The sequence below is a fragment of the Burkholderia vietnamiensis LMG 10929 genome (assembly GCF_000959445.1).
Taxonomy (GTDB): domain Bacteria; phylum Pseudomonadota; class Gammaproteobacteria; order Burkholderiales; family Burkholderiaceae; genus Burkholderia; species Burkholderia vietnamiensis.
The window spans coordinates 1,929,100-1,986,284 of record NZ_CP009631.1; the positions used below are offsets into that span (position 1 = coordinate 1,929,100).

51 protein-coding genes, 1 tRNA gene and 4 pseudogenes (2 of these 56 only partly in view) are annotated in these 57,185 nt (G+C 65.3%); 38 read left to right on the forward strand and 18 right to left on the reverse strand.

The genetic code is table 11. The annotated features are described in order from the left end of the window. Window positions 1-373, forward strand: the 3' portion of a protein-coding gene (gene ftsB / locus AK36_RS18780) for a cell division protein FtsB (RefSeq protein ID WP_011885395.1). It extends 50 nt beyond the left edge of the window; the window shows 373 of its 423 coding nt (coding positions 51-423); its start codon lies off the left edge, out of view; its stop codon occupies window positions 371-373. 97 nt (window positions 374-470) lie between these two features. Here ftsB and AK36_RS18785 read toward each other — a convergent pair whose 3' ends face one another. The 3 genes from AK36_RS18785 to AK36_RS18795 all read right to left on the reverse strand — a co-directional run bounded on the left by AK36_RS18785 (window position 471) and on the right by AK36_RS18795 (window position 2,485). After that, entirely contained in the window at window positions 471-824 is a 354-nt protein-coding gene (locus AK36_RS18785) for a hypothetical protein (protein ID WP_011885394.1), read from the reverse strand. 163 nt (window positions 825-987) lie between these two features. Beyond that, window positions 988-1,935, reverse strand: a complete 948-nt coding sequence (gene hslO / locus AK36_RS18790; protein ID WP_014723272.1) for an Hsp33 family molecular chaperone HslO — start codon at window positions 1,933-1,935, stop codon at window positions 988-990. Window positions 1,936-1,960: 25 nt separating this feature from the next. Next, a complete protein-coding gene (locus tag AK36_RS18795; protein WP_045578958.1) occupies window positions 1,961-2,485 on the reverse strand; it encodes a gamma carbonic anhydrase family protein in 525 nt (174 codons plus the stop codon). A gap of 151 nt (window positions 2,486-2,636) precedes the next feature. On the opposite strand from AK36_RS18795, the gene AK36_RS18800 reads away from it, so the two are divergent. From AK36_RS18800 to AK36_RS33985, 11 genes are all read left to right on the forward strand, one after another. Beyond that, window positions 2,637-3,494 carry a ferritin-like domain-containing protein gene (locus AK36_RS18800; protein ID WP_045578959.1) on the forward strand — a complete coding sequence of 286 codons (858 nt, stop codon included), beginning with the start codon at window positions 2,637-2,639 and terminating at the stop codon, window positions 3,492-3,494. 258 nt (window positions 3,495-3,752) lie between these two features. Beyond that, window positions 3,753-4,643 (forward strand): alpha/beta fold hydrolase, encoded by an 891-nt coding sequence (locus tag AK36_RS18805; protein WP_011885390.1) that lies wholly within the window; start codon window positions 3,753-3,755, stop codon window positions 4,641-4,643. A gap of 82 nt (window positions 4,644-4,725) precedes the next feature. After that, complete coding sequence (locus tag AK36_RS18810) at window positions 4,726-5,556, forward strand: 3',5'-nucleoside bisphosphate phosphatase (RefSeq protein WP_034192434.1); 831 nt, start codon at window positions 4,726-4,728, stop codon at window positions 5,554-5,556. A gap of 78 nt (window positions 5,557-5,634) precedes the next feature. After that, complete coding sequence (locus tag AK36_RS18815; RefSeq protein WP_011885388.1) at window positions 5,635-6,267, forward strand: L-threonylcarbamoyladenylate synthase; 633 nt, start codon at window positions 5,635-5,637, stop codon at window positions 6,265-6,267. Window positions 6,268-6,312: 45 nt separating this feature from the next. Beyond that, complete coding sequence (locus tag AK36_RS18820; protein WP_011885387.1) at window positions 6,313-6,975, forward strand: site-2 protease family protein; 663 nt, start codon at window positions 6,313-6,315, stop codon at window positions 6,973-6,975. An 8-nt stretch (window positions 6,976-6,983) separates the two neighbouring features. Next, complete coding sequence (locus AK36_RS18825; protein ID WP_011885386.1) at window positions 6,984-8,186, forward strand: tryptophan--tRNA ligase; 1,203 nt, start codon at window positions 6,984-6,986, stop codon at window positions 8,184-8,186. A gap of 9 nt (window positions 8,187-8,195) precedes the next feature. Further along, window positions 8,196-8,798 (forward strand): class I SAM-dependent methyltransferase, encoded by a 603-nt coding sequence (locus tag AK36_RS18830; protein WP_011885385.1) that lies wholly within the window; start codon window positions 8,196-8,198, stop codon window positions 8,796-8,798. Between the two features lie 47 nt (window positions 8,799-8,845). Further along, a complete protein-coding gene (dapA, locus tag AK36_RS18835) occupies window positions 8,846-9,751 on the forward strand; it encodes a 4-hydroxy-tetrahydrodipicolinate synthase (protein ID WP_045578960.1) in 906 nt (301 codons plus the stop codon). 111 nt (window positions 9,752-9,862) lie between these two features. Beyond that, the gene (bamC, locus tag AK36_RS18840) at window positions 9,863-11,008 is read left to right on the forward strand and encodes an outer membrane protein assembly factor BamC (RefSeq protein ID WP_045578961.1); all 1,146 of its coding nucleotides are present in this window, start codon (window positions 9,863-9,865) and stop codon (window positions 11,006-11,008) included. 4 nt (window positions 11,009-11,012) lie between these two features. Beyond that, complete coding sequence (locus tag AK36_RS18845) at window positions 11,013-11,789, forward strand: MBL fold metallo-hydrolase (protein WP_011885382.1); 777 nt, start codon at window positions 11,013-11,015, stop codon at window positions 11,787-11,789. Between the two features lie 168 nt (window positions 11,790-11,957). Further along, window positions 11,958-12,116 (forward strand): hypothetical protein, encoded by a 159-nt coding sequence (locus AK36_RS33985; RefSeq protein ID WP_014723266.1) that lies wholly within the window; start codon window positions 11,958-11,960, stop codon window positions 12,114-12,116. A gap of 20 nt (window positions 12,117-12,136) precedes the next feature. On the opposite strand, the gene AK36_RS34745 is transcribed toward AK36_RS33985, so the two are convergent. Together AK36_RS34745 and AK36_RS18850 are read right to left on the reverse strand one after the other, a co-directional pair. Then, window positions 12,137-12,382, reverse strand: a complete 246-nt coding sequence (locus AK36_RS34745) for a hypothetical protein (RefSeq protein ID WP_011657350.1) — start codon at window positions 12,380-12,382, stop codon at window positions 12,137-12,139. Window positions 12,383-12,436: 54 nt separating this feature from the next. Then, window positions 12,437-13,657 (reverse strand): cupin domain-containing protein, encoded by a 1,221-nt coding sequence (locus AK36_RS18850; protein WP_045578962.1) that lies wholly within the window; start codon window positions 13,655-13,657, stop codon window positions 12,437-12,439. 32 nt (window positions 13,658-13,689) lie between these two features. Between AK36_RS18850 and AK36_RS18855 the strand changes: the two genes are divergently transcribed. Beyond that, window positions 13,690-14,238, forward strand: a complete 549-nt coding sequence (locus AK36_RS18855) for an FKBP-type peptidyl-prolyl cis-trans isomerase (RefSeq protein ID WP_011885380.1) — start codon at window positions 13,690-13,692, stop codon at window positions 14,236-14,238. Here the strand turns inward: AK36_RS18855 and AK36_RS18860 are convergent. After that, a complete protein-coding gene (locus AK36_RS18860; RefSeq protein WP_034192438.1) occupies window positions 14,218-15,489 on the reverse strand; it encodes a metallophosphoesterase in 1,272 nt (423 codons plus the stop codon). The genes AK36_RS18855 and AK36_RS18860 overlap by 21 nt on opposite strands. Further along, window positions 15,470-18,127, reverse strand: coding sequence for a DNA mismatch repair protein MutS (gene mutS, locus AK36_RS18865; protein ID WP_034192439.1), 2,658 nt, complete (start codon window positions 18,125-18,127; stop codon window positions 15,470-15,472). The genes AK36_RS18860 and mutS overlap by 20 nt, the downstream gene beginning before the upstream one ends. Window positions 18,128-18,306: 179 nt before the next feature. Between mutS and AK36_RS18870 the strand changes: the two genes are divergently transcribed. Then, a complete protein-coding gene (locus AK36_RS18870; RefSeq protein ID WP_045578963.1) occupies window positions 18,307-18,603 on the forward strand; it encodes a hypothetical protein in 297 nt (98 codons plus the stop codon). A 263-nt stretch (window positions 18,604-18,866) separates the two neighbouring features. Here AK36_RS18870 and AK36_RS18875 read toward each other — a convergent pair whose 3' ends face one another. After that, complete coding sequence (locus tag AK36_RS18875) at window positions 18,867-20,489, reverse strand: NAD(P)/FAD-dependent oxidoreductase (RefSeq protein ID WP_045578964.1); 1,623 nt, start codon at window positions 20,487-20,489, stop codon at window positions 18,867-18,869. A 112-nt stretch (window positions 20,490-20,601) separates the two neighbouring features. Continuing rightward, entirely contained in the window at window positions 20,602-21,405 is an 804-nt protein-coding gene (locus AK36_RS18880; RefSeq protein WP_011885205.1) for an inositol monophosphatase family protein, read from the reverse strand. A gap of 279 nt (window positions 21,406-21,684) precedes the next feature. Here AK36_RS18880 and AK36_RS18885 point away from each other — a divergent pair, with 279 nt between their 5' ends. Together AK36_RS18885 and cysE are read left to right on the forward strand one after the other, a co-directional pair. Further along, window positions 21,685-22,509, forward strand: a complete 825-nt coding sequence (locus AK36_RS18885) for an RNA methyltransferase (RefSeq protein WP_014723261.1) — start codon at window positions 21,685-21,687, stop codon at window positions 22,507-22,509. 178 nt (window positions 22,510-22,687) lie between these two features. Then, complete coding sequence (gene cysE / locus AK36_RS18890; RefSeq protein WP_011885203.1) at window positions 22,688-23,461, forward strand: serine O-acetyltransferase; 774 nt, start codon at window positions 22,688-22,690, stop codon at window positions 23,459-23,461. A gap of 77 nt (window positions 23,462-23,538) precedes the next feature. Here cysE and AK36_RS18895 read toward each other — a convergent pair whose 3' ends face one another. The 4 genes from AK36_RS18895 to AK36_RS18910 form a co-directional block, all read right to left on the reverse strand. Beyond that, window positions 23,539-24,339, reverse strand: coding sequence for a UDP-2,3-diacylglucosamine diphosphatase (locus tag AK36_RS18895; protein ID WP_045578965.1), 801 nt, complete (start codon window positions 24,337-24,339; stop codon window positions 23,539-23,541). Between the two features lie 26 nt (window positions 24,340-24,365). Further along, the gene (locus AK36_RS18900; protein ID WP_011885201.1) at window positions 24,366-24,857 is read right to left on the reverse strand and encodes a peptidylprolyl isomerase; all 492 of its coding nucleotides are present in this window, start codon (window positions 24,855-24,857) and stop codon (window positions 24,366-24,368) included. Window positions 24,858-24,945: 88 nt separating this feature from the next. Then, window positions 24,946-25,521, reverse strand: coding sequence for a peptidylprolyl isomerase (locus AK36_RS18905; protein ID WP_014723258.1), 576 nt, complete (start codon window positions 25,519-25,521; stop codon window positions 24,946-24,948). Window positions 25,522-25,560: 39 nt separating this feature from the next. Then, window positions 25,561-26,283 (reverse strand): tetratricopeptide repeat protein, encoded by a 723-nt coding sequence (locus tag AK36_RS18910; protein ID WP_060044880.1) that lies wholly within the window; start codon window positions 26,281-26,283, stop codon window positions 25,561-25,563. Between the two features lie 234 nt (window positions 26,284-26,517). On the opposite strand from AK36_RS18910, the gene cysS reads away from it, so the two are divergent. The 4 genes from cysS to tilS all read left to right on the forward strand — a co-directional run bounded on the left by cysS (window position 26,518) and on the right by tilS (window position 31,343). Then, window positions 26,518-27,915, forward strand: coding sequence for a cysteine--tRNA ligase (cysS, locus tag AK36_RS18915; protein ID WP_014723256.1), 1,398 nt, complete (start codon window positions 26,518-26,520; stop codon window positions 27,913-27,915). Between the two features lie 43 nt (window positions 27,916-27,958). Then, on the forward strand, window positions 27,959-28,822 hold the full coding sequence (locus AK36_RS18920; protein ID WP_045578966.1) for a DNA-3-methyladenine glycosylase family protein: 864 nt from the start codon (window positions 27,959-27,961) through the stop codon (window positions 28,820-28,822). A 99-nt stretch (window positions 28,823-28,921) separates the two neighbouring features. Continuing rightward, on the forward strand, window positions 28,922-29,893 hold the full coding sequence (locus tag AK36_RS18925; RefSeq protein WP_011885196.1) for an acetyl-CoA carboxylase carboxyltransferase subunit alpha: 972 nt from the start codon (window positions 28,922-28,924) through the stop codon (window positions 29,891-29,893). A 43-nt stretch (window positions 29,894-29,936) separates the two neighbouring features. Continuing rightward, window positions 29,937-31,343: a tRNA lysidine(34) synthetase TilS gene (gene tilS / locus AK36_RS18930; protein ID WP_011885195.1), complete on the forward strand. Its 1,407-nt coding sequence runs from the start codon at window positions 29,937-29,939 to the stop codon at window positions 31,341-31,343. A gap of 122 nt (window positions 31,344-31,465) precedes the next feature. Here the strand turns inward: tilS and AK36_RS34750 are convergent. Beyond that, window positions 31,466-31,703 (reverse strand): annotated as a pseudogene (locus AK36_RS34750) (hypothetical protein); the annotation flags it as partial. Between AK36_RS34750 and AK36_RS18935 the strand changes: the two are divergent. Both AK36_RS18935 and AK36_RS18940 read left to right on the forward strand, forming a co-directional pair. Beyond that, window positions 31,686-32,939: an aspartate kinase gene (locus tag AK36_RS18935; RefSeq protein ID WP_011885194.1), complete on the forward strand. Its 1,254-nt coding sequence runs from the start codon at window positions 31,686-31,688 to the stop codon at window positions 32,937-32,939. The pseudogene AK36_RS34750 and the gene AK36_RS18935 overlap by 18 nt on opposite strands. A gap of 110 nt (window positions 32,940-33,049) precedes the next feature. Continuing rightward, window positions 33,050-33,143 (forward strand) — tRNA-Ser (locus AK36_RS18940). Between the two features lie 135 nt (window positions 33,144-33,278). Here the strand turns inward: AK36_RS18940 and AK36_RS33080 are convergent. Further along, window positions 33,279-33,509: pseudogene (locus tag AK36_RS33080) on the reverse strand (IS3 family transposase); the annotation flags it as partial. Between the two features lie 581 nt (window positions 33,510-34,090). Between AK36_RS33080 and AK36_RS18950 the strand changes: the two are divergent. Genes AK36_RS18950 through AK36_RS31395 form a run of 4 tightly spaced genes read left to right on the forward strand, consistent with a single transcriptional unit; the run spans window position 34,091 to window position 40,142 of the window. Continuing rightward, the gene (locus AK36_RS18950) at window positions 34,091-36,841 is read left to right on the forward strand and encodes a type VI secretion system Vgr family protein (protein WP_106919350.1); all 2,751 of its coding nucleotides are present in this window, start codon (window positions 34,091-34,093) and stop codon (window positions 36,839-36,841) included. A 38-nt stretch (window positions 36,842-36,879) separates the two neighbouring features. Further along, entirely contained in the window at window positions 36,880-38,811 is a 1,932-nt protein-coding gene (locus AK36_RS18955; RefSeq protein ID WP_045578967.1) for an esterase/lipase family protein, read from the forward strand. Beyond that, window positions 38,805-39,842 (forward strand): T6SS immunity protein Tli4 family protein, encoded by a 1,038-nt coding sequence (locus tag AK36_RS33725; protein ID WP_232356122.1) that lies wholly within the window; start codon window positions 38,805-38,807, stop codon window positions 39,840-39,842. Before AK36_RS18955 ends, AK36_RS33725 begins: the two co-directional genes overlap by 7 nt. A gap of 12 nt (window positions 39,843-39,854) precedes the next feature. After that, a complete protein-coding gene (locus tag AK36_RS31395; RefSeq protein ID WP_072465597.1) occupies window positions 39,855-40,142 on the forward strand; it encodes a PAAR domain-containing protein in 288 nt (95 codons plus the stop codon). Window positions 40,143-40,313: 171 nt separating this feature from the next. Here the strand turns inward: AK36_RS31395 and AK36_RS18965 are convergent. Next, a pseudogene (locus tag AK36_RS18965) lies at window positions 40,314-40,535 on the reverse strand (transposase); the annotation flags it as partial. A gap of 235 nt (window positions 40,536-40,770) precedes the next feature. Here AK36_RS18965 and AK36_RS31405 point away from each other — a divergent pair. Beyond that, a complete protein-coding gene (locus AK36_RS31405; RefSeq protein WP_059606722.1) occupies window positions 40,771-42,006 on the forward strand; it encodes an IS110 family RNA-guided transposase in 1,236 nt (411 codons plus the stop codon). Window positions 42,007-42,013: 7 nt separating this feature from the next. On the opposite strand, the pseudogene AK36_RS18985 reads toward AK36_RS31405, so the two are convergent. Next, window positions 42,014-43,114: pseudogene (locus AK36_RS18985) on the reverse strand (IS256 family transposase); the annotation flags it as partial. Window positions 43,115-43,339: 225 nt separating this feature from the next. On the opposite strand from AK36_RS18985, the gene AK36_RS18990 reads away from it, so the two are divergent. Then, complete coding sequence (locus AK36_RS18990; RefSeq protein ID WP_045578968.1) at window positions 43,340-44,713, forward strand: glycosyltransferase family protein; 1,374 nt, start codon at window positions 43,340-43,342, stop codon at window positions 44,711-44,713. A gap of 426 nt (window positions 44,714-45,139) precedes the next feature. Then, window positions 45,140-46,669: a complex I subunit 4 family protein gene (locus AK36_RS18995; RefSeq protein ID WP_014723252.1), complete on the forward strand. Its 1,530-nt coding sequence runs from the start codon at window positions 45,140-45,142 to the stop codon at window positions 46,667-46,669. 31 nt (window positions 46,670-46,700) lie between these two features. Here the strand turns inward: AK36_RS18995 and AK36_RS31410 are convergent, their stop codons facing one another. Next, window positions 46,701-46,910: a hypothetical protein gene (locus AK36_RS31410; protein WP_080484203.1), complete on the reverse strand. Its 210-nt coding sequence runs from the start codon at window positions 46,908-46,910 to the stop codon at window positions 46,701-46,703. A gap of 34 nt (window positions 46,911-46,944) precedes the next feature. On the opposite strand from AK36_RS31410, the gene cyoA reads away from it, so the two are divergent. The 9 genes from cyoA to AK36_RS19040 all read left to right on the forward strand — a co-directional run. Beyond that, on the forward strand, window positions 46,945-47,832 hold the full coding sequence (gene cyoA / locus AK36_RS19000; RefSeq protein ID WP_011885191.1) for a ubiquinol oxidase subunit II: 888 nt from the start codon (window positions 46,945-46,947) through the stop codon (window positions 47,830-47,832). Between the two features lie 3 nt (window positions 47,833-47,835). After that, window positions 47,836-49,839, forward strand: coding sequence for a cytochrome o ubiquinol oxidase subunit I (gene cyoB / locus AK36_RS19005; protein WP_011885190.1), 2,004 nt, complete (start codon window positions 47,836-47,838; stop codon window positions 49,837-49,839). Beyond that, window positions 49,839-50,447: a cytochrome o ubiquinol oxidase subunit III gene (gene cyoC / locus AK36_RS19010; protein WP_011885189.1), complete on the forward strand. Its 609-nt coding sequence runs from the start codon at window positions 49,839-49,841 to the stop codon at window positions 50,445-50,447. The genes cyoB and cyoC overlap by 1 nt, the downstream gene beginning before the upstream one ends. Beyond that, window positions 50,448-50,780 (forward strand): cytochrome o ubiquinol oxidase subunit IV, encoded by a 333-nt coding sequence (gene cyoD, locus AK36_RS19015; protein WP_011885188.1) that lies wholly within the window; start codon window positions 50,448-50,450, stop codon window positions 50,778-50,780. Between the two features lie 329 nt (window positions 50,781-51,109). Then, complete coding sequence (locus tag AK36_RS19020; RefSeq protein ID WP_011885187.1) at window positions 51,110-51,466, forward strand: hypothetical protein; 357 nt, start codon at window positions 51,110-51,112, stop codon at window positions 51,464-51,466. 334 nt (window positions 51,467-51,800) lie between these two features. Further along, window positions 51,801-53,684: an extracellular solute-binding protein gene (locus tag AK36_RS19025; RefSeq protein ID WP_011885186.1), complete on the forward strand. Its 1,884-nt coding sequence runs from the start codon at window positions 51,801-51,803 to the stop codon at window positions 53,682-53,684. Window positions 53,685-53,736: 52 nt separating this feature from the next. After that, window positions 53,737-54,780 carry a microcin C ABC transporter permease YejB gene (locus AK36_RS19030; RefSeq protein WP_011885185.1) on the forward strand — a complete coding sequence of 348 codons (1,044 nt, stop codon included), beginning with the start codon at window positions 53,737-53,739 and terminating at the stop codon, window positions 54,778-54,780. Between the two features lie 75 nt (window positions 54,781-54,855). After that, window positions 54,856-55,953: an ABC transporter permease gene (locus AK36_RS19035; RefSeq protein ID WP_011885184.1), complete on the forward strand. Its 1,098-nt coding sequence runs from the start codon at window positions 54,856-54,858 to the stop codon at window positions 55,951-55,953. Further along, window positions 55,950-57,185: the 5' portion of an ABC transporter ATP-binding protein gene (locus AK36_RS19040; protein WP_011885183.1), read on the forward strand. 387 nt of this gene lie beyond the right edge of the window; the window shows 1,236 of its 1,623 coding nt (coding positions 1-1,236); its start codon is at window positions 55,950-55,952; its stop codon lies beyond the right edge, outside the window. Before AK36_RS19035 ends, AK36_RS19040 begins: the two co-directional genes overlap by 4 nt.

The window sequence follows — 57,185 nt, forward strand, 5'->3', positions numbered from 1 at the left end:
CCCCCTATGGTGGGGACACGGCGGCTGGCTGCGGGTGCACGAACTGCGCCAGCAGCTCGGCGACCAGCTGCAGAAGAACGCGGACGAGAAGCTGCGCAACGAGCGGATCGCCGGTGAGGTGCAGGATCTGCAGAGCGGCACCGCGGCCATCGAGGAGCGTGCGCGCTACGAGATGGGGATGGTGAAGGACGGCGAGGTGTTCGTGCAGTTCGTGTCGCCGAACGCGCCGGCCTTGCCGCTCAACAACACGCCGTCGAGCACGTCGACGCGCGGCGCGGTGTCCTCGGCGCCGGTGCGCGTCGTACCGAATCCGCAGTCGATCGCGCGGCCGTCACGACATCACGGTGGCGAGAAGAAGGGCGCTCATCACTGAGCGCTGCGGGCAGCCGAATCATTGAAAAAGCGCGGGAAATACCGCGCTTTTTTATTTCCCGACGGTTTTCAATCGAAGCCGCCGCCGCGCTCGGGTGTCACCACCACCAGCCCGGATAGCCGTAGGTCACGCCGGTGCCCCACCGGTTTCCCCAGCCGCCGCTCGAATAGCCGCCGTAGAAGTTCACCGGCGGCGGCGTGTAATTCGCCCACGCACGCGCCGCGGCTTCGGCCGCCATCGCTTCGTGCTGTTCGCGCATCGCCTGCCGATCGATCTCGTCGTAGCGCTTGCGCTCGGCGCTCGACAAGGTCGGCGGCTGGCCGCCGGCTGCGCCCGGCTCGGGCAGACGGCTCAGGATCGTCGACGAAGGCGGCTGCACCGCGCAGCCGGCGAGTGCCAGCGTGCCGGCTGCGATGCCGGTCAGAAGGAGCGTGCGGAAGGTTTGATGCATGGGTTTCTCCAGCGGCGCGCCGGACGCGGGCAAGGCCCGCGGCAAGCGGCTTGTGACTGAGGCCGGGCCGGTGATGCGTCGGCGCCGGCCCCGTGTTGCGAGTGCCTCCATTATGCGCCCGCGCCGACGTCGCACTCGCGAGTCGGGACGCGAGGCTGCAGGCTCAGTGGCGCTGTTCGGTCGCGGGCGTGATGCCCGTCCCGAGTTCCGGCGCGGCGAACAGCTGCGCGACGTCGACCGGATCGAATTCGTAGCGCTGGTTGCAGAACTCGCAGTGGATTTCGACGTGGCCGCGCTCGACGATCACGCTGTCGACTTCGTCGCGGCCCAGCATGCGCAGCATCGCACCGACCTTTTCGCGCGAACACGTGCACTGGAAGCGCGTGCCGGCCGGCTCGAAGTGCTGCACGTTCTCCTGCCAGAAGAGGCGCCGGAACACGACCTCCGGCTCGACTTCGAGCAGCTCCTTCGCCGACATCGTGCCGCCGAGCGTACAGACGCGCTCCCACGTGTCGGCGTCGGTCTCGGCATTGCGCGGCACGATGCCGCCGTCGCCCGGCAGCTTCTGCAGCAGCATGCCGACCGCGCGGTCGCGATCGGCCGCGAGCCACAGGCGCGTGTCGAGCTGCTCCGAATGGTGCATGTAGTGCTCGAGCACCTGCGACACCGATTCGAGCGGGCCGTCGACGCCGTTCAGCGGCACGATGCCCTGGTACGGCTGCTGGCCCGGCAGCTTGTCGGCCGGGTCGAGCGTGATCACGCAACGGCCGTGGCCGCTCGCGTTGACGAGCGACGCGAACGCCAGGTCGTCGCCGATCGTACTGGCTTCGCCGGCGAACTTGGCCGTGGCGCGCATCGACAGGTCCGAGCTGCACTGGACGACCAGCATCTGGACCGGCCCGTCGCCGAAGATCTGCATGATCAGGGTGCCGTGAAATTTCAGGTTCGCGGACAGCAGCGCACACGCGGCCATCATCTCGCCGAGCACCGTGCGCACCGGGGCGGGGTAGTCACGGCGGGTCAGCACCTCCTGCCAGGTGTTGCGCAGCGACACGATCTCGCCGCGCACGGGTGCCGAATTGAACATGAATTTCTGTAACTGGTCGCTCACTCTGGTTCCTTGAAATCCGCGCGGATCAGCCGATCCGCACGAGTTGCTCCTTGAAATGCGCACGGCGCTCGACGTACGTCTTCGCATTGGCGCGCAACCGCGCGATGTCGTCTGCCGACAGCTCGCGCACGACTTTCGCCGGTGCGCCGAGAATCAGCGAGTTGTCCGGGAACGTCTTGCCTTCCGTCACGACCGAGCCGGCACCGACCAGACAGTTGCGGCCGATCACCGCACCATTCAAGACCACCGCCTGAATCCCGATCAGCGAACCTTCGCCGACCGTGCAGCCGTGCAGCATCGCCTGATGCCCGATCGTCACGTTCTCGGCGATCGTCAGCGGAAAACCGGGGTCCGTATGCAGGACCGCACCTTCCTGGACATTGCTGCCGGCGCCGACGGTGATCGTCTCGTTGTCGCCGCGAATCGTCGCGCCGAACCACACGCTCGCGTTCTGCTCGAGCACGACCTTGCCGATGATGGCCGCCGTATCGGCGACGAACACGCTTTCGTGGATCGTCGGGGCCGTATCGCCCAGTTTGTAGATCGTCACGGAGTCTCCTGGTCTCTTCGATGATGGGCGCCGGTAGAATGACGCGTCTGGCGTGCCGGGCGCGACGCGATGGATGCGGCGCGGCACAAACCTCTATTGTAAACCGTCGCGTGCCGCCGCTCTCGCGCCGTGCACGGACGATCCCCGTTCGATGAGCATCGAGTCTTCCCAATCCGCCACGGCGCCGGTCTGCGTGCGCCGCGCCGCGCTCGACGCGCTGCGCGTATGCGAGCCGGTCGCGAAAGCCGCGCAAGTCGGCGAGCTGCAGCGGGCCTGGCTTGCCGGCCTGGCCGCGATCGCGCCGGCGTTCCGCTTCGACGAACCGGCCGGGCTGCCGGGCCGGCCGGCGCGCCCGCCGCTGGTCGAGCCGCGTCAGCTCGAGCGGCGCAGCATGCGTTCGCCGGCGGGGCGCGCGGTGCTGCTGCACGCGCTCGCCCACATCGAGTTCAATGCGATCAACCTCGCGCTCGACGCCGTATGGCGCTTCGCCGCGATGCCGCAGGCGTTCTACGCGGACTGGCTGAAGGTCGCCGCGGAAGAGGCCCATCATTTCACGCTGCTGTGCGGGCGGCTCGCCGAGTTCGGTCACGCATACGGCGATTTTCCTGCACACAACGGCCTGTGGGAAATGTGCGAGCGGACCCGCGACGACGTGCTCGCGCGGATGGCGCTGGTGCCGCGCACGCTCGAGGCGCGCGGGCTCGACGCGTCGCCGCCGATCCGCGCGCGGCTCGTGCAGGCAGGCGACGATGCGTCCGCCGCGATCCTCGACGTGATCCTGCGCGACGAAATCGGCCACGTCGCTATCGGCAATCGCTGGTTTCGGCACCTGTGCGACGAAGCCGGCCGCGATCCGGTCAGCGCGTACCGCGAACTCGCCGTGCAGTACCACGCGCCGCGGCTGCGCGGCCCGTTCAATTTCGAGGCGCGCCGCACGGCGGGCTTCGAGCAGGCGGAACTCGACGAACTGGCCGCACACGACGCAGGAGGCGGCAGCGCAGCGGGTTAGCCGGCCGCGCGGTCGATGCGTGCTGCGAACGCTGCGAAAAATCGCCGTGATGTCCGTGAGGCCAGCACGCGTCGTCACGACACGCGGCGCGTTCCGTCCCGCGCGGCGGTGCCCGGCGCGGTCGATGCGCCGGGTGCGCCTCTCAGCCCATGCGGCCGCACCGCTAGAGCGCCGCCTCGACGGCGCCCCGGACAGCGGCACGCCGGAAAATTGGCGCCCTCGCTATAATCGAACGATCATTCTTTTTTGGCGGTTGCAATGGGTATGTCGAGTTCTGTTTCCGATTTCATCACGGTGCGCGGCGTCAAGCTGCATGTGCGGCGCTGGGGCCGGCCCGATGCGCCGACGCTGTTCATGCTGCACGGCTGGATGGACGTCGCGGCGTCGTTCCAGTTCGTCGTCGAGGCGCTGGCGGGCGACTGGCAGGTGATCGCGCCCGATGCGCGCGGCTTCGGCCTGTCCGACTGGCCGGTCGCACGGCAGGGCGGCGGCCATTACTGGTACCACGACTACCTGGGCGACCTCGATGCGCTCGTCGATCACTACGCGCCGACCGGCGAAGTGAATCTGGTCGGGCACAGCATGGGCGCGAACGTCGTCTGCATGTATGCGGGCGTGCGGCCCGAGCGCGTCCGGCGCGTGGTCGACCTCGAAGGCTTCGGGCTCGCGCCGGCGCGCGCCGAACAGGCGCCGCGCCGCCTGCGCAACTGGCTCGACGAGCTGCGCGAGCCGCCGGTCCTGCGTCCTTACGCGTCGCTCGACGACGTGGCGGCCCGGCTGATCAAGACGAATCCGCGCCTCGATCCGCGTCGCGCCGCGTTTCTTGCCGCGCACTGGTCGAAGCGCGGCGACGATGGCCAGTACCACCTGCTGGCCGATCCCGCCCACAAGATGGTCGGCCCGCAGCTGTACCGGCTCGACGAGGTAATGGCGATCTGGAAGCAGGTGCGCGCGAAGGTGCTGCACGTCGAGGCCGTCAATTCGCCGACGCTCGCGTATCTCGCCGGCGACATTCCGCTGCCGGAGTTCAAGGCGCGCTTCGCCGCGTTCGCCGACTGGCGCGAGAAGCTCGTGGAAGATGCCGGCCACATGGTCCATCACGACCAGCCGGCGCAGATCGCGGCGCTGATCGAGGCGTTCTGCGCGTGAGCCGGCGGCGTCGGCGGCAGGGCAGGCGGCCAGCGGAATTGCCGCATTGCAGTAGAATGAAGTTTCACCTGCCATACCGACAATGAACGCTGATCTCCACTGCCATTCGAATGTTTCCGACGGGTTGCTGTCGCCTGCCGACGTCGCGCGCCGCGCCCATGCGGGCGGCGTGACCCTGTGGGCGCTGACCGACCACGACGAGCTCGGCGGTCAGGCGGCGGCGCGTTGCGAAGCGGAAGCGCTGGGCATGCGTTACCTGAGCGGCGTCGAGATTTCGGTCACGTGGGCGTCGCGCACGGTGCACATCGTCGGGCTGAACATCGATCCGTCGAACCAGGCGCTCATCGACGGCCTCTATCAAACCCGCCACGGCCGCGCGGCGCGCGCGCGGGCGATCGGCGCGCAGCTCGAGACGCTCGGCATCCCGGGCGCCTACGAAGGCGCGCTGAAGTACGTATCGAACCCCGATCTGATCTCGCGCACCCATTTCGCGCGCTTCCTGGTCGAGAACGGCCACGCCGAATCGCTGACGGACGTGTTCGACCGCCTGCTCGGCGACGGCAAGCCGGGCTTCGTCGCGCATCGCTGGGCCACGCTGTCCGACGCGGTCGCGTGGATTCGCGCGGCCGGCGGCGAGGCCGTGATCGCGCATCCGGGGCGCTACCGCTACACGCCGGTCGAGTTCGACGCCTTCTTCGCGGAATTCATCGATCTCGGCGGCCGCGCGATCGAAGTCATTACGGGCAGCCACACGCCCGATCAATATCGCGAATACGCGGACGTCGCGCGCCGCTTCGGCTTCGAGGCGTCGAGCGGGTCGGATTTCCACGCACCGGGCGAAGGTCGCGTCGAGCTCGGCAGCCTGCCGCCGTTGCCGTCCGACCTGAAACCGGTCTGGGAGCGCTGGCTCTGACGCGGCGCGGCCGCGCGCCGCGCGCCGTTCGCGCGGCCGCCCGGGCGCGCTCCGACTCCTTCCTCTTTACGTGCCTCCATGTCCCAGTTCTTCAGGATTCATCCCGATAATCCGCAGCCGCGCCTCGTCAAGCAGGCCGCCGACATCGTCAGCAAGGGCGGCGTGATCGCGATGCCGACCGATTCGAGCTACGCGCTCGCGTGCCACCTCGACGACAAGGACGCGGTCGAGCGCGTGCGCCGGATTCGCGGCCTCGACGAGAAGCAGCATCTGTCGCTGCTCGTGCGCGACCTGTCGGAGCTGGCCAATTTCGCGATGGTCGACAACCGCCAGTACCGGCTGATCAAGTCGGTGACGCCGGGCCCTTACGTGTTCATCCTGCAGGCGACGAAGGAGGTGCCGCGCCGGCTGTCGCACCCGTCGCGCAAGACGATCGGGCTGCGCGTGCCGGATCACGCGATCACGCTCGCGCTGCTCGAATCGCTCGGCCAGCCGCTGCTCGGCACGACGCTGATCCTGCCGCCCGACGACGAGCCGCTCAACGATCCGGAGGACATCCGCGCGCGGCTCGAGAAGCAGGTCGATCTGGTGATCGACGGCGGCGCGTGCCCGCGCGAACCGTCGACCGTGATCGACCTGACGGGCGACGCGCCGCAGCTCGTGCGCGCCGGGCGCGGCGCGCTCGAACCGTTCGGGTTGTCGGCCGCGTAAGCGCCATTCATTTTTGCGCGAGCGCGCTTGTTACAATAACGCGATATGGATGCTTCCCTGATACAGACCATCGCCGTCTACGCGCTGCCCGTGATCTTCGCGATCACGCTGCACGAGGCCGCGCACGGCTATGCCGCGCGGCTGCTCGGCGACAACACCGCGTACGTGATGGGGCGCGTGTCGTTCAATCCGATGCGGCACATCGATCCGCTCGGCACGATCGCGATCCCGCTCGCGATGTACGTGCTGACCGGCGGCGCGTTCCTGTTCGGCTATGCGAAGCCGGTGCCGGTATCGTTCGGCAATCTGCGCAATCCGCGCTGGGGCAGCCTGTGGGTGTCGCTCGCGGGGCCGGCCTGCAATTTCGTGCAGGCGCTGCTGTGGGGCATGCTGACCGTCGTGCTGGCCGCCGCCGGCATCGACGAGCCGTTCTTCACGCGGATGACCTATGCGGGCGTCAGCGCGAACCTGGTGCTCGGCGTGCTGAACCTCTTTCCGCTGCCGCCGCTCGACGGCGGCCGCATCCTGGCGGCGCTGCTGCCGCCGAAGCAGTCGATCGCGCTGTCGCGCATCGAGCCGTACGGTTTCATCATCGTGCTGCTGCTGGTCATGACCGGCGTGCTGACGAACTTCTGGCTGCGTCCGCTCGTGAATGCCGCAGCCGGCGTGCTGAGCGCCATCCTGTCCCCCTTCGCCTCGCTTTTCTAACGACAACCATGTTCCCAGATCGTATTTTCTCCGGCATGCGACCCACCGGGTCGCTGCACCTCGGCCACTACCACGGCGTGCTGAAAAACTGGGTGAAGCTGCAGTCCGAGTACCCGTGCTTTTTCTGCGTGGTCGACTGGCATGCGCTGACGACGCACTACGAAACGCCCGAGGTCATCGAGAAGAACGTGTGGGACGTGCTGATCGACTGGCTCGCGTCCGGCATCGATCCGACCCAGGCGACGCTGTTCATCCAGAGCAAGGTCCCCGAGCATGCCGAGCTCGCGCTGCTGCTCGGCATGAGCACGCCGCTCGGCTGGCTCGAACGCGTGCCGACCTACAAGGAGCAGATGGAGAAGCTGAAGGACAAGGATCTGTCGACCTACGGCTTCCTCGGTTACCCGGTGCTGATGGCGGCCGACATCCTGCTGTATCGCGGCTCGCTGGTGCCGGTCGGCGAAGACCAGGTGCCGCACGTCGAGATGACGCGCGAGATCGCACGCCGCTTCAACTACCTGTACGGCCGCGAGCCGGGCTTCGAGGAGAAGGCGCTCGAGGCGGCGAAGAAGCTGGGCGGCAAGCGTGCGAAGCTCTATCACGAGCTGCGCAACGCATACCAGCAGGAAGGCGACGACGAGGCGCTCGAGCAGGCGCGCGCGATGTTGCAGGAATCGCAGAGCCTGTCGATGAGCGACCGCGAGCGGCTGTTCGGCTATCTCGAAGGCGCGCGCAAGATCATTCTCGTCGAGCCGCAGGCGCTGCTGACCGAAGCGTCGCGGATGCCGGGCCTCGACGGCCAGAAGATGTCGAAGTCGTACGGCAACACGATCGGCCTGCGCGAGGATGCGGAGACCATCACCAAGAAGGTCCGCACGATGCCGACCGATCCGGCGCGCGTGCGCCGCACCGATCCGGGCGATCCCGACAAGTGCCCGGTGTGGCAACTGCATCAGGTCTATACCGACGCCACCACGCACGAGTGGGTGCAGAACGGCTGCCGTTCGGCCGGCATCGGCTGTCTCGACTGCAAGCAGCCGGTCGTCGAAGGCATCCTGCGCGAACAGCAGCCGATGCTCGAGCGTGCGCAGAAGTACATGGACGATCCGTCGCTGCTGCGCGCAATCGTCGCGGACGGTTGCGACAAGGCGCGCAAGCACGCGGTCGAGACGATGCGCGACGTGCGCGAGGCAATGGGCCTGTCGTACACCTGAGTCGAGCACATGCGCGAACCCATCATCGCGGCCGCCGGCTGCCACGTCGCCGCGACCGAGCCGTCAGGCTGGGTCGCGCGCTGGTCGCATCTGGCGCCGGCGGACGGCGCGGTGCTCGACGTCGCCGCGGGCGGCGGCCGCCACGCGCGCTGGTTCGCGTCGCGCGGGCACGCCGTCGTCGCGCTCGATCGCGATGCTGCCGCGCTCGCGGCGCTGCGCACGATTCCCGGCGTGGACGTGCGCGAAGCCGATCTCGAAGGTGCGCCGTGGCCGTTGCCGGCCGGCGCGTCGTTTGCCGCGGTGGTCGTCACCCATTACCTGCATCGGCCGCTCTGGCCCCATCTGGTCGATGCGGTGGCGCCGGGCGGCGTGCTGATCTACGAAACCTTCGCGCAAGGAAACGAAACGGTCGGCAAGCCGTCCAATCCGGCATTCCTGCTCGCGCCGGGCGAGTTGCTGGACGCCGTGCGCGGGCATCTGCGGGTGGTCGCGTACGAGGACGGATTCGTCGCCGGGCCGCGCGCCGCGTTCGTTCAGCGCATCTGCGCGGTGCGCGAGTGCGCACCCGCGACGGCAGGGGCGGGAATTCCACGTTACGAACTGCGCGGCTAATCCGCTACAATCTCAACGTTTACCGGTACATCAATCAATCGCGTTTCATGGCTAACGGCACCCAAGACGGCATTCAAATCCGCGGCAGCATCCCCGCGATCGTCACCCCGATGCTCGAAGACGGCAGTCTCGATCTGCCGGCGTTCCGCAAACTGATCGACTGGCACATCGAGGAAGGTACCGATGCGCTGGTCGTGGTCGGCACGAGCGGCGAGTCGGCAACGCTCAACGTCGAAGAACACGTGCTGATGATCCGCACGGCGGTCGAGCATGCGGCCAAACGCATCCCGATCATCGCGGGCGCGGGCGGCAATTCGACCGCGGAGGCGATCGAGCTGACCAAGCAGGCGAAGGCGGTCGGCGCCGACGCGACGCTGCAGGTCGTGCCGTACTACAACAAGCCGACGCAGGAAGGGATGTACCGGCACTTCAAGGCGATCGCCGAAGCGGTCGACCTGCCGGTGATCCTGTACAACGTGCCGGGCCGCACGGTCGCGGATATGGCGCACGAGACGACGCTGCGCCTCGCGCAGGTGCCCGGCATCATCGGCATCAAGGAAGCGACGGGCAACATCGACCGTGCCGCGCACCTGATCAAGGCCGCCCCGAAGGGTTTCGCGATCTACAGCGGCGACGACCCGACCGCGATCGCGCTGATGCTGCTCGGCGGGCACGGCAACATCTCGGTGACGGCGAACGTCGCGCCGCGTGCGATGAGCGACCTGTGCCGCGCGGCGCTGGCCGGCGACGTGGCGACGGCGCGCACGCTGCACATGAAGCTGCTGTCGCTGCACAAGAACCTGTTCATCGAAGCGAACCCGATTCCGGTGAAATGGGCGCTGCAGGCGATGGGCAAGATGCAGGGCGGCATCCGCCTGCCGCTCACGCCGCTCGACGAGCGCTGCCACGACGCCGTGCGTTCGGCCCTCGTCGAGGCCGGCATCCTCGCCTGATGCGCGGGCGGCCGCGTCCTGCGGCCGCCGGCTCGACCCCTCATCAACCCGCACCGGCCGGCTCCGTCCGGCGCCGCTCCTGACGAGCGTTCTAGCAAGACGAAGGATTTCATGAAACGTTTCGCCTTTTCCTCACGCGCCATCCAGGTCTCGGTGATGACGCTGGCGCTGGGTGCGCTCGCCGGCTGCGATACGCTGAACGATTATCTGGCTCCCGACCGGGTCAACTACAAGAACACGGGCTCGGCGCCGCCGCTCGCGGTACCGAGCGACCTGAAGCCGGTGCCGACCACGCAGCAGTTCGTCGCGCCGCCGAGCAATGCGGGCCTCGGCACGCTGCCGCCGCGGGCGCAGACGGCCGCCGGCAATGCGACCGATGGCGTCCCGAGCGCGCAGGACCCGCTCGGCATGCACATCGAGCGCGACGGCGACCGCCGCTGGCTCGTCGTCGACGGCCGCACGCCCGAGCAGCTGTGGCCGATCCTGAAGGAGTTCTGGCAGGAGAACGGGTTCTCGCTGAAGACCGATGCGCCGTCGACGGGCATCATGGCCACCGATTGGGCCGAGAATCGCGCCAACATCCCGGACGACTGGTTCCGCCGCACGATCGGCAAGGTCATCGACTTCGCATATTCGTCGGGCACGCGCGATCGCTTCCGGACGCTCGTGAACCGCACGCCGGACGGCAACACCGACATCTCGATCACGCATAGCGCGATGGAAGAAATGATGGTCGGCCCGCAAGGCGGCACGTCGTCGCGCTGGGAGGAGCGGCCGCGCAATCCGGTGCTCGAGGCCGTATTCCTGTCGAAGCTGATGCAGAAGTTCGGCCTCACCGATGCGCAGGCGAAGCAACTGCTCGCCGACGCGCATCCGGCCACCGCGCCGGCTCAGGTCCGCGACACGAGCGGCGGCGCCGCGACGCTGCAACTCGCCGAATCGTTCGATCGCGCGTGGCTGCGCGTGGGTCTGGCGCTCGACCGGACCAACTTCGCCGTCGACAATCGCGACCGCGAGAAGGGCCTGTACACGGTTCGTTACGCGAACACGATGGAAGAGCTGAAGCGTGACGGCCTGTTCGGCAAGCTGTTCTACGGCGGCCCGTCGGCAGCCAAGCCGGGCAAGGAATATCTGGTCAACGTGCGTGCGCAGGGCAACGGCGGCACGCAGGTCGCGGTGGTCGACGCGAACGGCCAGGTCGACAATTCGTCGGACGCGCAGCGGATCATTTCGCTGTTGCACGCGCAACTGAACTAAGCGCGTGCGCTTCGCGAGCCTCGGTAGCGGCAGCGAAGGCAACGCGCTGGTCGTCGAAGTCGCGAGCGGCACGACGACCACGCGCGTGCTGCTCGACTGCGGTTTTTCTGCGAAGGAGGTCGAGCGCCGCCTCGGCCGCCTGAATCTCGGCGTCGACGATCTCGATGCGATCCTGATCACCCACGAGCACAGCGACCACGTCGGCAGCGCGTTGACGCTGGCGCGGCGCGCTTCGCTGCCGCTCTACATGAGCTGGGGCACGGCGCGCGCGGTGGGCGCGGACGAGGCCGATGTCGATCTGCACGTGCTGTGGGGCGACGAGACGGCCGCCATCCGCGATCTGGCTGTGATCCCCTATACGGTGCCGCACGACGCGCGCGAGCCGCTCCAGTTCGTCTTTATGGACGGTAGCCGCCGGCTCGGCGTGCTGACCGACGTCGGGATGGCCACGCCGCACATCACGACCGTGCTGAGCGGCTGCGACGCGCTGGTGCTCGAATCGAACCACGATACGGCGATGCTCGCCGGAAGCCGCTATCCGCAGTCGCTGAAGGCGCGGATCGGCGGCAGTCACGGCCATCTGAGCAACGATGCGGCGGCCGGCATTCTCGCCTCGCTCGAACGTAGCCGGCTGCGGCATCTGGTGGCCGCGCATCTGAGCCAGCAGAACAACCGTCCCGAACTGGCCCGCCAGGCGTTTGCGGGCGTGCTGGGCACCGATGGCGACGAGGTGGTCGTGGCGACGCAGGACGCGGGTTTCGACTGGCTGGCGCTCGACTGAGCGAGCGGGGGATAGCGCAAGGCGGCGGAGCGGGAGAGCAGAAGCGGCGCGCGTCAGCGCCCGGGCCGAATGGCCTTCGATGCGGTGCGCGATGCGCGCAAACCGCAGGCATAAAAAAACCGGCCCATCGGGCCGGTTTTTTTTCAGCTGACGCTGAGGCTTACTGGCTTGCGCCCGAAGCCGGAGCTGCCGAAGCAGCCGATGCCGGCGCAGCAGCAGCTGCGTCGCTTGCAGCAGCCGAAGCCGACGAAGCTGCAGCCGAAGCGTCGCTCGCAGCACCAGCAACTGCCGAAGCAGCCGACGAAGCAGCAGCAGCGGCGTCGCTAGCAGCCGACGAAGCAGCTTGATCAGCGCTCTTGTTGCAAGCAGCCAGTGCAACAGCAGCCAACAGGGAAGCTACGAGGAGGGATTTCTTCATGATCACGTCCTTTTATGGTTAAAGGTAAGCAACAGCGCGAAACAATACCGGTAATGTGCTCCAACACCGACCTGGGCCGCTGGTGGAGACGCACTTCTAGAGCGTGAATCTTCCCTACGGCTTGGGCGGAAATTATATGCACTTTCCTATCGACCGTCGACAAATGCGGGGTCAATACGTTGTCTTTCCCATACAAAATTTGATCTGCATGGGCATACGGGGTAGTCCACTAAATCCGGCTTCCGACCCGTATCCAGCCCGCACAATACCACTCGTGCAGTAAGGCTGTCATTGAGGGAACCCGGGATAGTGTTACAAACCGTTTCGCCTCCATGTGGCGCAGATTGGCCAGTTCGGGCAGCCATTCGCCGGCTTGCTCGAGCGGTTCCTCTTCGCCATTAATGAAGTACGAGCGCGCGTTATACATCAATGTGGCCCTTCTGTCGAGAGATACGCCGCGACGGGCAGCCTGCTTGACGAATGCCGCCTCCGACAGCGGGCGTGCCGGCGGCTCGAATACCACGTTGGATTTGGGCTCGCTCAGATAGCAGCCGAGGAATTCGGCGACGTCGCGCTTGCGCCAGCGGATCGCGTCGACGATCTCGGCGACGCGTTCGACCATCGCGGGCGGCAGCTCGGCCGGCGTGTCCACGGCCGGTTGCTTCGGGTCGCGGTACAGTTCGTCGCCGCGCGCGTCGCGCAGGCCGCCGCGTTCGGCGAGGTAGTACAGGAATTGTGCGCCGAGTTCGCCGGCCGACGGTGCCCGGAATCCGATCGAGCAGGTCATGCATTCGCCTTCGGCCACGCCGTCGTGTGCGATGTGCGGCGGCAGGTACAGCATGTCGCCCGGCTCCAACACCCATTCGTCGCTCGGCTCGAAATGCTCGAGGATCTTCAGCGGCACGTCCGGCAGCAGCGACAGGTCCTTCTGCGCGCCGATGCGCCAGCGGCGTCGGCCTTCGACCTGCAGCAGGAACACGTCGTACGAGTCGAAGTGCGGGCCGACACCGCCGCCGTCCGTCGCGTACGAAATCATCAGGTCGTCGAGCCGGGCGTCCGGAATGAAACGGAAGCGGTCGAGCAGGGCGCGCGCTGCGTCGACGTGCAGGTCGAGCCCCTGCACGAGCAGCGACCACGTCTTGCGCGATACGGCCGGCAGCGCGCCCGGTTCGAACGGCCCGTGCGCGAGTTGCCACTTGTTACGAAAATGCGTGATCAGACGCGATTCGGCGTCATAGTCTGCAGCCAGGTCGAACAGCGCATCGCGCGTGAGCGGCGGCTTCACGCCGGGAATCGCCTGGCGGATCAGCAGCGGTTTTTTCTGCCAGTAGCGGCGCATGAACTGCGCCGGCGTGAGACCGCCGAGCAGCGGTGTGGGAAGATCGGAAGGCGGCGCGCCGAATGGGGCGGCAGCGGCTTCCCGCGGTTCGGCTGGAGACCGGTTGCGCATCGTATAATGACAGTTGTAATTGGGAGAATTGGATGAAAATCGCAAAAAACACCGTCGTGTCGGTCGCTTACAAGCTGTCGGATGCGCAAGGCAATCTGATCGAGGAAAGCGACGAGCCGATGGTCTATCTGCACGGCGGCTATGATGGCACGTTCCCCAAGATCGAGGAACAGCTCGACGGCCAGGAGCCCGGCTACCAGGCGCAGGTTCAGCTCGAGCCGCAGGACGCGTTCGGCGACTACGATCCCGAACTCGTGAAGGTCGAGCCGCGCGATCGTTTTCCCGAACCGCTCGAAATCGGCATGCAGTTTGAAGGCACGCCGGAGGACGCCGACGAGGAAGTGGATTCGCTGATCTACACGGTCACCGACATCGCCGAAGACAAGGTCGTGCTCGACGGCAATCATCCGCTCGCCGGCATGGCGCTGCGCTTCGCACTCACCGTCAAGGACGTTCGCGAAGCGACCGAGGACGAGATCGAGCATGAGCACGCGCATGGCGCGGAAGGCCTCGAGATCGTCGACGAAGACGAGGACGAAGAGGAAGACGGCGACACGCCGTCAGGGCGCACCCTGCACTGAGCTGGCAGGCTGGCCGGACGCCGGCCCTGAAGCAGGGGGCGGCACCGGCCACGACGCGCCGGCCGGCGTCGTGCCGTCGCCCTGCAGCGGCGGCGCGACCGACGACGCATCGGGCAATGCCGGCAACGCGGGAATCTCGGGCATCTGCGGCAGCGGCACGTCGTTGCGCGGTGCGGCCGGCAGTGCAGGCGGAACCGGCACGTCTTTCGGCACGTCCTGCAGGCTCACGCTGAAGACGGTCTGCCGGGCCGGCGACACATTGACCTTCACCCACTGATGCGCCGGATGGCGCGGGCCGAACGCGACGCGCGTCACGTTGCCGATCAGTGCGCCATCGTCCGCATGCAGCGGGCGATCGATCAGAAAACCGTTCGCGAGCGGCTCGCCGCTCGCGTGCATCACGAGGATCGGGCCGCGGAATGTCGCGGCCGCCTTCACCAGCGCCCGTTTCAGTTCCCGAAAGCCGTCGCGTGCGCGCGGCCGGTTGAAGCGCAGCCACGCAAAGCGTTCGGCGCGTTCATAGCGATCGAACTGCGGGTCGCCTTCGAAGATCACCACCATCGCGCGCGCTTCGCGCCGCTTCGCGAATTCGGCCGCATGGTCGAGCCAGAAACCGTTCGCGATCACACGATCCTCGAATTCGCCGTTGCGGCCGCCGGCCGTCAGGAAATGGTTGTTCGGCGCCGGCGCGTTCAGCGCGACGTAGACGACGTCGTCGCGGATCCAGCGCGCGTTTTCGCGATATGGCCGGAACCGTGCGACTTCGCTTTCGCGCGTGATCGGCAGCGCGCCGGGATCGGGCAGCGCGGTGTCGGCAAGCAAGGTCTGCCGCAGGAAATCCAGCCGTTCGACGGGATCGTAACCGCCGCCGGCCGCGGTGCCGCACGTGACCCAGTCGTGGTTGCCGGGAATGAACACCAGAGGCACGCGCGTCGCGCTCAGGATTGCACCGCGCTGCGCATACAGCGAATCGCGGCACGCTTCCTTCGCGCCCTTGATGTCGCCCGCATAGACTACGAACGCGACGCTGCGTTCGCGTGCGATCGCTTCGAACAGCCGTTGCGCGGCCGGTTCGTCGGCCGGCACGTCGATCACGCTCGACACGACCGCGAACGAGTAGGGCGCCGCACCGCGTTTGGGCGTGGCCGCCAACGCGCCGGCCGTGGCGAGCGTGAGCGCCGCCACAGTCAGCGCGGCGGCAAGGCCGGCGCGCCGGCCCCGTGCAACGCGTTTATGCGTGCCCGTCGGCATCGTGCGAGCGGACGAGCGTCCGCAGTTCATACAGCAAGTCGAGCGCTTCGCGCGGCTTCAGGTCGTCGGGATCGATGTCGCGCAGCCGGTCGAGCGCCGGATGCGTGGCGTCGGACGGCGCCGGCGCGTCGGCGCATTCGACATCGTCGGCCGCCGCGGGCGGGGCGCTGAACAGGTCGAGCTGCGGCGTATGCTGGGCGGCCGACTGCTGCTCGAGATACGCGAGATGCTTGCGGGCCGCGCGGATCACCGGCGCCGGCACGCCCGCGAGCTGGGCGACCTGCAGCCCGTAGCTCTGGTTCGCCGGCCCCTCGTTGACCGCATGCAGGAACACGATGCCGTGGCCGTGCTCGACGGCCGACAGGTGGACGTTCGCCGCCTGCGGGAATTCGCTCGGCAGTTGCGTCAGCTCGAAGTAGTGCGTCGCGAACAGCGTGTAGCAGCCGTTCTGCGCCAGCAGATGACGCGCGATCGCCCATGCGAGTGCGAGGCCGTCGAACGTCGACGTGCCGCGCCCGATTTCATCCATCAGCACGAGACTTTGCGGCGTCGCGTCGTTGAGGATCGCCGCGGCTTCGGTCATCTCGACCATGAACGTCGAGCGGCCGCCCGCGAGGTCGTCGGCCGCGCCGATCCGCGTGAAGATGCGGTCGATCGGCCCGAAGCACGCCGACTTCGCCGGCACGTAGCTGCCGACGTACGCCATCAGCGCGATCAGCGCCGTCTGCCGCATGAACGTCGACTTACCGCCCATGTTCGGGCCGGTGATCAGCAGCAGCTTGCGATCGGCGCCGAACCGGCAGTCGTTCGCGATGAATTGCTCGACCTGCGCTTCGACGACCGGATGGCGGCCCTGCTCGATCTCGATGCCGATGTCGTCGGTGAAGGTGGGCGCAACCCAGTCGAGCGTGCGCGCACGTTCGGCGAAGGCCGCGAGCACGTCGAGCTCCGCGAGCGCCGACGCGACGCGCTGGCATTCGGGGATGAACGGCAGCAGCGCCTGCAGCACGCCGTCGTACAGCGCGCGCTCGCGAGCCAGCGCGCGCTCCTGCGCGGACAGCGCCTTGTCTTCGAAGGTCTTCAGCTCGGGCGTGATGTAGCGTTCGGCGTTCTTCAGCGTCTGGCGGCGGCGATAGTCGTCGGGCACCTTGTCGGTCTGGCCGCGCGTGACCTCGATGTAGAAGCCGTGCACCTTGTTGTATTCGACGCGCAGGTTCGCGATGCCCGTGCGTGCGCGCTCGCGCGCTTCGAGGTCGATCAGGAACTGACCGCAGTTCTCGGAGATGTCGCGCAGTTCGTCGAGCTCCGCATCGTAGCCGCGCGCGATCACGCCGCCGTCGCGCACCATCGCGGCCGGCTCGGGCGCGATCGCGCTCGTCAGCAGGTCGAGGCATTCGGCGGGCGGCGCGAGCGCCGCGTCGACACGGGTGAGCGCATCGGCGTTCGCGACGATCGCGCTGATGCGCTCGCGCAGTGCCGGCAGGGCGGCGAACGTGTCGCGCAGGCTAGACAGATCACGCGGCCGTGCGGACAACAGCGCGAGACGCCCGGTGATCCGTTCGACGTCGGCGATCTGGCGCAGCGCGCTGCGCAGTGCGTCGAGGTTTGCGTCGGCGGGCGCATCAAGCAGCGCGCCGATCGCTTGCTGGCGTGACTGCGCGGCGACCGATGCGCGCGGCGGGTGGTGCAGCCAGTGACGCAGCAGGCGGCTGCCCATCGTCGTGCAGCAGGTGTCGAGCAGCGAATACAGCGTCGGCGATTCGGTGCCGCGCAGCGTTTCGGTCAGCTCGAGGTTGCGGCGCGTCGCCGGATCGAGGCCGATGTATTCGGTTTCGCTTTCGACCTTCAGGCTGCGCACGTGCCGTAGCTGCTGGCCCTGCGTAGCTGCCGCATACAGCAGCAGCGCGCCGGCTGCGCCGCATGCGCTCGTCAGCGAATGGGCGCCGAAGCCGTCGAGGCCGGCAACGTCGAGCTGGTCGCACAGGCGCTGCGTGCCCGACGCGATGTCGAAGTGCCACGCCGGCACGCGCTTGACCGCGCCTGCGCCGGCCGGCACGGCGTCGGTCGCGCCGTCTGCGGTGAGAATTTCGGCCGGGCGGATGCGCTCGAGTGCCGCGCCGAGCTGGTCGGGTTCGATTTCGGCGAGCCGCAGCGCGCCGCTGGCGAGATTCAGCCACGCGAGGCCGATATTGACCGCGACGCCGCGCTTGTTGTGGCCGGTGCACATCGCCAGCAAATAGACGTCGTTCTTGTCCGACAGCAACGCCGCGTCGGTCAGCGTGCCGGGCGTGACGACGCGCACGACCTTGCGCTCGACCGGGCCCTTCGAGGTGGCCGGATCGCCGATCTGCTCGCAGATCGCGACCGATTCGCCCATCTTCACGAGCTTCGCCAGATACTGTTCGACCGCGTGGTGCGGGACGCCGGCCATCTTGATCGGGTTGCCCGCCGATGCGCCGCGCTGGGTAAGCGTCAGGTCGAGCAGACGCGCGGCTTTCTCGGCGTCTTCGAAGAACAGCTCGTAGAAGTCGCCCATCCGGTAGAAGACGAGCGTGTCCGGGTGGTCGGCCTTGATGCGCAAGTACTGCTGCATCATCGGGGTGTGGCCAGCAAAGGCCTCGGGCGACAGCGTGGTCATAGATCCGGCGTAAAGTTGTTGCTTGGGTTGCCCGAGTTTACCAGCGGCCCCGACCGACAAGCGCGAAGTTCACCGTTCGGCCAGTTGCGCGCATTCAGTGCGGGGCGTTTCCGGTCTGTCGACATCGCGCCCGATCACATACGATTCCACGGCGTGAACAACCAAGCAGGAGATCGGCGATGGAAGTCTTTTGGACGTTGAAGAGCATCCCCGAACTGGCGAATCTGTCGGCGCGCGACAGGCGCGTCAACTGGCGACGCGCGTATTTCCGTAGCTGGCGCCATTGGCAGACCTGGACCGGTTTGCTCGCGTGCGCCCTATGCGCGGCACTCGGGGCCGGGCTCGGCGCAACGGCGGGGCACCCGGTCGCGGGAGCGGCTGTCGGAGGCGCCGTGGGCGGATTCGTCTTCGGGCAAGCGGTGGTCCGTGTCGCGCGCGCCCATTACAGAAACGTGCTGCTCGGTCTTGACGATTAGCCGGATGACCGCGGCGGTGGTTCCACTGCGTGAAATCGCCGGCGATTACCGCACCGACGCCCGCATGACCGTTCGCTTGCCGCTTGACCGAGTATCGTGCGTATCGACCGATGATGGCCGACCGTCGAAAGCGCGAGCGCGGCGGTTCGCGTAACCGGCGCACGACGCACTCTCACGGAACGCGAACGTTCTGGAGCAGGGCCGCGACGGCATGACGATCGGCTCGGCGCCGCAGCCATCGCGCGCCGAGCCTGCCGCCGACGTCAGGACGCCTGCTTCGACATCAGATCGAGCGCCAGCGCCTGCGCGACTTCGATCCCGTCGATGGCCGCCGAGTAGATGCCGCCCGCATACCCGGCGCCTTCACCGGCCGGATACAGACCTTCGACGTTCACGCTCTGGTAATCGTCCTTGCGCCGAATGCGGATCGGCGACGACGTGCGCGTCTCCACGCCGGTGAGCACCGCATCGTGCATCGCGAAGCCGGCGATCTTTTTGTCGATCTGCGGCAGCGCTTCCCGAATCGCTTCGATCACGTAGTCGGGCAGCGCAGTGCTGAGATCGGTCGGCCGCACGCCCGGCTTGTACGACGGCACGACGGAGCCGAGCGACGTCGACGGCCGGCCCGCGATGAAATCGCCGACCAACTGGCCCGGTGCGCTGTAATCGCCGCCGCCGAGCTCGAACGCGCGTTCCTCCCATTTGCGCTGGAACGCGATGCCCGCGAGCGGGCCGCCCGGATAGTCTTCCGGCGTGATGCCGACGACGATCCCCGCGTTCGCGTTGCGCTCGGCGCGCGAATACTGGCTCATGCCGTTGGTGACCACGCGGCCGGGCTCGGAGGTCGCCGCGACGACCGTGCCGCCCGGGCACATGCAGAAGCTGTACACCGCGCGCCCGTTGCTGCAGTGGTGGACCACCTTGTAATCGGCCGCGCCGAGCTGCTTGTGGCCCGCGAACTTGCCGAACCGGCTGCGGTCGATCAAGCCCTGCGGATGCTCGATCCGGAAGCCGAGCGAGAACGGCTTCGCCTCGATGAACACGCCGCGATCGTGCAGCATCTGGAACGTGTCGCGCGCGCTGTGGCCGACGGCCAGCACCACGTGATCGCAGCGCAGCGTTTCGCCGTTCGACAGCTTCAGCGCGCGAACCTTGCCCTGCTCGATGTCGATGTCCTCGACGCGGGTTTCGAAGCGCACTTCGCCGCCGAGCGCGTGGATCGTCGCGCGCATCTTTTCCACCATGCTGACGAGGCGGAACGTGCCGATGTGCGGCCGGCTCAGATACAGGATGTCCTCCGGCGCGCCGGCCTTGACGAACTCGTCGAGCACCTTGCGGCCGTAGTGATGCGGATCCTTGATCTGGCTGTACAGCTTGCCGTCGGAGAACGTGCCGGCGCCGCCTTCGCCGAACTGCACGTTGGACTCGGGATTGAGGACGCTCTTGCGCCACAGTCCGAACGTGTCCTTGGTGCGCTCGCGCACGGCTTTGCCGCGTTCGAGGATGATCGGGCGAAAGCCCATCTGCGCGAGGATCAGCCCGGCAAAGAGCCCGCACGGCCCCATCCCGATCACCACCGGGCGCAGGAAGTTGCCGTGCTCGGGCGCCTTCGTCACGAAGTGGTACGTCATGTCGGGCGTGACGCCGCAATGCGGCGTGCCGGCGAGTCGCGGCAGCACGGCCGCTTCGTCCTTGACCTCGACATCGACGATGTAGGTGAGCTTGATGTCGGCGCGCTTGCGCGCATCGTGCGCACGGCGGAACACCGTGTAGCGCAGAAGCCCGTCTGCCGGCACGCCGAGCTCGTCGAGGCGCGCGCGGATGGCGGCCTCGAGAGCGCTCTCGGGGTGGTCGAGCGGGAGTTTGATTTCGCTTAGCCGTAACATGAGTATTCGGATACGGTCGCCACGAAGCCGTGGCGGTGTTGAAACAGGCGAGAGCCGGCGCGCAGGCGAGGCGGTGGCGCGAAAAGCCGCGCCGTGCGGGCGCGGCCCGAGCTTACTCCGCTGCCGGGTGCATGCGGCTGTAGCGGTTCAGGATCGGGATCATCTGCGCGTAGATCTTCGGGTTCGCGGCGACGATCTCGTGGCGATGCAGGAAGTCCGCGTCGCCCGTGTAGTTGCCCACGAGACCGCCGGCCTCGGTGATCAGCAGGCTACCCGCCGCCATGTCCCACACGTTGATGCCCTGCTCGAAGAACGCGTCGAGACGGCCGGCCGCGACGTTCGCGAGGTCGAGTGCGGCTGCGCCCGGGCGGCGCAGGCCCGTGCACGCTTGCGTCATCTCGGTGAACAGGCGCGCATACGCGTCGAGGCCGTCCTTCTCGCGGAACGGGAAGCCCGTGCCGACCAGCGCGTCGGCGAGGCGGTCGCGCCGGCCGACGCGAATGCGGCGGTCGTTCAGGTACGCGCCGCGGCCGCGGGTGGCCGTGAACAGGTCGTTGCGGTTCGGATCGTAGACGACGGCCTGCGTGACGACGCCCTTGTGCTCGAGCGCGATCGACACGCAGTAGTACGGGAAGCCGTGGATGAAGTTGGTGGTGCCGTCGAGCGGATCGATGATCCACTTGAACTCGGATTCGTTCTCCGATTCGCCCGATTCTTCCGCGAGGATCGCGTGGTCGGGGTAGGCGGTCTTCAGCGTCTCGATGATCGCCTCTTCGGCGGCCTTGTCCACTTCGGTGACGAAGTCGTTCTGCTGCTTCTTGCGGATCTCGATGAGGTCGAGATCGAGGGACGCACGATTGATGATCTGTCCGGCGCGGCGCGCAGCCTTGACAGCAATGTTGAGCATGGGATGCATGAGCCTGGATCCTGTAGCCGGCGGCACGGGCCGCCACGAAGTGGAACACACCGCCCGGAGCGGCGCAAACGTGCCGGGCGACATGAGACGCGAATTGACAAAGAGCGGGGTACGACCGCGGCGCACGGGATGCGACGCGTAAGCGCATGATTTTAGCCGATTTTCGCGCATTTCGGTGCGCCGCGATGCGAGGAAACCCCCACTAGCCATCCGGACGAGTGGGTTTGCCGGGGCGATGGCGATACCATACGGCCATTCCGATGAACCGAGTCGTATCGAGTGGAAACTCCGCAGAACCCCGCCATGCCGTCCGAACCGGACGCAGCCTCGTCCCTGCCGCCGTCCGGCGGTTTCACCTCCACCCGCTTCGTGCTCGTCGAGCCGAGCCATCCCGGCAACGTCGGGGCGGCCGCCCGCGCGCTGAAGACGATGGGTTTCTCGCGGCTCGTGCTGGTCGCGCCGCGCGTGCCGCACGTCCAGAGCGACCCCGAAGCGATCGCGATGGCGAGCGGCGCGGACGACGTCCTCGCCGGCGCGCACGTGGTGCCTACGCTCGGCGACGCGTTGTCGGGCGTGCACTGGTCGATCGCGCTGACCGCCCGCACGCGCGAGTACGGCCCGCCGCGGCTCGCGCCGCGCGCGGCGGCCGCGCAAGCGCGCGCGCAGGTCGGCGCCGGCGACATCGCGCTCGTATTCGGCAACGAGCGCACCGGCCTCGCCAACGAGCACGTCGAGCAGTGCAGCGCGCTCGCGCACATCCCGGCGAATCCGGCCTACAGCTCGCTGAATCTCGCGCAGGCGATCCAGGTGCTCGCCTATGAACTGCGCGTCGCGTTCCTGGAGCACGGCGGCGCGCAGTCGCAGCCGGTGCAGGCCGAGGTCGGCACGCTCGCGCAGAGCGACGAGATCGAACGAATGTATGGCCACCTCGAGCGCGCGCTGATCGCGCTCGATTTTCTCGATCCGCGCAATCCGAAGAAGCTGATGCCGCGGCTGCGGCGCCTGTTCGCGCGCACCGGTCTCGAGCGCGAGGAGGTCAACATTCTGCGCGGCGTCGCGAAGCATATCCTGCTGAAGACGGGCGCCCCGGACGGCGATGCGTGAGCCGCCGTCGCACGCGCCGCGCACGAATACCCGTGCCGGCGGCGGGGTGAACGCGCGCCCGCGTGCGACCGTATGCGAGTGGCCCTACAATCGCCGAACGTCATAAGCAAAGAACCCGGCGCGATAACGGCCGGGCATGGCCGGCGGGCGCGCCGGCCTTTCCAGCCCACACCAGATCATGTTCACTAGACTGCGCGAAGACGTTGCGACGATTCGCGAGCGGGACCCCGCCGCTCGCAGTGCCTGGGAAGTGCTCACCTGTTATCCGGGGCTGCACGCGCTCGTGCTGCATCGGTTCGCGCATGCCTGCTGGCGCGCGAAACGCTACTGGCTCGCGCGGTTCGCGTCGCAGCTCGGTCGCTTCTTGACGGGGATCGAAATCCATCCGGGCGCGACGCTCGGCCGGCGCGTCTTCATCGATCACGGGATGGGCGTCGTGATCGGCGAGACCGCGATCGTCGGCGACGACTGCACGATCTACCAGGGCGTGACGCTCGGCGGCACGTCGCTCACGCGCGGCGCGAAGCGCCATCCGACGCTCGAGGCCGGCGTGATCGTCGGCGCGGGGGCGAAGGTGCTCGGCGGGTTCACGGTCGGTGCGGGCGCGAAGATCGGTTCGAACGCGGTCGTCGTGAAGCCGGTGCCGGCGGGCGGCACCGCGGTCGGCAACCCGGCGCGCATCGTGATGCCGGCGCAACCGAAGCCGCAGCCCGAACGCGCGGCGTTCTGCGCGTACGGGATCACGCCGAACGCGGACGACCCGATGTCGCTCGCGATACACGGCCTGATCGATCATGCGGCGAAGGAAAGCCGGCGCGTCGACGAGATCGTCGCCGCGCTCGAGCAGCTCGGCACCCATCTGGAAACGCTACAGGGCGCGGACGCAGCGCGTCTCGATCTGCGCCGCCTGTCGGCCGTGCTGGAGGGGAAGTCGGTCGAGCGTCAAACGTGACGCGACCCGCGCGGGCGGTGAGCCAGCGATAGCCGTATCGCTTGGCCGGTCGATCGGTCAGTCGAGGTTGGCCGAGGTCAGTCGAGCGGCATCGCGTGGATGCCTTCGGCATCGACGCGCAGATAGCCGCCGCGCGGCATGCCGTGGTCGAGATCCCAGTCGGGCAGCACCCAGCGAATGCCGCCGGGCTCGGTGTGACGCGCGGGGCGATGCGTGTGGCCGTGAATGATCACGCTCGCGCGGCCTTTGCGGAACAGCGTGGCCACGCCGTCACGCGTGACGTCGTAGGCCGCTGAAACCGGGCGCATCCGGCCCGCTTCGCTGTTCGAGCGCATGCGTTGCGCGAGCGCGCGGCGCCAGCGAAACGGCCACGCGAGGAACAGCGCCTGCGCGACGCGATTGCGCGCGAAGCGCCTGAAGATCTGATAACGACGGTCGGCCGTGCATTGCGCGTCGCCGTGGGCCAGCACGATGCGTTGACCGAACGCCGTGATCAGCGCCGGGTCGGGCAGCAGCATCGCGCCGGCCGCCTTCATGAAGCGCCGGCCGAGCAGGAAATCGCGGTTGCCGTGCATCACGTAGAGCGCGATGCCGCGCTCGGAGAACGTGTGCATCAGTGCGGCCATGCGCGCCGCGAACGGATCGTCGTCGAGCACGTCGTCGCCGATCCAGTATTCGAACAGGTCGCCGAGGATGAACACCGAGTCGGCGCTGTCGGCGGTGTATTTCACGAAATGCTCGAACGCGGCGACCGTCTTCGGGATCGCGTCGCTCAGGTGCAGATCGGACAGGAACAGGAACGGGCGTGCGGCGTGCGCGTATTCGCGCTCACCCGGCACGCCCGCGGAGACGCTTCGCGGCGGACTCTCCTGCAGCATCGAAGTGCCTCCGTAGCAACCGTGCGTTAGACCACCACGGCCTTTTCGATCACGACGTCGTCGGCCGGCACGTCCTGGTGGAAGCCAGCGTTGCCCGTCTTCACGGCCTTGATCTTGTCGACCACGTCCTGGCCTTCGACGACCTTGCCGAACACCGCGTAGCCCCAGCCCTGCGGCGTCGGCGACGAGTGGTTCAGGAAGTCGTTGTCGTTCACGTTGATGAAGAACTGCGCGGTGGCCGAATGCGGATCGTTGGTGCGCGCCATCGCGATCGTGTACGTGTCGTTCTTCAGGCCGTTGTTCGCTTCGTTGTCGATCGGCGCGTCGGTCGGCTTTTGCTTCAGGCCCGGCTCGAAGCCGCCGCCCTGGATCATGAAGCCGTTGATCACGCGGTGGAACACCGTGCCGTCATAGTGGCCCTTCTTCACGTAGTTCAGGAAGTTCTCGACCGTCTTCGGTGCCTTCGCGGCGTCCAGCTCGAGCTTGATCACGCCGTGGTTCGTATGCAGTTCAACCATGATGAATTCCTTCGGTATGGCGGTTTAAATGGCACGCGGCCGGTCGTGCGACGCGGCCGCGTGTGGCGCCGGACGTGCCGGCAGGTGCTTATTTCGAGACGACGCTGGCCGATTCGATCACGACCGGCTGGGCCGGCACGTCCTGCATCGGGCCGCGCGAGGTCGTGGCCACGCCTTCGATCTTCTTCACGACGTCGAGGCCGGACACGACCTTGCCGAACACCGCATAGCCGTTGCCGTCCGGGTTCGGGTAGTCGAGGCCGCTGTTGTCGACGGTATTGATGAAGAACTGCGCGGTGGCCGAATTCGGATCGCTGGTGCGCGCCATCGCGATCGTGCCCGTCAGGTTCTTCAGACCATTGCGGCTTTCCAGCGGGATCGGCGCACGCGTCGGCTTTTCCTCGAAGTTGGTCTTGTAGCCGCCGCCCTGGATCATGAAGCCCTTGATCACGCGATGGAAGATCGTGCCGTTGTACTGGCCGGCCTTCACGTAATCGAGGAAGTTGGCGACCGTCTTCGGTGCCTTCTCCGGGTAGAGCTCGACGCGAATGTCGCCCTGCGAGGTCTTCAGCTGCACGACGGGGTGCGCGGTAGCCGATTGCGCAAAAGCAGGCGCGGTCGCGACAAGGGCGGCGCCGCCAAGCGCCAGCAACAGACGTTTCATTGCGATCCTCAGATGGGGAGGGAAGGGAGGCCGCGCCGCTTACTGCGACGGCGCGACGTACGGAGCGGCCAGCGCGCCGGACGGACCGTTGAACTGGAACGTCGGCGACAGCGGCAGCGTGGTGGTGCTGACGTTCGCGGCGGCGCGCTCGGTGTACGCGCGCGTGGACGGCGTGACCGCGCGTGCGTTGCCCGCCGTTTTCGGCGGCGTGACGATCTTCTGCAGATCGGCAAGGCGCTGCGCGGTTGCGCCGCTCGTGCGGCCGAGCGATTGCGCGCGCTTGTACGATTCGGCGGCGAGACGCAGGTACAGGTCGCCGAGGTTCTCGTACGCGAGCGAGTAGCTCGGGTTCGATTGCGTCGCGGTGACGAGCGCGCTGCGCGCTTCGTCGTAGCGGCCGTGCTTCGCGTACAGCGCCGCGAGGTTGTTGTACGGTTCGGGCAGTTCGGGGTACGCCTGCGTGATCGCGACGAACTGCTGGATCGCGTCGTCGTCGCGGTTCAGGCGTGCGAGCACCGTGCCGCGCTTGAACTGCGCCTGCACGTCGTGCGGATTCGCCGCAATGCGCGCATCGAGCTGCGCGAGCGCCTGTTGCCACTGCTTGCCGGAGATCGACGCGTCGATTTCGGGCGTGCCGTCGGCGATGGCGGGCGCTCTTTGCGCATGGGCTGCCGGGGCTGCGAAAAGCGTCAGCGCGACGCCCATGATGGCGGTTGCAACGAGGGTCGCAGCGCTCGGCGCGCGGCCGCGATGAGGTTTCATAGGCGTAAATCGGAATGTTATACTCCGAGCCATTCTAACAAAACGTCTGCGCGTTCCGGCGAGCGGCAGACAGTCTTTCTTTGCCTCTCGTGGCCGTCACCGCTGTGCTTGCAGCCTGACCGCCCCATGTGATATCGAGGACGTCCGGCGTCATGCCGCGGCAGGTGGTCCGTCCGTTTCGCATGCAGGGCGAGCTTCGCCAGGGCGGTTTCCTTCGGCTCACGGTTCATCTCTATGGAATCACTGCGCATCTACAACACGCTCGCGCGTGACAAGCAAGTTTTCGTGCCGCGCCAGCCCGGCGAAGTGCGAATGTACGTATGCGGGATCACCGTCTACGACTATTGTCACGTGGGCCACGCGCGCATGCTGGTCGTGTTCGACCTCGTCCAGCGCTGGCTGCGTGCGATCGGCTACCGGGTCACGTACGTGCGCAACATCACCGACGTCGACGACAAGATCATCCGCCGCGCGGTCGAGAACGGCGAGTCGATCAAGTCGCTGACCGACCGCTTCATCGGCGCGATGCACGACGATGAAGCGGCGCTCGGCATCCAGCGGCCCGATATCGAGCCGCGCGCGACGCAGTTCATTCCGCAGATGCTCGGGATGATCGAGCAGCTCGAGGCGAACGGCTACGCGTATCAGGCGAGCGACGGCGACGTCAATTATTCGGTCCGCAAGTTCGCGAACTACGGGAAGCTGTCCGGCAAGTCGCTCGACGATCTGCGCGCGGGCGAACGCGTGGCCGCCAACGACGCGAAGGAAGATCCGCTCGATTTCGTGTTGTGGAAGCGCGCGAAAGCTGAGGACCCCGAAGGCGCATCGTGGGCATCGAAATACGGGATGGGCCGGCCGGGCTGGCACATCGAGTGCTCCGCGATGGGCTGCACATTGCTCGGCGAGCATTTCGACATCCACGGCGGCGGGCAGGATCTGCAATTCCCGCACCACGAGAACGAGATTGCGCAGAGCGAAGGCGCGACCGGTCAGACGTTCGTCAATTACTGGATGCACAACGGCTTCGTGCAGGTCGACAACGAGAAGATGTCGAAATCGCTCGGCAACTTCTTCACGATCCGCGAAGTGCTCGAGCGGTACGACGCCGAGGTCATGCGCTTCTTCATCGTGCGCACGCACTACCGGTCGCCGCTGAACTACAGCGACGTGCACCTCGACGATGCGCGCGCGTCGCTCACGCGTCTGTATACGGCGCTGAAGGACGTCGAGCCCGATGCGCTCGCGCTCGACTGGAACGAGCCTTACGCGCAGCGGTTCGCGGCCGCGATGAACGACGACATCAATACGCCGGTGGCGGTGGCGACGTTGTTCGAGCTCGCGGGCGAGGTCAACCGCACGCGCGATGCATCGCTCGCGCGGCAACTGAAACAACTGGCGGGCCTGCTGGGCCTGCTCGGCCGCGAGCCGCGCGCGTTCCTGCAGCAGGGCGCCGGCTCCGCGCAGGCGGGCGCGCTCGCAGCCGACGAAATCGAAGCGAGGATCGCCGCGCGCGTCGCGGCGAAACAAGCGAAGGACTATGCCGAAGCGGACCGGATTCGGGCGGAATTGCTCGAGGCCGGCATCGCACTTGAAGACAAACCGGGCGGATCGACCGAATGGCGTCGCGTATGAGCGCGGCGCGTTCCACTGATCGATCCGTCGGGTAGGAGGCAAGATGGCAACGGCCAGAAAAGCGCCGGTCAGGCGTGCGACTCCGCTCGCCGCGCGTCCGGCAGCCAAGCGCGGCTCGGCGGCGAAGTCGGACGCGACGCGCGCCGTGCTGAACGGCGCGCTCAACGGTCATGCGAAGCCGGTGCGCGCGAAAGGCGTCGACCCGGCTCAGCCGGAAACCACGTCGGCGGCTGCCGACACGGCTCGCAAGGTGCGCGCATCCGACGATGCGGGCAGCGCCGACGTCGTGCGTCCCGCATACTGGGACAAGGCATGCGCCGATCTCGTCAAGCGCGACCGCATTCTGAAGAAGCTGATCCCGAAGTTCGGCCCGGCGCATCTCGTGAAGCGCGGCGAGCCGTTCGTCACGCTCGCGCGCTCGGTCGTCGGCCAGCAGATTTCGGTGCCGTCGGCGCAGGCGCTGTGGGCGCGCATCGAGGATGCGTGTCCGAAGCTCGCGCCGCAACCGGTGATCCGGCTCGGCGCGGACAAGCTGATCGCGTGCGGCCTGTCGAAGCGCAAGACCGAATACATTCTCGATCTCGCGCAGCACTTCGTGTCGGGCGCGCTGCATGTCGACAAATGGACGTCGATGGACGACGAGGACGTGATCGCGGAACTCACGCAGATCCGCGGCATCAGCCGCTGGACGGCCGAGATGTTCCTGATCTTCAACCTGTCGCGTCCGGATGTCCTGCCGCTCGACGATCCTGGCCTGATCCGTGCGATTAGCGTCAACTACTTCAGCGGAGAGCCCGTCACGCGCAGCGAAGCGCGCGAAGTGGCCGCCAACTGGGAGCCGTGGCGTACCGTCGCGACCTGGTACATGTGGCGCAGCCTCGACGTGCCCGATGGCGACGTCGATTGACGTCTATCAGGTTTTAAACATCAATAGTTGAGAACCGGTTTTGCGCATCGCCCGCGCGGGTAGAATACGCGCTGCCGCAAGACCCAAGGATTCGAACACATGAAGACCACGTTTCTGGATTTCGAACAGCCGATCGCCGAACTCGAGGCCAAGATCGAAGAACTGCGGTTCGTGCAGGACGACTCGGCTGTCGATATTTCGGAAGAAATCGAGCGGTTGTCGAAGAAGAGCCAGCAACTGACGAAGGATCTGTACGCGAACCTGTCGCCGTGGCAGGTCTCGCAGATCGCGCGACATCCGCAGCGTCCGTACACGCTCGACTACGTTGCCGAACTGTTCACCGATTTCCACGAATTGCACGGCGACCGCGCATACGCGGACGACGTTTCGATCGTCGGCGGTCTCGCCCGCTTCGGCGGTCATCCGTGCATGGTGATCGGCCACCAGAAGGGGCGCGACACGAAGGAACGTGCGGCGCGCAACTTCGGGATGCCGCGTCCGGAAGGCTATCGCAAGGCCGAACGGCTGATGCGGCTCGCCGAGAAGTTCGGGCTGCCGATCTTCACGTTCGTCGACACGCCGGGCGCGTACCCGGGCATCGGCGCGGAAGAGCGCGGCCAGTCCGAGGCGATCGGCCGCAACCTGTACGTGATGGCCGAGCTGAAGACGCCGATCATCACGACGGTGATCGGCGAGGGCGGTTCGGGCGGCGCGCTCGCGATCGCCGTGGGCGATACCGTGATGATGTTGCAGTTCTCGACCTATTCGGTGATCTCGCCGGAAGGCTGCGCGTCGATCCTGTGGAAGAGCGCGGCGAAGGCGCCCGAGGCGGCGGAAGCGCTGGGCTTGACCGCACATCGACTGAAGGCGCTCGGCCTGATCGACAAGATCATCAACGAGCCGCTCGGCGGCGCGCACCGCGATCCTAAGGGCATGGCCGCGTTGCTGCGCCGTGCGCTCGCCGATTCGCTGCGCCAGTTCCAGGGCATGAGCATCGACGCGCTGCGCGAGCGCCGCTTCGAGCGCCTGATGGCCTACGGCAAGTTCAAGGAAACCACACCCGGCGCATGACCGGCGTGTTCACATCGCGCGCCGTCCGGCGCGCGTCCCTCACGTGATTCCTCCAACCGAATTCCGCGCCGACCGCGTCGTCCTCGATGCGGTCGGCGCGGCGCTTTCCGGGCTGCCGGCCGATGCGCGCATCGCCATCGCATACAGCGGCGGCCTCGACTCGACGGTGCTGCTCGACGCGGCTGTGCGCGTCGCCGGTGCCGCTCGCTGCGTCGCGCTGCACGTGCATCACGGGCTGAGCGCGAACGCCGACGCCTGGGTCGCATACGCGCAGGCGACCGCGGAGCGGCTCGGGGTCACGTTCGAATCGGAGCGGGTCGACGTCCCGCGCGACAGCGGCCTCGGCATCGAGGCGACGGCGCGCGAGCGCCGCTATGCGGCGCTCGACGCGATGTGCGAGCGTCACGGCGTCGCCGCGCTCTGGATTGCGCAGCACGCCGACGATCAGGCCGAGACGGTGTTGCTGCAATTGTTGCGCGGTGCGGGAATCGCCGGCCTGGCCGCGATGGCGCCGCGCTACCGTCCTGACGGCGCGAGCGTCGAGCGCGTGCGGCCGCTGCTGCGACTGTTGCGCGCGCAACTGGAGCGCTATGCGGCGCAGCGCGAGCTCGCGTGGATCGACGACGAATCGAATGCCGACACGCGCTATGCGCGCAATGCGTTGCGGCTCGACGTGCTGCCGGCGCTCGCCGTGCATTTCCCCGGTTTTCGCGACGCGCTCGGCCGCGCGGCCCAGCATGCGGCCGCCGCGCAGCGCCTGCTCGACGACCTCGCCGAGCTCGATTTCGCGGGCGCGGCGCGCGACGACGGCCGCGCCTTGTCGCGCGACGCGCTGATCGCGTTCGACGACACGCGCGGCGCGAACCTGCTGCGTTACTGGATGCGCAAGCTCGGGTTGCCCGGCGCGTCGGCGGGCAGGCTGGCAAACATGATGCGGCAGCTTCGCGATGCGCACGACGCGCATGCGCTGCGGGTCGATCACGCGGGCCAGTGCCTGCGGCTCTACCGCGATGCGGTGTATTGGGAGCTGGCCGACAGCGCGGAGCCACCGGACGACGGCACCGGCACGCCGCATCCCGACTCGTCGCTCGTGTGGAACGGCGACGAGGTGTGGCATCTGCCGGCATGGCGCGGCACGTTCGTGTTCGCCGCGGCGGAGGCGGGCAGCGACGGGGCGGTGCCGGAGGCGCTGCTGCGCAGCGGGGCGCTCGTCGCGCGCGCACGCAGCGGCGGCGAGCGGCTGCGTACGTCGCCGGGCGGCCCCGGTCGGACGCTGAAGAACCTGTTCCAGGAGCGCGGCGTGCCGGCGTGGCAGCGCGACGTGCCGCTGCTGTATGCCGGCGAGCGGCTCGTGTACGTGCCGCGGCTCGGCATCAATCATGGCGACGGGTTGGCGGCCGACGGCCGCTGGCGCCGCATCGAATGGCGGCCCGACCTGCTGATCGCTTAGCGGCGGCTCGCTGGCGGCGGTGATCGCGCGCCGGTTTTTTACCATTTGGTAAACAGCGCCGGAACGCTTGCCAAACGGGCGGGGCGGCTTGTCAAGCGGGCCTCTATCGGGTACGCTCGGACGTTTGCTCGGCTCGATTTTTGAGCGTTTTGTGCAGGTTTTCCGCGTGACGTACCCGGTTTGCGCGGCCTGATCGGCCTTCCGGGCAAACTCCGTCACGCTTGCGTGTTGCGTCCCAGCCGTCCCCCTCGTCGTCCGTCCACAGCCACAAGCCGCGTGACCGAACGGCAACGCGGCCTGCCCAGCGCGCCCGTGCGGCTTCTCCTTCAGTTCAGAACGACAATGGCACTCATCGTACACAAATACGGCGGCACTTCGATGGGCTCGGTCGAGCGCATCAAGAACGTCGCGAAACGCGTCGCAAAATGGCATCAGGCCGGGCACCAGATGGTGGTCGTGCCGTCCGCGATGTCCGGCGAAACCAACCGCCTGCTCGGTCTCGCGAAAGAGATTTCGAGCCAGCCGAGCCCGCGTGAGCTCGACATGATCGCGTCGACCGGCGAGCAGGTCAGCGTCGGTCTGCTGTCGATCGCGCTGCAGGAAATCGGCGTCGAAGCCGTGAGCTATGCCGGCTGGCAAGTGCCGATCAAGACGGACAGCGCGTTCACGAAGGCGCGTATCCACTCGATCGACGACGAACGCGTGAAGGCGGATCTGAACGCCGGCAAGGTCGTGATCATCACGGGCTTCCAGGGTGTCGATCCGGACGGCCACATCACGACGCTCGGCCGTGGCGGCTCGGACACGTCGGCGGTGGCGGTTGCGGCTGCGCTCGGTGCCGAAGAGTGCCTGATCTATACGGACGTCGACGGCGTCTACACGACCGACCCGCGCGTGGTCGAAGAGGCGCGCCGCCTCGACCGCGTGACGTTCGAGGAAATGCTGGAAATGGCGAGTCTCGGCTCGAAGGTTCTGCAGATCCGCTCGGTCGAATTCGCCGGCAAATACCAGGTGAAGACGCGTGTGCTGTCGAGCCTGACCGACCCGCTGATTGCGCTCGACGAAGAAATGCGCTCGGGCACCCTGATTACTTTTGAAGAAGACGAGACCATGGAAAAGGCAGTCATTTCCGGCATCGCGTTCCAGCGCGACGAAGCACGCATTGCGGTGATGGGCGTGCCCGACAAGCCGGGCATCGCGTATCAGATCCTCGGCCCGGTCGCCGACGCGAACGTCGACGTCGACATGATCATCCAGAACCAGAGCGTCGAGGGCAAGACCGACTTCACGTTCACGGTCGGTCGCGGCGACTACCAGAAGGCGATGGACATCCTGACCAATCAGGTGAAGGGCCATGTGAACGCGGAGCGCGTGCAGGGCGACCCGAAGGTGTCGAAGGTGTCGGTGGTCGGCGTCGGCATGCGTTCGCACGTCGGTGTCGCGAGCAAGATGTTCCGTACGTTGTCGGAAGAGGGCATCAACATCCAGATGATCTCGACGTCCGAAATCAAGATTTCGGTGCTGATCGACGAGAAGTACATGGAGCTGGCGGTCCGCGCGCTGCACAAGGCATTCGAACTCGACCAGGCACCGTGAATTTTTCGTGATGCATTGAAGAAAATGCATCGCGGAAATTGACGGGCGGTTCGAAACCCTATATTATTTCGTTCTCGTCGCACTGCCTCCCTGGTGCGAGCGAAAGTTTGGGAGACGTGGCCGAGAGGTCGAAGGCACTCCCCTGCTAAGGGAGCATCTGGGCCAAAACCTGGATCGAGGGTTCGAATCCCTCCGTCTCCGCCAAAAGCGGTGACAAAGCCCCGTAAGTTCTCGGACTTGCGGGGCTTTTTCTTTTGTGGCTATCGCCATCGAATCGACTCACAAACTGCTCATGGGATCATGGGCTTGGCTGTTGCAGCGGCTCATCGAGCCTAACTTCGCAAGTTTGAGAATCTCGTTGGTCCGAAGCATTTCCTTGACCTCGCGGGCTCCACATTCGGGCTCGTTGCGCTTGACCCAATCCAGCAGCCTCTGCGGTGTGCAGCCGATCATCGGTGCAATCGATTCAACCGCTGCCCACATCGACGAGTGGTCACTCCGCTACTCGCGTACCAGACGCACCGCTTGCTCGCGGACTTCTCTTGCAAACTTCCTTGGCTTCTTGTCCATGGCTCGATTTTCCTCAAGGGTTCGAGGCTCCACAAAATCCAGCGCAGTTCGCATGGCATTTCATATTCTGGTGACGAGCGAGGACGGCGGTTCGGCCATGGCCAAGTTGTTCAGCGCCGTCTATGGTGCGTACCAGTTCGCGAAGCGATCGTGGGGCGACTGACCTGGACGTATTTCGAGTTGCTGAAGCGCCACTTTACGATTGGGCTGTCCAAGGCAGTGCCGATGGCAAATTTACGATTGCGGACGATGCATGGTCGCGATCCCGAAGTTGATCCTCCGCGATGAACAATTGATGAACCTTCCTGCCTGCGTCATTGCCGACGCCGGCACCGCCCAGCGAATTTGTGGCAACTGACTCGCTGTCGCCGATTGCATCCGAATGCGATGCCTCGGCTCCGATTGACAACGGGCGTGGAGTTTTGTCGAGTCGAACCATAATCTTCAGACTTTAGACTAAAATCGCGCGAGCGACGTGCCGTCGCAACGGCTGCCGTCCTTGTGCCACTGCATTTTGACGGTTGAACCTGAGAGAGATAACGAAATTGGATATCAGATCGTCCGCACTCGGGGACTTGAAGTTGCGCGAGCTCTATGAGGCGATCAGCAACGGCGTTTTGCAGCAGGGCCGACTACTGATGCTGGATACGCCGCTCGGCAAGAATGCGCTGGTGCCGTTACGGGCGCGCGGATCGGCCAGAATCGGGCGCGACTATTCGTACACGATCGACGTTGCGTCGACGCGCGACGACACTGCGCTGCTGTCGCTGATGCATCAGCCCGTGACCTTGCAGATTCAGCAAGTCACTGCTCCCTTTGCGATTCCTGTCTATCGTCCGGTTCACGGCTTCGTGCATCGGGTCGCCTATTTGGGCGGTAATGGCGGCCTTTCGACATACCAGATCGAGTTTTCATCGGCGCTGGTCTTCCTTGAGAAAACCCATAACGAAGAAGGCTGGCTCGAGAAAGACGCCCGGGAGATCATTTCCGACGTGCTTGATCGGTATCCGCAGCTACGCGGACAGTACCGTTTCTCGCTGTTGTCCGATCCTGCCAAGCGTTCGTGGTGCCGGCAAAGCGAATCCGATCTTCACTTTGTGAACCGCTTGGCTGAGGCCGAGGGCTGGTACTTCTACTGGATCCATGAAAACGTTGCTGAAGGCGACGCTCCAAAGACGACGCTCGTTATCGTCGACCACGTCTCGACTCTCCCAGATGCCAAGGCAGTTGAGTTCATTCGGGCGAACGACAGCAACGAATCGGATGGCTTCGCCCATTGGGCAGGGGTGCAGACGATGCAGAGCACGCGCTACATATCGCGTGCATTTGATTACAAGCGGCCCGCGTCCGATTTTCAGGCTGAGAGTGCACTTGCCGCGACGAGCTATGTCGCGGAGGAGCGCCGCCAGAAAGTCGAGCGTAGCGTTCCTGATGTGCCGATGACCGTCTACGAATCGACGGCTTACGGCTATTCCAGTTCGGACACGGGCGAGGCGCGAGCTCGACGGCTGGTAGAAGTATGGGATGCGCGAGCAAGCCGATATTTTGGTGTCGGAGGCGTGCGCTGGCTCGATGCCGGTTCGCGGTTTGTGTTGAACGGACATCCCCGCCACGAAGGCGGTGATGCGAAGAAGCGAGAGTTTCTGGTGATCGAGGCACGTTGGTTCATCGAGAACAATGTGCCGATTGGCCAGCAGACGGCCGAGTTTCCGCAGAGCCTTCGCGCAACGCTGGCCGAGCAGCAGGCGATCCACAGTGAGCGCTTTAAGACGCCTGGACATGCTGCGGATGGTTCAGCCGGATTTTTCGTGATCGAAGTCGAGGCGCAACCCACGGCAGTCGAATACCGGAGTCCGCTGGATCATCCGAAGCCGATCATGTCGATCGAACACGCGCTTGTCGTGACGCCCGATGGCGCCGAAGCATGGACGAACGACCGGAATCAGATCAGGGTGCATTTCGCATGGGACCGCAAGAATCCACCAGACGCTTTCACCTCCTCGCCATTGCTGTCATCGCTTCAATCGGATACTGGGAACGGTTATGGAGCGGTTCATGTTCCGAGGGCGCGGGAATGGGTCATCGTCGGCTACTGGAACGGCGACTGTGACAAGCCGTTCGTATTAGGGCGTATCAACGGAGGCGCAACCCCATCGCCATGGCATTCAAACGCATTGTTGTCCGGGTTTAAGTCCGAGGGATTCGGAAAGACAGGAGCATACAACTCCTTTGTCCACGACGATTCCACTAATCAAGGCGGCACACGCCTGGTCAGCTACACCGGCAAGAGCTATGCGGCGCTGACGCAGGGCTACCTGATCAAGCATGAGGGCAACACGCGCGGGAAGTATCTGGGCGCCGGTTTCATCCTGCACGCCGACGAGTTCGGTGCAGTTCGCGCCAGCAAGGGATTGTCCATCAGTGCGCATTCGAAATCCTACGACGACGAACAGATGGGCGTGGATGAGGCGCGGTCGCAGTTGCAGCAGGCGGGGATGTTGGTCGAATCGCTATCAAGCGCAAGCACAACCGCCCAGGCGGAATCGCTGCAAACCGGACAGGATGCGCTAAAAGCGTTGTCGAAGGACATCCAGCACCCAGTGTCGGGCGATACGTCGGGTGGCGTGACTGCAGGTGGCGGTACCGGCAGCGCCAACGGATTTTCGCAGCCGAACATATTGGTATCGACGCCGAAGGACATCGCTTTGGTTGCGGACAACTCGACGCATATCGTGGCCGAGAAAGAGATCAACGTCGTCAGCAACGAGAACACGTATATGGCGACCGGCAAGTCGCTCGTCGTGGCGGCTGCGGAAAAGGTGAGCTTCTTCGCCCAGAAGCTCGGAGCGTTCTTTGTGACGGCTAAAGGTCCGATCAAACTGTCGGCCAACACGGATGACGTGAACGTCAATGCCGGTAAAGATGTGACCGTGAAGGCCAAGCGTATTGTGCTCGATGCCGATGAAATCATCATCAAGGCGGGCGGCTCGTACACGCGGTGGGTGGCCGCTGGCATTGAAGACGGCACGCAAGGTCCGCGCACGATCAAATCGGCGTCGCTCAGCCGTCAGGGGCCGAGCTCGATTGCGCAGCATATGAACAGTCTGCCGCAAGCCAAGTTCAACGATCCGTATGTGTTGCGAGATCGCATCTCTGGCGAGGTGTTGAAGAATCACCCCTATGAACTGGTGCGGGGCGACGGCACTCGCATCAAGGGAATGACGAATGAGTTGGGCCACGTTGCCGAGCAGAAGAATGAGGACATCGAGACGCTGAAATTGCATGCGCTTCGTCCGGAGTTGCCCGCGAGCTCGGGCAACGGTTCGGAATGATCCCTTCGTGAACGACTAATACTGATCCAGAAAATTCTATGAGCGACAGTCACGCAGGTAATCAAGGGGGCGACTCGCCGTTCAGCGACGATGCTGAGCAAGAGGTTGTGCGGCAGATGGGGCGGACCGCCCCAGACGGGTCGTCGTATGGAACATTCACGCTCACTCCTGCGAGCGATACGCGGCAGAAGGAACTGTTGTGTGACGTACGGCCCATTATTCCCGTGATCTTTCTGCCGGGCGTAATGGGATCATTGCTGACGGATAACGAAAATGGCAATGAACTGTTCTTCGCACCAAACACGGACGGCATGCTCGGTAACTTGGGTGCGCTTCCGGCGCTGCTTGGCCTGTGGTTCACGGGCGCATCGGCGCGGGAAAGGCAGTTCGATCCGACTAGGGCGGCGGTGACGCCGCTCGGGCCGATCAATGTCGGCAAGCATGGCAGGAACGATGTTCCTGAGCAGTTAGTCGACGAAAAAGAAGCGAGACGGCGCGGGTGGGGCTCGATTCACCGCACGAGCTATCACCCGGTACTGGCGTGGCTCGAAGAAACGCTGAATCAGCCAAAGCTTTTGGGTGAACCGCACGGGCCGTGGGTCACGCCAGACCCCGACGGCGAGAAATGGACGCTCAAGCCCGTGATCGATACCGATCCCGCCGAATACGGTGCGCTCGGGAAGGGAGGGAAGATTACTCTGAACTCTGCGGAATTCGAGCATTTCTCGAAGTTCCGGTATCGCGTGTATGCAATCGGCTACAACTGGTTGCAGTCGAACGCGGACTCGGGAAAGCAGGTGGTTGAAGGATCCGATTACCAAGACCCGAAGACGAAGAAAATAACGCGCCTGATGGGAATCAAGGAAATCATCGCAGAGAACCATAGTGGTAAGGCGATCATCTTGACTCACTCTATGGGGGGATTGGTCGCGCGGATGGCGATTGCAATGCATGGCGCGGAAGATTTGATGCACGGAGTGTTTCACAACGTGCAGCCGGCGACTGGCGCGCCTGTTGCGGTCAAACGATTCAGGACCGGCGGTGGTAATGAAGGCGGGATGAACAGCTTTATTAATGGCAGCCTGGTTGGTCGTGATGCGGACGAGTTTGTGGCTGTGATGGCGAACGCGCCTGGACCATTCGAACTGACACCCATGCCGGACTACATCAATGGTAAGCCATGGTGGGTGTTCGCGCGACTCAATGGTGAGGTGGTCATGGAGTTTCCTAAGAGTGGTGGTGCATACAAAGAAATCTATACGAATTCAAAATGGTATGGCTTGGTGCCCGATCCGTCCTTGTTGGACCCGGCAGGAATCGTAAAAAAGAGGCTCGATAAAATTGGGCAGGGGAAAACAGTTTTGGATAATTTTTATGAAACCATCAAGGATGTTGTCGCGAAGCATAATCAAATAACAAACCTTTATCATGCGAGAACATATGCGGCATACAATGGTATTGGGGAGTTGCATAAAAAATCGGAGGATGGAGGTAAGGATAAGCCGAGCATCGAAAAAGGTTTGCCGCTCGAAAAGTTGCTAACCTTTGGCAAGGTGATTTGGAAGGGGAATGTCCCGGCGGGCGTTACGGAGGAGGAATTGTGCGCCGCACGGTTCATGCGTGCGGATGATTCGCATAGAGGAAACGTACGGGTGTATTTGGATTCGCGCAACGCGACCATCGATTTTGAGGTGCAGAAGGTTGCGAAGTTGCCCGCTGAGGCAACTGTCCCCGATCCGGATAAGAACGGGATCATTGCCGGTGATGCTACGGTGCCTGCCTGGTCGGCCGACGCGCAGGCGCGCGGGTTGAGACCGGGCGTAGAGGGTGATCCGGCACAAGGCGTACAGATGGCGTTTGTGCAGGGCGGCTACGATCACCAGGGGAGCTTTAACCATCCGTGGACTCGATGGGCGTTGCTCTACAGCATCGTGCAGATCGCGCAGGATGCACAGGTGCCATCATGCTGAAACGATTCCTGAAATTTCTGTTGTTTGTGGCGGGTGCGTGCGCCTGTTCGATTGTGTTTTCCGGGGAACCGACGATGACTAATCCCTTGCTGTCCAAACCGCGTCCGTGGTGTATCGGTCGTTTCGTGTTCAACCGGCCAGCGATGAGCGAAATTTCGAATCAGCGATATGAGTTTCGTGGCGAGAAGTTGCAGACCACGTACAATGTTTCGCTTGCAAATTATCAAACTAGGGTTGAGGCGCGGGAGAGGGAGTTGCGCGATAAGCGACGCATAGACCCTGGAAATAAAAATAAAGAAACGAATCATCCATGGCTTGAAAAGGCATTTTCTCCGGTCAAAGATTCGCGGGTGTTCGTGTACCAGGATGCTGCGACTGAGGGAGTTGTGTTGCCGTTTAATACCGAGGGATTCGTCTACGATAAGGGCACGCTTTTTCATACGACTGGTGGAATTGGGTCGTCTGCAATTGGTAGGGTGGAAGATATTTATAATGACACGATTCGTCGTATCAAGGCTCGCGATAACTGGGCGGTGCCTGCGGAATCGGGATTCTGTTTCGACGGTGGAATCGTCACCGGTTCGTCAACCTATACTGAGGAAGTTAGCCAGTCGTTCGCATTGATGCCAGGCCGGCCGGCGTTGTTGGTGATTGTGATGCGTGACGCGGTGGACACGGATCAGAAAGAGCCGTTGACCAAGACGTTGCCGCAATTGCGCGCGCAGATGGATCGATTGCCCGGCCATTATCGAATCTTGCGGCAAGGCAAGCGCACGGTTGCGGGGATGGATGCAGAGGAAGTGTTGTTCGAGTTGAAGGAGGGCGATATTACGTCATACCGTTTTTATCTTCTTGCTCCGGGCGATGAAAGCACGCTGGCGAAACCACATACGGCAATTCAGATGTTGCTTGGCGCGAGCAGTCCCGACTTGAAGCCGGAAGAGGCAACATCGCCGGTAGATGAGGCGGGGGCGCTGCAAACGTGGGACACGTTGCTAAACAGTCTGCGGCTGCGTCCAGGTGCCGTGTGAGTGGAGGGCCGAATGAAGCGATACGACATCGTGAAGGGTGACAAGACAACGGTTGGCGGAGTTGTCCAGGCCGGGGATAGCACTGATCAGATCGCGGGCAGTGAACAGTCGCGCGAACTTGATCCGGTCTGGTGTCCCGTCTGCAAAACCATCGGCAAGATTCAATGCACCGGTCCCAGGATTTCGAGCACCGGGCCGGATGGGCGCGAGGCGGCATTGAGCGACGATCTTTGTATCTGTCAGTGCTCGCCGCCGCCGAAACTTGTAGCGTCCCAGTCGGTGTCGTATATCGATGTCTGAACAAAGGAGAATGGGATGGTCCGAAACATGATGAGTTGGGTTGTATTGTTGATGCTGGCAGTGAGCATGTCGGGGTGTGCTTCGACCGGCATACTGAACGGGGCTATGTAACGCATCGTGCACCGATGGAACCTGTCCGCATTTTTGTGGGCGAGGCGGTTGAACAGCGCGTTATCCGCGCGCCTGCGTGAATCGCTCGCCAAACAGGATAGCAAACTGGTTCATCGCTGATTTCCAGTCGAAGGCGGCCCGCACGGTCTTGGCCAGCACGTTGCGCAGCGCCAGCCAGAGCAGCTTGATCGCGGCCTCGTCATTCGGGAAGTGACCACGAGTCTTGATGATCTTGCGCAACTGCATGTTCAGACTTTCAATGGCGTTCGTAACCGGCATGATATAGCCGGTGCCTCGCGTTCCCGCGCCGAGCGGTTTGAGCGTATGGTGTGACCATCCGGGACATGGGGCACTGGGGAGCACTTCGGGTGGGCAGGCCGTTCCTATACGATGAGCCGCGAGCTCGTGTTAGTAGTTGGCCGCCCCTGCGACCCGCCCGGTTGCGCTGCGAGCGCGAATCCGTAGTTGTCGTGCTGTCCCACCGGCTCCCAACAGTGATCTGAAACGGGAGACGGTTATGCGAATCGTAGGGTTAGATGTGTCGCGCTCCGTGGCCGAGATCGCGTACCTGGAGGATGGCACGCTGCATGCAGGCGGCCGCACCGGGTTGCGACGCGATGAACTGGAGCGCTTTGCGGCAAAGCTGCGTGCCACCGATCATGTGGTACTCGAAGCGACCGGCAATACCACTGCCATCGTCAACGTCTTGCGCGCGCATGTCGCGCGTGTGGCGATTGCCAATCCGCTGCAAGTTAGGCTGATCGCGGAGGCTCGCGTCAAGACGGACAAGATCGATGCAGCCGTGCTGGCACAGCTGTATGCGAGCGGTTTTCTGCCGGAAGTATGGATGCCGGACGAGCACACGCTGGCGTTGCGTCGACAGATCGCGCGCCGCTCACAGCTGGTGCGGCAACGTACACGGCTGAAGAACGAGATTCACGCAGTCCTGATTGCACACCTGATCGAGCGGTGTCCCGCCACCGATCTTTTTGGCAAGAAGGGGCGTGCGTGGCTCGGTGTTCAACCGCTGCCACTGGATGAACGACTGGGTGTTGAGCAGCGACTGCGCGAACTGGACCGCCTCGGCGACGATCTGCGCGAGGTGGAGCAAGCGCTCGCGCAAGCGACCATCGACGATGCGCGATTGCGCGTGATGCTAACGATCACTGGCGTGAACACCACAGTGGCGATCGGACTGCTATCGGCCATCGGCGACATCGCGCGGTTTCCGAATCCGGAGAAGTTGGTGAGCTACTTCGGTCTCAATCCATCAGTCTATCAATCCGGTCCGGCACCGGCCAGGCATGGTCACATCACCAAGCGCGGGCGCTCTTATGCTCGGGCGATGCTGGTCGAAGCCGCTTGGGGTGCAACGCAAGCGCCCGGGCCGCTGCGCGCCTTCTTCCTGCGCGTGCGCGATCGCCGCGGCCAGCAAATTGCCGCCGTCGCGACTGCTCGCAAACTCGCAGTAATCGTATGGTATGTGCTGACACGCGGTGAACCGTTCGCGTGGGATCGCCCGGCGTTGACTGCGCACAAACTGCGTGCGCTGGAACTGCAGGCTGGAATGCCGGCGCAGCATGGCCCGCGCAAAGGTTCGGCTGCGGCCTACAGTCTGAAGAGTGTGCGTCAGCAAGAGCGAGCCGTGGCCGAGCAGTCTGAGCGAACCTATCAGAGACTGTTTAACCGGTGGAAACAGTCGCGCCCCAAATCAGACAGCGCGCCGATACGGTGGCCGCAGGCGCGAACATAGCGAACGAGCGAAGCGCGGTGCGGGACTTGTGCATTTCATCCGTTGTGTAGACAACTCGTCGAATCTCCGGCGGAAACACGAAGAACGGTATGACGTGCTCCCATGCACGCTGCCACGACTGCACGATGGTCGGGTACTTCGCGCCCCAAGGGCCGTCAGCGAAGTCTTGCAGTGCCTGCCTTGCCGCCTCCTCGCTGGCGGCCGCGTAGATCGGGCGCAGCGCTGCGGCGAGCGCCTTACGGTCCTTGTAGCTGGCGTACTCGAGACTGTTGCGGATCAGATGCACGATGCAGGTCTGAACGGTCGTGCGGGGATAGGCTGCGCTGATGGCCTCGGCCCGCCCCTTCAGGCCATCGACGACGGCGATCAGGATGTCCTGACAGCCACGCGTCTTGAGTTCGTTGAACACCTTGAGCCAGAACTTGGCGCCCTCGGTCTGCTCGATCCAGAGGCCCAGCACGTCGCGCTGGCCGTCGGCCTGAATGCCCAAGGCCAGATAGACGGCCTTGTTGCTGACCACGCCGTCGTCGCGGATCTTGACGCGCAGCGCATCGAAGAACACCACTGGATACATCGTTTCGAGCCGGCGGCTTTGCCAGCTCAGCGCCTCGGCCATCACCTCGTCGGTGACCGAACTGATGAAGTCGGGAGACACCTCGGTGCCGTAGCTCTCAGCCAGAAAGGCCTGAATCTCGCGCACGCTCATGCCGCGGGCGTACATCGCGATGATGCGTTCGTCGAAGCCGGTGAAGCGGCGCTCGTGCTTGGGAATCAGGATCGGCTCGAAGCTGCCGTCGCGATCGCGGGGGACTTCGACCCGAACCGGGCCACGATCGGTGATGACCGTCTTGCCGCTGGCGCCGTTGCGCTCGTTGGCCTGACCGGGCGGCTTGGACTGGCCTGGTCGGTAGCCCAAATGCAGATTCATCTCGGCGCCCATCGCGCGCTCGATGACTGCCTTGTTGAACGCCAGCATCAGGTCCTGAACCTCGGCCGGCGTCATCGGCCCCTTGACCAACTGGTCCAGCAGTTCCTTGGGCAGTTCAGGCAGCGGCCCGCGGGCCGCTGCCTGACGCGCTACAGTTTGCCTTTTCTTCTTCATTGGCATATCCATGACTTTTACACCTCATGATATGCCCCGCCCACGAAATCACGGATAGGTCCGCGGCCTCCGTCTCCGCCAAAAGCGGTGACAAAGCCCCGTAAGTTCTCGGACTTGCGGGGCTTTTTCTTTTGGTTGTCACGTCGCCCCCCAATCCCCCTCGACTTCCCCCAAGCTCCCGCGCTAAATAGCGATATAGCCTCGCGCCCCTCAGCCGGAGTCCCGCCCCGCATGCATTCCGTCCTCACGCTTCTTTCGCATCGCCCCGTCGAAGGGCTCGTCGCCAACCACGCCGATTACGCGCACAGCCACGGCTACCGCCACGCGGTCGTCGACAGCGCGCACATCTACGGCGAGCGTCAACAAGTGCTTCACAAATACCACGCGATCATCGCGCAGCTCGCGGCGATGGAGCCGCAGGCATTGCTTCTCGTGCTCGACCCATTCTCCGTCGTACTGGCCCGGCACGCACTGCCGGAGATCGCCGACGGCTACGACGCGATCGTCACCACCCAGACGCCGACGTCGCCATTACCCGCGCCCAGCGGCATGATCTTCCGCAACGTCCCCGACGTTCGCGAGCGCTTGCGGCGTCTTACGGTCGAACTCGGCAAGTGGGCGATGCATCTGCCCGAGCGGCAGAACGAATGCGAAGCGACGCTGCTCGCCGAACACTTCCCGCCGTTGCCGTTCGATCAGCCGCTGTCGAACCGCCATTACGCATCGGCCCAGACCGTGTGGCGCGACGGCCATGCAATCGACGTGGTCGTGAGCGCGCGTCCGCTCGTCGCGCATCAGGCGCCCGAATGGCGGCAGATCGACGGCGTATGGGCGCCGACGCCCGACTACGACTTCCGCTACGTGCTCGCGCTCGTCGACGATGCGGCGCGCGTGCTGCATGGCGAACAGCCGCACGCGATGGCCGACTGGCGCGCCGCGCAACAGCGCACGCGCGAGCCGGTGCGGCATCTGAATCCGCAGGCGCGCATTGCATTCGTGAGCTTGCATACGTCGCACATCGCCGGCTACGGCGATCTGCACGAAGAGAACTTCGTTCGCTATTGCACGCGACACGGCTACGCGTACCACGCCTATCGCGAGCCGCCGTCGTTCCTGCCGCCCGGCGTCGACGCGAACTGGGCCAAGCTGCATCTGATTCGCGAACACCTGCCGCAGCACGACTTCGTGTTCTGGGTCGATGCCGACATCCTCGCGATCGACCAGCGTCAGCCGGTCGACGGCGTGATCGACGGCCGCGATTTCGTGATCGGCACCGATCACACGGCCTGGGCGATCAACTCCTGCATGATCGGCGTGCGCAACGTCGCGCCGATGCATGAACTGGTCGGCCGCATATGCGCCCGCATCGAGAGCTTCGACGACCGCTCGTCGGTATACGCGAGCGGCGGCGACCAGCAGGCGATCTACGCCGAACTGCTGGCGGCCGGCATGATCGATGCGCGCTACATCGTCGATGCGACGTCGCTCGCCTCGTCGCCGGTCTATGCGACGCGCGACAGCCGCTTCGTCCATTTCCCCGCGCAGCACAATCACTATCGCGCGGTGTCGATGCGAGTGTGGGATCGGCTGAGCCGCGAGCGCTGACACGACGCGCGGCCGCCGATGCCGCGCGTTGAAGCCAAAACGAAAGGGTGCCTGTAAGGATCGAGCGGCGCTCCGACCTCGCGCGCTGCGGCTCGTCGTTGCATGCACAGCAGCATGCTTCCGGAAAAAAATGCGGCGGCGCGCGCCCTCCGGCACGCCAGGTGCCCGTTCAATACGAAAAATTACGCATAAAAATCAGCGCTCTATCGGGCGAACGGAATTTCATGTTCTGTTGCGCTGCAAAAAATAATTAATCGCCTTATGCTGGTTAACCCGATAGCGCTTGAGCGGCATCAATCTTTGTTCTGATTCCGCTTTACATTTTGCCAACATTGTCGATCCACGAAATCTATCTATCGATTTGATTTCGTTCCTTCGTCGCGTCTGTTCCCGATGCAGCGCGCGACCCACCCAGGGCCTGTTGACATGCATGAGTTCCCCTTTCTGAGCCTGGCGATCTGGGCTCCGATCCTGTTCGGCGCGTGTTTGCTGCGCGCCGGTTCCGACGATCGCGTACATCGCATCAGAGTGATCGCGCTCGTCGGCGCCCTTGCCGGCCTGGCCGCGGTCGTGCCGCTCGTCGCCGGTTTCGACGCGCATTCGGCCGCGATGCAGTTCACCGAATCGCGCGACTGGCTGGCCGCTTTCCACGCCGGCTGGCGCGTGGGCATCGACGGTGCGTCGCTGTGGCTCGTCGTGTTGACGGCGTTCACGACGCCCGTCGTCGTGATCGCCTCGTGGGAGTCCGTCACGGTGCGCGTCGCGCAGTATTACGCGTCGTTCCTGATCCTCTCCGGGCTGATGGTCGGCGTGTTCGTCGCGCAGGACGGGCTGCTGTTCTTCATCTTCTTCGAAGCGACGCTGATCCCGCTGTATCTGCTGATCGGCACGTGGGGCAGCGAGCGTCGCGTCTACGCCGCGGTGAAGTTCTTCTTCATGTCGTTCGCCGGTTCGCTGTTGCTGCTGATGGCGATGCTGTACCTGTCGGCGAAGTCGCATACGTTCGACATGAACGCATGGCGCACGCTGCAGCTCGGCTTCACGCCGCAGCTGCTCGTGTTCCTCGGCTTCTTCGCCGCGTTCGCGGTCAAGGTGCCGATGTGGCCGGTTCACACGTGGCTGAGCGACGTCTACAAGGACGGCCCGACCGGCGCCGCGCTGATGCTCGCGATGCTCAAGCTCGGCGGCTACGGCTTCCTGCGCTTCGCGCTGCCGATCACGCCGGACGCGAGCCACTTCTTCGCGCCGGCCGTGATCGCGCTGTCGCTGTTCGCGATCGTCTACGCAAGCCTGATCGCGCTGGCGCAGACCGATCTCGGCAAGCTGCTCGCGTATTCGACGGTCGCGCACATGGGCATCGTCACGCTCGGGCTGTTCCTGTTCAACCGCATCGGCGTCGAAGGCGCGATCGTGCAGCTGGTGTCGTACGGCTTCGTCGCGGGCGCGATGCTGCTGTGCGTGAGCGTGCTGGTCGATCGCACGAAGCAGCGCGAGATCGCCGCGTACGGCGGCGTGGCCGGCGTGATGCCGCGCTTCGCGACCTTCTCGATGCTGTTCGCGATGGCGAACATCGGCCTGCCGGGCACCTCGGGCTTCGTCGGCGAGTTCATGGTCATCATGGGCGCGATCCGCATGAACTTCTGGATCGGCGCGATCGCGGCGCTGACGCTGATCCTCAGCGCGTCGTACACGCTGTGGATGGTCAAGCGCGTGATCTTCGGCAAGGTCGCGAGCCCGCGCATCGCGAAGCTCGCCGACCTCGGCCGGCGCGAGGTCGTGCTGTTCGCGTCGCTCGCGCTGATCGTGCTGATGGTCGGCGTCGATCCGAAGCCGTTTACCGACGCGATCGACCCGACGGTCGGGCGGCTGATCGAAGACGCGAGCCATTCGAAGCTGCCTGCCGGCGACGACGCCGCGCCGGCACGACCCGCCTACATGGCCGCCGCGCACGGCTGACCGGAGGAGGCCGCGCGCAGCGGCCGCCTCGTCAGACGAATGCGATGGTTGCGCGCACATCCAGTGGCGCGGCGCTTGTCGCGCCGGCTTCCGGCACGCGGCCGGCTGCGTGAAATTGCCCCGCGACAATGTGTCTCACATCGGATTTTGCAATGATGATTTGTCGTACATCAAGGTTTTTGCTTGCGTCCGGGCGACGTATGATGCGGCCACTTTCGTGGATCGAATGCGCATCGGGCATACGCAAACGGTTTCAATGACTCTCGGGCTGTGTGATGAAAAGAAGAGCTTCAAGAGGCTGGGCGGCGCTGATGTCAATCGGCGCGGCACTGAGCCTGTCAGGCTGTAATTTTGACGTACTTAATCCGAAAGGAAGCGTCGGCGCTGCCGAAAAGGCGCTGATCGCGACGTCGACATGGGCGATGCTGATCGTCGTCGTGCCGGTGATCCTGCTCACGCTGTACTTCGCGTGGCGTTATCGCGCGTCGAACCGCAACGCGACCTATGCGCCGCACTGGTCGCACTCGACCGCGATCGAAGTCGTGATCTGGACGGTCCCGACGCTGATCATCCTGTTCCTCGGCGTGCTCACGTGGAAGACCACGCACGAGCTCGATCCTTACAAGCCGCTCGAATCGGCGGTCAAGCCGATCGACGTCGAAGTCGTCGCGCTCGACTGGAAGTGGCTGTTCATCTATCCGGAGCTCGGCATCGCGTCGGTGAACCAGCTGGCGATTCCGGTCGGCACGCCGGTGAACTTCCGCATCACGTCGGACTCGGTGATGAATTCGTTCTTCATCCCGCAGCTCGGCGGCCAGGTGTACGCGATGGCCGGCATGCAGACGCGCCTGCATCTGATCGCCGACGAAGCCGGCGACTACGCGGGCACGTCGGCCAACTTCAGCGGCCGCGGCTTCTCCGACATGAAGTTCCGCACGCTCGCCGAGCCGCGCGAGCAGTTCGACGCGTGGGTGCAGAAGGTGAAGGCTTCGCCCGACCGGCTCGACGCCACCGTGTACGGCACGGTCGCGCAGCCGAGCGAGAAGGCGCCGGTGCGCTACTTCTCGTCGGTCGATCCGAAGCTGTTCCACAACATCATCGCGAAATACAACGATGGCCACGTCCTCGACCTGAAGGACGCCGCCTGCGGCACGAAGGGGTAACGCATGTTCGGCAAACTCACACTATCGGCGATCCCGTTCGATCAGCCCATCATCATGGGAGCCGGCGGCTTCATGGGGCTCGTCGTGCTGGGCATTCTCGCCGGCCTCACGATCACCGGCCGCTGGAAGTGGCTGTGGACGGAATGGTTGACGACGGTCGACCACAAGCGACTCGGCGTGATGTACATCATCGTCGCGCTGATCATGCTGCTGCGCGGCTTCGCCGACGCGATCATGATGCGCCTGCAGCTCGCGCTCGCGTACAACTCGCCCGGCTACCTGCCGCCGCATCACTATGACCAGGTCTTCACCGCCCACGGCGTGATCATGATCTTCTTCATGGCGATGGTGTTCATGGTCGGTCTGATGAACCTGATCGTGCCGCTGCAGATCGGCGCGCGCGACGTCGCGTTCCCGTTCATCAACTCGCTGTCGTTCTGGATGACGGCGGTCAGCGCGATCCTGATCAACGTGTCGCTCGTGATCGGCGAATTCGCGCAGACGGGCTGGCTCGCGTATCCGCCGTTGTCGGAGCTGCAGTTCAGTCCGGGGGTAGGGGTCGACTACTACCTGTGGGCGCTGCAGATCTCGGGCGTCGGCACGCTGCTGACCGGCGTGAACTTCTTCGTGACGATCCTGAAGATGCGCGCACCGGGCATGTCGCTGATGAAGATGCCGGTGTTCACGTGGACGGCGCTCTGCACCAACGTGCTGATCATGGCGTCGTTCCCGATCCTGACCGCGACGCTCGCGCTGCTCGGCCTCGACCGTTACCTCGGCATGCACTTCTTCACGAACGAAGCCGGCGGCAACGCGATGCTGTACCTGAACCTGATCTGGGCGTGGGGCCATCCGGAGGTGTACATCCTGATCCTGCCCGCGTTCGGCATCTTCTCGGAAGTCATCGCGACGTTCTCGAAGAAGCCGCTGTTCGGCTACAAGACGATGGTCTACGCGTCGTGCGCGATCATGGTGCTGTCGTTCCTCGTGTGGCTGCATCACTTCTTCACGATGGGTTCCGGTGCGAACGTGAACGCGTTCTTCGGGATCATGACGATGATCATCGCGATCCCGACCGGCGTGAAGGTGTTCAACTGGCTGTTCACGATGTATCGCGGCCGGATCGAATTCACGACGCCGGTGCTGTGGACGATCGGCTTCATGGTGACGTTCACGCTCGGCGGGATGACCGGTGTGATGATGGCGATCCCGGGCGCCGACTTCGTGCTGCACAACAGCCTGTTCCTGATCGCGCACTTCCATAACGTGATCATCGGCGGCGTGGTGTTCGGCTATCTCGCGGGCTTCAACTACTGGTTCCCGAAGGCGTTCGGCTTCAAGCTGAACGAGAAGCTCGGCAAGGCGGCGTTCTGGTTCTGGCAGATCGGCTTCTACGTCGCGTTCGTGCCGCTGTACGTGCTCGGCTTCATGGGCATGACGCGTCGTCTGAACCACTACGACAACCCGGCATGGCATCCGTGGCTGCTGGTCGCCGCGTTCGGCGCCGTGCTGATCGCGATCGGCATCGCGTGCCAGCTGCTGCAGCTCGTCGTCAGTATCCGCAACCGCAACCTGCCGGCCTATCGCGACACGACGGGCGACCCGTGGGGCGGCCGTACGCTGGAATGGGCGACCTCGTCGCCGCCGGCCGACTACAACTTCGCGGTGCTTCCGCAGGTGCGCACGCTCGACGCGTATGCCGACATGAAGGCGCGCGGCGACGCCCGGCCGAACCCGGCAGCGATCCGCGACATCCACATGCCGTCGAATACCTGCGCGGGCCTGGTGATCGCGATCTTCAGCCTGGTGCTCGGTTTCGCGCTGGTGTGGCACATCTGGTGGATGGCGATCGGCGGGCTGATCGGGATCGTCGCGACGCTGGTGATCTACAGCTCGCGCAATAACGACGGCTACTACATCCCGGCATCGAAGGTGCGCAAGATCGAAGAGAAGCAACCGGCGGCGCGCGTGTCGACGCGTGTCGACGTGGAACTGGAGGCCAACTGATGCTGCAGAAAACCTTGAGCGCAACCTTGCTCGAGCACGACGACCATCCGCCGTCGCACTCGGTGTTCGGCTTCTGGCTGTACCTGATGACGGACTGCGTTATCTTCGCGGCGCTGTTCGCGACCTTCGCGGTGCTGGGCAACCAGACCGCGGGCGGTCCGACCGCGAAGGACCTGTTCGACATCCCGGGCGTCGCGGTGGAAACCGCCGCGCTGCTGCTGTCGAGCATCACGTACGGCTTCGCGATGCTGGCCGGCTACAAGCAGCGGCGCGGTGCGCTGCTCGGGTGGCTCGCGGTCACGTTCGTGCTCGGCGCCGCGTTTCTCGCGATGGAGCTGCGCGAGTTCTCGCACCTGATCGCGGACGGCGCGGGCCCGCAGCGTAGCGCGTTCCTGTCGGCGTTCTTCACGCTGGTCGGCACGCACGGGCTGCACGTAACCGCCGGCCTGTTGTGGATGATCGTGCTGGCCGGACAGATCGTGCTGCGCGGCGGCGATCTGACCGATCGCGATCTGCGGCGCCTGACGTGCCTGAGCCTCTTCTGGCACTTCCTGGACATCGTCTGGATCTGCGTGTTTTCCTTTGTCTATCTCGCGAGCGTGATCTAAATGGCTCATTCGCATTCGTCTCAAATGGAAGAAGGGCACGGCAGCGTTGGCGGCTATTTCGCCGGTTTCATCCTGTCGGTGCTGCTGACGGCCGCGTCGTTCGGCCTCGTGTTGGGCGGCGTGCTGTCGCCGCATGCGTCGCTGATCGCGCTGGCCGCGCTCGCGTTCGTGCAGATCGTCGTGCACCTCGTGTACTTCCTGCACATGAACGGCTCGTCGGGCCAGCGCTGGAACGTGATGGCGTTCAGCTATACGGTGCTGACCGCGGCGATCCTGATCGTCGGCACGTTGTGGGTGATGCACAACGTCAGCATGAACATGATGTCGCGTTGAGCGACGGCGCGCCGCAGCGGATCTGCTGCGGCGCGCATCTCATGTAAGGAAGGGCGGCACGCGAGTGCCGCCTTTTTTCGTTCGGCGCGTGCAGTTCGCGCGGAACTCGGCGGCGAGGCGGCGCTTCGCGTTGTCCAGGCCCGCCGGGGAGTAGGGGCTCGCGTATGCGGGCCAGCCGGCCGGCGCAAATACTGGCGTCAATTGTTACGAGACGTTAGCTCGCATGTGCGGCTGCGATGCCGCGAATCAGTTCTTACAAAGTGGAAATATGCGGTGAGGCGGCTTGTCGCTATAGTCGAATCACACATCACACGACTCGAAGAGGATCCATGAAGACTTTGCGTGTTGCCTCGCTCTTGACCGGTATGACGGCCTTGCTCGTGTCGGGCGCAGCAATGGCGGGAGTCAACGTCGGTATCAACGTCGGCGTGCCGGCTCCCGTCTACGTCGCGCCGGCGCCGGTGTACGCGCCGCCTCCGCCGCCAGTCGTCTACCAGCCGGCACCGGTCTACGCACCGGCGCCCGTCTATGCGCCCGCGCCGGCCATCGTGATCGGCTGGCATGGCGACCGTTACTGGGATGGCCGCCGCTACTGGGGCCGCGACGAGTGGTATCGCCATCATGGCCGCGGCTGGGATCGCGGGCATGGGCACTGGGACAACGGGCGCCACAACGGCTGGCGGTGATTGGTTGAGGTGCGCCGAGTCGCTCGAGCGGCGCGAGCAGGTCGGGCGTCCGAGCACCGGAGCACCGACTGGCCGGGCACCCAAGCACCCGAACGTCGCGCTCCCAATGGCCGCGCGGCTGCGCGCCCCAAGCGCTCCAACGACACGCCCGCCCACCCGGCGAACCGCCCATCGGCACACCCGCCCACGGGCGGTTTTTCTTTGCCCGTGCGGACGTGCGCGCAGTTCCAGCCAAGCGTCGCTACGCCGCACGCAGGCCGCCATCTGGCTTGATGTCGACTTGAATGGGTAGAATCGACCCCGTTCCATCCCTCAATCGACCGACAGGGCCTCTATGACGAAGGGTTCGCGCCACGCTGCCGCCGCGTCCATCCGCTGCGGCGTCGCGCACGTGCTGCGCACGGCCGGCCGCAGCGCGGCCGTATGGGCAATACAGGCGGTGCTGGCCGCGACCGCCGCGCACGCCGCCTATGCGATCGCACAGTATGGCGAGCCGAAATATCCGCCGGGCTTCAAGCACTTCGACTATGTGAACGCCGACGCGCCGAAGGGCGGCACGCTCGTGCTCGCGAACCCGAACCGGCTGACGTCGTTCGACAAGTTCAATCCGTTCACGATGCGCGGCAATTCGGCGCCCGGCATCGACATGCTGTTCGAAAGCCTCGCGACCGGCAGCATGGACGAGCCGTCGTCCGCGTACGGGCTGCTCGCCGACGACATCGACATCGCCGCCGATCGCCGCTCGGTCACGTTCCACCTGAACCCGCGCGCGCGCTTCTCGAACGGCGATGCGGTCACAGCCGACGACGTCAAGTTCTCGTTCGACACGCTGAAGAGCAAGCAGGCCGCGCCGCAATTCGCCGCGTATTTCGCCGAGATCACGAAGGCGGTCGTGGTCGATCGCGCGACCGTGCGCTTCGAGTTTCGCAGCGCGAATCGCGAGTTGCCGCTGATCGCCGGCGGCGTGCCGGTGTTCTCCCGCAAGTGGGGCTTGCGCGCCGACGGTTCGCGCATCCCGTTCGACCAGCTCGCGTTCGAGCAGCCGATCGGCAGCGGCCCGTATCTGATCGAGCGCTACGACAACGGCCGCACGATCACGTACCGGCGCAATCCCGCGTACTGGGGCGCCGACCTGCCGGTGCGGGTCGGCACCAACAACTTCGAGCACATCGTCTACAAGCTGTACGGCGACGGCGTCGCGCGGCTGGAGGCCTTCAAGGCCGGCGAGTACGACGTGCTCGTCGAATACATCGCACGCAACTGGGCGCGCCGCGACGTCGGCAAGCGCTTCGACAGCGGCGAGCTCGTCAAGCGCGAATTCCGCCAGCACAACGGCGCGGGGATGCAGGGCTTCTTCATGAACCTGCGCCGGCCGCTGTTTCGCGACGTGCGCGTGCGTGAGGCGCTCGACCTCGCGTTCGACTTCGAATGGCTGAACCGCCAGTTGTTCTACGGCGCATACACGCGGCTCGACAGCTATTTTGCCGACACCGACCTGCAGGCGACCGGCACGCCGGGCGCGGGCGAGCTGAAGCTGCTCGAGCCGCTGCGCGCGCAGCTCGACCCGGCCGTGTTCGGCCCGATGGTCACGCAGCCGAGCACCAACCCGCCCGGTTCGCTGCGCGCGAATCTGCTGAAGGCGCGCACGCTCCTCGCGCAAGCCGGCTGGACCTATCGCGACGGCGCGCTGCGCAATGCGCAGGGCGAGCCGTTCAGGTTCGAGATCCTCGACGATTCGGGTGCCGCGATGGAAGGCATCGTGACCGCGTATCAGCGCAACCTCGCGAAGCTCGGCATCGACGCACGCTTTCGCACGGCCGACTACGCGCTGCTGCAAAAGCGGCTCGACGCGTTCGATTACGACATGACGACGGTGCGCCTGCCCGGCGTGCAGGTGCCGGGCGCCGAACAGTATTCGCGCTACGCGAGCAAGTTCGCCGACGAACCGGGCTCCGACAACCTGATCGGGCTGAAGTCGCCGGCCGTCGACGCATTGCTGCATGCGCTCGGCACCGCGCAGACACGCGACGAGCTGCTCGACGCGACTCACGCGCTCGACCGCGTGCTGATGCACGGCTATTACGCGGTGCCGCAGTGGTACAGCACCACCCACCGCATCGCGTACAAGCGCTCGCTCGGCTACCCGCAGACGCTGCCGCTGTACTATTCCGCCGAGGGCTGGGTCGTGTCGACGTGGTGGGCGAAGCCCGACCACTGAAGCCTGCCTGCCGTTCGTTCAACCCAGCCTATCGATCACGAGTCGCCGCCCTATGTGGAGCTACATCCTCAAACGTCTGCTGCTGATGATTCCGACGCTCGTCGGCGTGCTCACGCTCACCTTCGCCGTGATCCAGTTCGTGCCGGGCGGCCCGGTCGAACAGGCCGTGCAGGAATTGCGCAAGGGCGCCACGGGCGAGGGCGCGGTGCCGTTCGGCATGCGCGCGCATACCGGCGTCGACGCGCAGCAGCTCGCGCAGCTCAAGGCGCTGTACGGCTTCGACAAGCCGCCGCTCGAACGCTACTGGCTGATGCTCAAGCGCTTCGCGCGCTTCGATCTCGGCGACAGCTACTTCCGCCACCAGAGCGTCTGGTCGCTGATCGTGCAGAAGCTGCCGGTATCGATCAGCATCGGGCTGTGGACCTTCTTCCTCACGTATCTGATCTCGGTGCCGCTCGGCATCGCGAAGGCCGTGCGCAACGGCTCGCCGTTCGACGTCGCAACGAGCCTCGTCGTGCTGGTCGGCTATGCGATTCCCGGCTTCGTGCTCGGCGTGCTGCTGCTCGTGCTGTTCGGCGGCGGCTCGTTCTGGCAGCTGTTTCCGCTGCGCGGCCTCACGTCGGACAACTTCTCGCAGCTGTCGCTGCTCGGCAAGGTGCTCGACTATCTGTGGCACATCGCGCTGCCGATCACCGCATCGGTCGTCGGCAGCTTCGCGGTCATCACGATGCTCACGAAGAACGCGTTCCTCGACGAGATCCGCAAGCAGTACGTGCTCACGGCGCGCGCGAAGGGGCTCACCGAGCGCACGGTGCTGTGGAAGCACGTGTTCCGCAACGCGATGCTGCCGCTGATCGTCGGCTTTCCGGCCGCCTTCATCGGCGCGTTCTTCACCGGCAGCCTGCTGATCGAGACGCTGTTCTCGCTCGACGGCCTCGGGCTGCTGTCGTACGAATCGGTCGTGCGGCGCGACTATCCGGTCGTGCTCGGCACGCTGTACCTGTTCACGCTGATCGGGCTCGCGACCAAGCTCGTCTCCGACCTCTGCTACGTGTGGGTCGACCCGCGCATTCAATTCGAAAACCTGGAGCGCTGACATGAAACCGTCCGTTCGCACGCCGATCGCCGGCGCGCCTCTACGCCTGCCCGCGCGCGCCGGGCGAGGTGCGCGATGAGCCGGGCCATCGCGTCGTCCCGCATCGACGCCGCGCGGGCGCGCGTGTCGCCGTCGCCCGCGCGGCGTGTGTGGCAGCGCTTCCGCCAGCAACGGCTCGGCTACTGGAGCTTCGTGATCTTCGTCGTCGCATTCGCCGCGAGCCTCGCGGCGCCGCTGTGGTCCAACGACAAGCCGCTCGTCGTGCGCTATGACGGGCACACCTATTTCCCGATGTTCCATGCGTATCCGGAGACGACCTTCGGCGGCGACTTCCCGACGCCGGCCGATTATCTCGATCCGTACGTGCGCAAGCGCCTCGAAGCGCCGGGCAACTTCGCGATCTACCCGCCGAACCGCTATTACTACGACACGCTGAACTACTTCTCGAACGTGCCGAACCCCGCGCCGCCGTCGCGCGCGAACTGGCTCGGCACCGACGCGCAGGGCCGCGATCTGCTCGCGCGCCTCGTGTACGGGTTTCGCGTGTCGGTCGAGTTCGCGCTGATCCTCACCGCCATCGGCACGCTGCTCGGCATCGCCGCGGGCGCGGTGCAGGGCTTCTTCGGCGGCCGCATCGACATCGTCGGGCAGCGTCTGATCGAAATCTGGAGCTCGTTGCCGGAGCTGTATCTGCTGATCATCTTCGCGTCGATCTTCGAGCCGAGCTTCCTGCTGCTGATCGTGCTGCTGTCGCTGTTCGGCTGGATCGGCCTCGCCGACTACGTGCGCGCCGAATTCCTGCGCAACCGCACGCAGGACTACGTGCGCGCGGCCCGCGCGATGGGCCTCACGAACTGGCAGATCATCTGGCGCCACGTACTGCCGAACAGCATGACGCCGGTGATCACGTTTCTGCCGTTCCGGATGAGCGGCGCGATCCTCGCGCTCACGAGCCTCGATTTCCTCGGCCTCGGCGTGCCGCCGCCGACGCCGAGCCTCGGCGAACTGCTCGCGCAGGGCAAGGCCAATCTCGACGCGTGGTGGATCTCGCTGTCGACGTTCGGCGTGCTGGTCGCGACGCTGCTGTTGCTGACCTTCATGGGCGACGCACTGCGCAATGCGCTCGACACGCGGATCGCCGACTCGGTGCGCGCCGCAGGAGGCCAGCGATGAGCGCCATCGACGCCTCGCAGCCGGGCGAACCGCTGCTGTCGCTCGAGCATCTGCACGTTCGCTTCGGCGACACGGTGGCCGTCGAGGACGTGACGCTCGCTATCGGTCGCGGCGAGCGCGTCGCGCTGGTCGGCGAGTCGGGCTCGGGCAAGAGCGTGACCGCGCTGTCGATCCTGCGGCTGCTGCGGGATGCGGACGTGAGCGGCACCATCCGCTTCGCCGGGCAGGATCTCGCCGGCAAGAGCGAGCGCGAGATGCGCGGGCTGCGCGGCTCGGACATCGCGATGATCTTCCAGGAGCCGATGACGGCGCTCAATCCGCTGTACACGGTCGGCGCGCAGATCGCCGAGACGATCGTGCTGCACGACGGCGTGACGGCCGGCGAAGCGCGCAAGCGCACGATTGCGCTGCTCGCCCGCACCGGCATCGCGGAGCCCGAGAAGCGCGTCGACAGCTACCCGCACGAGCTGTCGGGCGGCCAGCGGCAGCGCGCGATGATCGCGATGGCGCTCGCCTGCCGGCCGCGCCTGCTGCTGGCCGACGAGCCGACCACCGCGCTCGACGTGACGATCCGCGCGCAGATCGTCGACCTGCTGCTCGAACTGCAGCGCGACGAGGCGGAAAAGCGCGGGATGGCGATCCTGCTGATCACGCACGATCTGAACCTCGTGCGGCGCTTCGCCGAGCGGGTCGCCGTGATGGAGCACGGCAGGCTGGTCGAGAGCGGGCCGGTGGAGCGGATCTTCGCGCAGCCCGAGCATCCGTATACGCAGCGGCTGCTGAACAGCCGGCCGCAGCGCACGGTCGCGCCGGTGCTGCCGATCGCGCCGGTCGTGCTCGACGCGCGCCACGTCAGCGTGCAATTCGCGCGCAAGCGGCCGGGGCTGGCCGGCTGGTTCGGGACGCTGCCGGTGACGGCGGTGGATGACGTGTCCGTGTCGGTGCGGCAGGGCGAGACGCTCGGGATCGTCGGCGAATCCGGCTCCGGAAAGTCGACGCTCGCGATGGCGCTGCTCGGGCTGCAACGGACGGTGGCCGGCGAGATCGAGTTCCAGGGGCGCGCGCTGTCGACCTATCGCGGCCGCGAACAGACCGCGCTGCGCTCGAACATGCAGGTCGTCTTTCAGGATCCATTCAGTTCGCTGTCGCCGCGTCAGACGATCGAGCGGATCGTCGGGGAGGGGCTCGAGTTGCATCGCCCGGAACTGAGCGCGGACGCGCGCCGCGCGAAG

Coding starts and splice junctions, on each gene's coding strand:
- AK36_RS18785 (WP_011885394.1), bottom strand. CDS start 824: ATGCATCAAACCTTCCGCACGCTCCTTCTGACCGGCATCGCAGCCGGC.
- AK36_RS18800 (WP_045578959.1), top strand. CDS start 2,637: ATGAGCATCGAGTCTTCCCAATCCGCCACGGCGCCGGTCTGCGTGCGC.
- AK36_RS18805 (WP_011885390.1), top strand. CDS start 3,753: ATGGGTATGTCGAGTTCTGTTTCCGATTTCATCACGGTGCGCGGCGTC.
- AK36_RS18810 (WP_034192434.1), top strand. CDS start 4,726: ATGAACGCTGATCTCCACTGCCATTCGAATGTTTCCGACGGGTTGCTG.
- AK36_RS18815 (WP_011885388.1), top strand. CDS start 5,635: ATGTCCCAGTTCTTCAGGATTCATCCCGATAATCCGCAGCCGCGCCTC.
- AK36_RS18820 (WP_011885387.1), top strand. CDS start 6,313: ATGGATGCTTCCCTGATACAGACCATCGCCGTCTACGCGCTGCCCGTG.
- AK36_RS18825 (WP_011885386.1), top strand. CDS start 6,984: ATGTTCCCAGATCGTATTTTCTCCGGCATGCGACCCACCGGGTCGCTG.
- AK36_RS18830 (WP_011885385.1), top strand. CDS start 8,196: ATGCGCGAACCCATCATCGCGGCCGCCGGCTGCCACGTCGCCGCGACC.
- dapA (WP_045578960.1), top strand. CDS start 8,846: ATGGCTAACGGCACCCAAGACGGCATTCAAATCCGCGGCAGCATCCCC.
- bamC (WP_045578961.1), top strand. CDS start 9,863: ATGAAACGTTTCGCCTTTTCCTCACGCGCCATCCAGGTCTCGGTGATG.
- AK36_RS18850 (WP_045578962.1), bottom strand. CDS start 13,657: ATGCGCAACCGGTCTCCAGCCGAACCGCGGGAAGCCGCTGCCGCCCCA.
- AK36_RS18855 (WP_011885380.1), top strand. CDS start 13,690: ATGAAAATCGCAAAAAACACCGTCGTGTCGGTCGCTTACAAGCTGTCG.
- AK36_RS18860 (WP_034192438.1), bottom strand. CDS start 15,489: ATGCCGACGGGCACGCATAAACGCGTTGCACGGGGCCGGCGCGCCGGC.
- mutS (WP_034192439.1), bottom strand. CDS start 18,127: ATGACCACGCTGTCGCCCGAGGCCTTTGCTGGCCACACCCCGATGATG.
- AK36_RS18870 (WP_045578963.1), top strand. CDS start 18,307: ATGGAAGTCTTTTGGACGTTGAAGAGCATCCCCGAACTGGCGAATCTG.
- AK36_RS18875 (WP_045578964.1), bottom strand. CDS start 20,489: ATGTTACGGCTAAGCGAAATCAAACTCCCGCTCGACCACCCCGAGAGC.
- AK36_RS18880 (WP_011885205.1), bottom strand. CDS start 21,405: ATGCATCCCATGCTCAACATTGCTGTCAAGGCTGCGCGCCGCGCCGGA.
- cysE (WP_011885203.1), top strand. CDS start 22,688: ATGTTCACTAGACTGCGCGAAGACGTTGCGACGATTCGCGAGCGGGAC.
- AK36_RS18895 (WP_045578965.1), bottom strand. CDS start 24,339: ATGCTGCAGGAGAGTCCGCCGCGAAGCGTCTCCGCGGGCGTGCCGGGT.
- AK36_RS18900 (WP_011885201.1), bottom strand. CDS start 24,857: ATGGTTGAACTGCATACGAACCACGGCGTGATCAAGCTCGAGCTGGAC.
- AK36_RS18905 (WP_014723258.1), bottom strand. CDS start 25,521: ATGAAACGTCTGTTGCTGGCGCTTGGCGGCGCCGCCCTTGTCGCGACC.
- AK36_RS18910 (WP_060044880.1), bottom strand. CDS start 26,283: ATGAAACCTCATCGCGGCCGCGCGCCGAGCGCTGCGACCCTCGTTGCA.
- cysS (WP_014723256.1), top strand. CDS start 26,518: ATGGAATCACTGCGCATCTACAACACGCTCGCGCGTGACAAGCAAGTT.
- AK36_RS18920 (WP_045578966.1), top strand. CDS start 27,959: ATGGCAACGGCCAGAAAAGCGCCGGTCAGGCGTGCGACTCCGCTCGCC.
- AK36_RS18925 (WP_011885196.1), top strand. CDS start 28,922: ATGAAGACCACGTTTCTGGATTTCGAACAGCCGATCGCCGAACTCGAG.
- AK36_RS18935 (WP_011885194.1), top strand. CDS start 31,686: ATGGCACTCATCGTACACAAATACGGCGGCACTTCGATGGGCTCGGTC.
- AK36_RS18955 (WP_045578967.1), top strand. CDS start 36,880: ATGAGCGACAGTCACGCAGGTAATCAAGGGGGCGACTCGCCGTTCAGC.
- AK36_RS33725 (WP_232356122.1), top strand. CDS start 38,805: ATGCTGAAACGATTCCTGAAATTTCTGTTGTTTGTGGCGGGTGCGTGC.
- AK36_RS31395 (WP_072465597.1), top strand. CDS start 39,855: ATGAAGCGATACGACATCGTGAAGGGTGACAAGACAACGGTTGGCGGA.
- AK36_RS31405 (WP_059606722.1), top strand. CDS start 40,771: ATGCGAATCGTAGGGTTAGATGTGTCGCGCTCCGTGGCCGAGATCGCG.
- AK36_RS18990 (WP_045578968.1), top strand. CDS start 43,340: ATGCATTCCGTCCTCACGCTTCTTTCGCATCGCCCCGTCGAAGGGCTC.
- AK36_RS18995 (WP_014723252.1), top strand. CDS start 45,140: ATGCATGAGTTCCCCTTTCTGAGCCTGGCGATCTGGGCTCCGATCCTG.
- AK36_RS31410 (WP_080484203.1), bottom strand. CDS start 46,910: ATGCCCGATGCGCATTCGATCCACGAAAGTGGCCGCATCATACGTCGC.
- cyoA (WP_011885191.1), top strand. CDS start 46,945: ATGAAAAGAAGAGCTTCAAGAGGCTGGGCGGCGCTGATGTCAATCGGC.
- cyoB (WP_011885190.1), top strand. CDS start 47,836: ATGTTCGGCAAACTCACACTATCGGCGATCCCGTTCGATCAGCCCATC.
- cyoC (WP_011885189.1), top strand. CDS start 49,839: ATGCTGCAGAAAACCTTGAGCGCAACCTTGCTCGAGCACGACGACCAT.
- cyoD (WP_011885188.1), top strand. CDS start 50,448: ATGGCTCATTCGCATTCGTCTCAAATGGAAGAAGGGCACGGCAGCGTT.
- AK36_RS19020 (WP_011885187.1), top strand. CDS start 51,110: ATGAAGACTTTGCGTGTTGCCTCGCTCTTGACCGGTATGACGGCCTTG.
- AK36_RS19025 (WP_011885186.1), top strand. CDS start 51,801: ATGACGAAGGGTTCGCGCCACGCTGCCGCCGCGTCCATCCGCTGCGGC.
- AK36_RS19030 (WP_011885185.1), top strand. CDS start 53,737: ATGTGGAGCTACATCCTCAAACGTCTGCTGCTGATGATTCCGACGCTC.
- AK36_RS19035 (WP_011885184.1), top strand. CDS start 54,856: ATGAGCCGGGCCATCGCGTCGTCCCGCATCGACGCCGCGCGGGCGCGC.